Here is a 56,972-nt window from a genome sequence, read left to right as displayed (position 1 = left end):
CCATTGCCGAGCCGGAAGAAGCCCATCAACTGCTGCAGTTGTTCGGCCTGCGCGCTCATTTCTTCCGAGGTGGCGGCCAGTTCTTCGGCATTGGCGGCGGCCGACTGCGTGGTCTGGTTCAACTGGCCGACGGCGGTGTTGATCTGGCTGACGCCGGCGGTCTGTTCTTCGGAAGCCGCGGCGATTTCCTGCACCAGGTCGGAGGTGCGGCGGATCGAGGGCACCATCTCGCCGAGCACGCGGCCGGCGCTTTCGGCCAGGTCCACGCTGGAGCCGGCCACCTCGCCGATCTCCTGCGCGGCGATCTGGCTGCGCTCGGCCAGCTTGCGCACTTCCGCCGCCACCACCGCAAAGCCCTTGCCATGTTCGCCGGCACGCGCGGCCTCGATGGCGGCATTGAGCGCCAGCAGGTTGGTCTGGTAGGCGATGTCGTCGATGATGCCGATCTTCCTGGCGATGTCCTTCATCGCCACCACGGTGGCGCGCACGGTGTCGCCGCCATCGGCCGCCTCGCTGGCAGCCTTGGCAGCCATGCTGTCGGTGACGCGCGCGTTCTCGGTGTTCTGCGCGATGGAGGCGGTCATCTGTTCCAGCGAGGCGCTGGTCTCTTCCACCCCGGCCGCCTGTTCGCTGGCGGCCTGCGCCAGCGCCTGTGCGGTGGCGCTGACCTGTTCGGAGGCGCTGGCCAGGTTCTCGGCGTTGCGGTTGACCTCATCGACGATCTCGGTCAGCCGGCTCATGGTGGTGTTGACGTAGCGCTGCATGTCGGCGAAGGCGCCTTCGTAGCGGCCTTCCACGGTGTGGGTGAGGTCACCGTCGGCCATCGCGCCCATCACCTGGATCACCTCGGAAATGCTGCGCAGGTTGCCGCGCGCACGCTCCACGGTGTCGTTGATGAAGGCCTTCTTGCCCGGCAGCTGCGCCAGCGGTGCCTCGAAGTTGCCGCGGCCGAATTCGGCCACCACGCCCATTGCCAGCTTCTTGACCGCGATATGCGCGCCCACCATCTGGTTGATGCCGGTGGCCATGCTGCGGAAATCGCCGTCGAAGCTGCTGCTGTCGATGACCACGTCGATATCGCCGGCTTCGTGTTCGGCCGACATGTGGTTGATCTCGCGGATCAGGCCGGTGAGGTTGCCGCGCACCTGTTCCAGGGTCTCGTTGATGAAGCGCTTCTTGCCCGGCAGCAACGGCAGCTGTGCGGTGAAGTTGCCGCGGCCGAACTCGGCCACGCAGGCGATGGCCTGTTTCTTGACCGCGATGTGGCTGGCTACCATTGCATTGATGCCTTCGGCCATGCGGCGGAAATCGCCGGCGAAACGTTGCGTGTCGATGACCACGTCGATATCGCCGGCATCGTGCTCGGCCGCCATGTGGTTGACCTCGGCGACCATGCCGGTGAGGTTGCCGCGGATCTGCTCGACGATCTCGTTGATGAGGGCCTTCTTGCCCGGCAGGCGTTCCAGCTCGGCGGAGAAGTTGCCGCGGCCGAACTCGGCCACGCAGGCCATGAGCTGCTTCTCGACCGCGATATGGTTGGTGACCAGGCGGTTGATGCCTTCGCCGGTGGTGCGGAAATCGCCATCGAAGCGTGCCACGTCGATGCGCGCGTCGATCTCGCCGGCGTCGTGTTCCTGCCAGACGCGGTTGATCTCCTGGTTGACCTGGGCGATGGTGCTCTGCACCTTGCGCAGCGCACGCAGCACCTCGCAGGCCTGCTCGTCGCGCAGCTGCGGCAGGGCGACGGCGAAGTTGCCACGCGCGAATGCATCCAGCGTGGTGGTGGCAAGCTCCAGCGAGCCGGTCGCGATGCGGATCGCATGGAGCAGCAACGCACCGCTGACGAGTGCGGCCAGGACGCTGGCGGCGAGCAGGGCGCCGTGCGACAGCGTCAGCGCAAAGCCGGCGACCACCACCACGACAGGCAAGGCAAGGGCGAGGGCGGCGGTGAACCACAACTGCGTGGCGATCGGGAGACGGTGTGACATGGCGGCAGCTTCCTGGGGTCAGGGAACAACGAACGAGGCGGTGATGTGGGGAGTGCTTGTGTGGTGACTCAGGCCGCCAGGGCGTCCTGGTTTGGATGCAATTGCTGCAGCAGGCTGGGTACATCGAGAATCAGCGCGACATCGCCGCTGCCCAGGATGCTCGAACCGCTGATGCCCTTGACCTGTGCGAAGACCCTGGACAACGGCTTGATCACGGTCTGCCATTCGCCCAGCAAGGTGTCCACGACCAGGCCGAAACGCTGGGTACCCTGGCGGATCACCACGATGCTCTCGCGCGCAGGCGTCTTGCCGCCGAGCGCGAACAGTGCGCGCAGGCGTACATACGGCAGCACGCTGCCACGCAGGTCGATGTAGTCGCTGCCGTAGTCGGGCGTGAATTCCACGCATTCCTCCACTACGTCCAGCGGCACCACGAACACCGATTTACCGACGCCGACCTGGAAGCCGTTGATGATGGCCAGCGTCAGCGGCAACCGCACCGAAATGGTGGTGCCCAGGCCTGCGGTGCTGTCGATCTCCACGGTGCCGCGCAGCGCGGTGATGTTGCGCTTGACCACGTCCATGCCCACGCCGCGGCCGGACAGGTTGGTGACCTTTTCGGCGGTGGAAAAGCCCGGCTCGAAGATCATCGCGAATACCTCGCGGTCGCTGAGCTGGCGGCCCGGCTCGATCAGGCCGCGTTCCAGCGCCTTGGCCAGGATGCGGTCGCGATTCAGACCGCCACCGTCGTCGGTGATCTGGATGACGATGCTGCCGGAATCGTGATAGGCATTCAGGCCCACGGTGCCGCGTGCCGGCTTGCCGCGTGCCACGCGCACCTCCGCCGGTTCGATGCCGTGATCCATGGCGTTGCGCACCAGATGGGTGAGCGGGTCGCCGATCTTTTCCACCACCGACTTGTCCAGTTCGGTGTCTTCGCCGGCCACGACCAGCGCGATGTCCTTGCCGAGTTCGCGCGCCACGTCGTGCACCACGCGCTGGAAGCGGCTGAAGGTGCCGCCGATCTTGACCATGCGCAGTTGCAGGGCGCTTTCGCGCACATCTTCCACCAGGCCGGCCAGGATCGAGGCCGATTCCAGCAGCTGTGCATCGCCGGTGCGCTGCGCGTTGGCATTGGTGCCGGCCACCGCGATGATGAGTTCGCCGACCAGATCGATCATGCGATCGAGCTTGTCGGCGTCCACGCGGATCGAGCGCGCGTCGGCGTTGCGTGCGCCGGTGTCCTGCTGCGGGCGTGCCGACGCTGCGGCCGGCACGCCCGCCAGCACGCCGCTAACCGGCGCGGCCGCAGCCATGACCGGCTCGTCTGCAAGCACGGCGCTGGCGTCCATCGGTGCCGGTACCGAGATGATCTCCAGGTCGCAGTCCTCGCGTACGAACTCGAACACGTCCTCGATCGCGGCACGGTCGGCATCGCTGCGCAGCAGGATCCGGAAGCCCAGGTAATTGGCTTCCGGATCCAGCGCTTCGAAGCTCGGCAGCCCGCTGACATCGGTATTGATCGACTCGACCGAGCCCAGCCCGCGCAGGTTGCGAATCAGCTTGAGTGGCGAGTTGCCGTAGCGCAGCGCATCGGCGAACAATTTCAGCGTGATGCGCCAGTAACCACTCTGTTTCTCCGGGGTGTTGTGCTGGACGGCCGTGGCAGTGACACCGCAGGCGCTGATCTGCAGGTAGGTCTGCAGTTGCGCCAGCAGGGGCTCGGCCTCTGCAGTCAGGGCGTCGGCATCGGCGTGTGCCGGATCGGCCGCGGTTTCCACCAGGGCGTGGATGTGGTCGCAGCACACCAGCAGCAGCGCGATCAGTTCCGAGCTCAGCGTCAGCGCATCGTCGCGCACCAGGTCCAGCACGCTTTCCACGACGTGGGTGAAACCGACCAGCTGCGGCAGATCGAACAATCCACCCGAGCCCTTGATGGTGTGCGCCGCACGGAAGATCGCATTGACCGCATCCGGCGAGGATTCGCCACGCTCGGCTTCGAGCAGGTGACGTTCCATGTCTTCGAGCAGGTCCCGGCTTTCGGCCAGGAAGGTCTGCATCAGCTGGTTCATGTCCATGCGTGTCGCCGGTTCCTTAGTGAATGCGTTCGCCGAGACCCGCAACCGCATGCGGGTACAGCGCTTCGAGCAGGCCGAGCAGTTCGATCACATCAACCACCGCGCGGCTGGAATCGGTCAGCGAGAACGGCCGGCCGTCGGCCTGGATCGCCTGCTTGGTCGCCAGCAGCAACTGCAGGCCGGTGGTGTCGATCTCGCTGACCGCCCCCAGGTCCAGATGCAGCCCGCCCGGATGCAGCAAGGCCGGCTGCAGCAGCGGCTTGAGTTCGGCAGCGCGACGGATGGTCATCTCGCCTTCCAGGGCAAGCGTCAGCGGCGCGGGTAGATCGGACAGTGGCGTGTTCATTGATGCCTCAAGCGATGCGATGGCGCACGGTTGCGTGCCATGACGCGGAAGAAGGTCGCTCCGGCGTGGGCTTGTGTGGGCAGTGCTGCACACGGAGATCACGCCGGTCCATGCAGGTATCGGCGCGTGACAGGAATATTTAGGCCAAATTCAGTGCAGTGACGAAATTGAGAAGGCCATCACTGCCTGGGCATTAATTGCTCAGCTTTGTCGCAAGCAGGCTCAGGGCACCAATGTCCTGGACAGTCCCGCAGGACAGATCGCCGCATTCCCGCCGACTTCTTGAGTGCCTGCGGCGTGAGCGGGTGCACGGCGGCTGCAGCAAAGACGCCCCAGACAGGTCGCCTGCCTCCTGCACCGGCAGCGCAAGGAGCATGGGCTTTAGCGGAGGTGCCGCATTGGATCGGCGCCACTTTACGCAGTGCCTGCAACGCGGTCGGCGCGTCCTGGCGTCTTCCAGGCCGGGCGCGGCGCCCATGGCAGGCGCAGCCGACCGCAGCGCGGTCTCATCTTGGCGCCAGCATCGTCAGCAGGCCGCGCGCGGCGTTGAAGCGGTCCGCGCCTTCCGGCAGCGGCAGCTTGATGCGCAGCTTGTCCGGGCCGTCCATCGTGTAGATCTTCGGCTGCTTCTGGATCATCTGGATCACCGCCATCGGGTCGATCGCCGGTTTTGCCTCGAAGACCAGCCGGCCACCGTTCTCGCCCAGGTCCAGCTTGCGCACGCCCAGCGCATTGGCCTGCAGCTTGAGCTCGGCAATGGCGAACAGGTGCTTGACCGGGTCCGGCAGCAGGCCGAAGCGGTCGATCATCTCCACCTGCAATTCGCGCAATGCATCGGCATCGCGTGCGCTGGAGATGCGCTTGTACAGCGTCAGCCGCGTATGCACGTCCGGCAGGTAATCCTCGGGAATCAGCGAGGCCACATGCAGCTCGACTTCGGCGCCGCGGACTTCCTCGCCGGCATCCAGATCCGGCAGCTTGCCCTGGCGGATGCTGCGTACCGCGCGTTCCAGCAGCTCGGTGTACAGGCTGAAGCCGACCTCGGCTATCTGCCCGCTCTGGTCCTCGCCCAGCAGCTCGCCGGCGCCGCGGATTTCCAGATCGTGCGTGGCCAGGGTGAAGCCGGCGCCGAGCTCGTCCATGGAGGCGATCGCTTCCAGGCGTTTGGCCGCATCGGAGGTCATCGAGCGCCGGTCCGGCACCACCAGATACGCGTAGGCGCGGTGATGCGAGCGGCCGACGCGGCCGCGCAGCTGGTGCAGCTGGGCCAGGCCGAAGCGGTCGGCGCGGTTGATGATGATGGTGTTGGCGTTGGGAATGTCGATGCCCGACTCGATGATCGTGGTCGACAGCAACACGTTGAAGCGCTGCTTCTGGAAATCCAGCATCACCCGCTCCAGCTCGCGCTCGGGCATCTGCCCGTGGGCGATGCCGATGCGCGCTTCCGGCACCAGTTCGGACAGCTCGCGCTGCATGCGCACGATGCTTTCCACATCGTTGTGCAGGAAGTACAGCTGCCCGCCGCGACTGAGCTCGCGCTGGAAGGCCTCGCGCAGCAGCGCGTTGTCCCAGGCAGTGATGAAGGTCTGCACCGCCAGCCGGTTCGGTGGCGGGGTGGCGATGATCGACAGGTCGCGCAGCCCGGCCATGGCCATGTTGAGCGTGCGCGGGATGGGGGTTGCGGTGAGTGTGAGCAGATGCACGTTGGCGCGCATCGCCTTGAGTGCTTCCTTCTGCCGCACGCCGAAGCGTTGCTCTTCGTCGACCACGACCAGGCCCAGGTCCTTGAACTTGACGTCCGGCTGCAGCAGCCGGTGCGTGCCGATGATCACGTCGATCTCGCCGCTGGCCACCTTCTCCAGCTCGGCCTTGATTTCCTTGGTGCTCTTGAAGCGCGACAGCACTTCCACCTTCATCGGGTAGTCGGCGAAGCGGTCGCGGAAATTGCGGTAATGCTGCTCGGCCAGCAGCGTTGTCGGCACCAGCACGGCAACCTGCTTGCCGGCGCTGGCGGCGGCAAAGGCGGCGCGCACCGCGACCTCGGTCTTGCCGAAGCCGACATCGCCGCAGACCACGCGGTCCATCGGCTGGCTGCTACCCAGGTCGCGCAGGGTCGCATCGATGGCGGCCAGCTGGTCGCCGGTTTCCTCGAACGGAAAGCCGGCCGCGAACGGCTCGTACATCGCCCGGTCCACCTGCAAGGCCAGCCCGGCGCGGGCACGCCGGCGCGCCTGGATCTCCAGCAATTCGGCCGCCACGTCGCGGACCTTTTCGGCCGCCTTGCGCTTGGCCTTGGTCCACTGCTCGCCGCCCAGCGAATGCAGCGGCGCGGTCTCGGCCGAGGCGCCGGAATAGCGGCTGATCAGATGCAGCTGCGCCACCGGCACGTACAGGCGGTCGCCCTTGGCGTATTCGATCTCCAGGAACTCGCCGGGCATGCCACCGGCATCGAGCACGATCAGCCCGCGGTAGCGGCCCACACCGTGGTCTTCGTGCACGATCGGCGCGCCTTCGGACAGCTCGCCCAGGTCGCGGATGATCGCTTCCGGCTCGCGCCCGACCCGGCGGCTGCGCCGCGGTTGGTTGGCGCGCTCGGGAAACAGCTGGCGCTCGGTCAGGACCGCAATCTGCGGGGTGTCCAGCGCAAAGCCGTCTTCCAGCGGCGCCACGGTGATACCGAAGCGCAGCTTGGTGGCAGCCAGGAAGGCGGGCAGGTCGGCAACGACCTCCGGCTTCAGCTGCGCGGCGGCCAGCACTTCCATCAAGGCCTCACGACGGCCGGCGGTATCGGCGGCCACCAGCACGCGGCCGGGGTAATGGCCCAGGAACGAGGACAGCGCCTGGCCGGCCGGCGCGTCCTTTGCCGCCACCGGCAGCGGCGGCAACGGCTGGTCGCCCAGGGCGGCGGCCTCGTCGATGCGCGGATGATCGCTGGCCCAGACTTCGATGCGCGCCAGCTTGTTGAGCCGCTCGCGCAAGGCGTCCGGCGATTGATACAGCTCGTCCGGCGTCAGCAGCGGGCGTTCCACGTCGTGGCGGCGCTGTTCGTAGCGGTCCTGTGCCTGCGCCCAGAACGTATCGGCCGCATTGGAGACACCGGTGGCGACCAGCGGCAACACGCGCTTGTCCAGATAATCGAACAAGGTGGCGGTCTTGCTGAAGAACATCGGCAGGTAGTACTCGACGCCCGACGGCGCCAGACCCGATTTCAGGTCCTGGTACAGCGCGCTGCGCCGGGTGTCCACGTCGAAACGCTCGCGCAGGCAGGCCAGCACGCGCTCCACGCTGGCATCGTCCATCGGCACTTCGCGGCCGGGCAGCAGCTTGACGGCCTCGACCTTGTCCAGCGAGCGCTGCGATTCCGGGTCGAAGGCACGGATGGAGTCGATATCCTCGTCCAGCAACTCGATCCGCAACGGCGTGGCTTCGCCCATCGGAAACACGTCGAGCAGGCCGCCGCGCACCGCGAAATCGCCCGGGTCCATCACCTGCGGCACGTTACGGTAACCGGCGCTTTCCAGCCGGCGTTTTTCCGCATCCAGATCCAGCCGCTGGCCGACCTTCAGATCGAAACTGCCGCCGACGATATAGCTCAGCGGTGCCAGCTGCTGCATCAGCGTCTGCACCGGCACGATCACCACCCCACGGGTCAGCGCGGGCAGCCGATGCAGCGCCGCCAGGCGCTGGCTGATGATTTCCGGGTGCGGGCTGAACTGGTCGTAGGGCAGGGTCTCCCAATCGGGAAACGGCACCACCGGCAACGTGGCGTGCTCGCCGAGCAAGGCGTGCAGATCCGCCTCGATCTGATGCGCGCTCTGGTTGTCGCGTGCGATCACCAGCAGCGGGCCGGCATGCGCCTCGGCAGCCCTTGCGATCGACCAGGCCAGCGCAGTCGGCGAAGACGGAGCGCGCCAATAGGCGCGGAGCTGGCCGGACTTGGGCAGCGGCGGAGAGGGGAAGGTGGTTGGCGACGGCATCAGCCGGCAATTTTATCAGAGCACCCACCAGGCCCGGTCCATCCGGCGTGAAAGCCGGCGTCGGGCCACCTGCGCAGAAGCGCGCTGCACGGTCCTGCCTTAGCTATCGACTTGCTCGTACCGGGCACCGCCTGGGCCAGCACGCCGGTGGACCAGTTGCAGTCGCAAGCGCAGTCAAAAGCCCAATCGAAAACCCAGTCAAAAGCCCAGTCAAAAGCCCAGTCGGTCGAGGGTGCGGTGCCCTCACCGCTTGCGGGACACGCCGTGAACCCATCCTTGGGGGCTCGGTGGCGGCATCCATGCCGCCACACGGTCCCGCAACCGGCGAGGGCACCGCACCAGACAGTTGGCTGGTTGGTTGCTTAAAGGGCGTATCCGTTGATCGGTCAGCGTTATGGGACGCTTCCTTGTCGGAACAGCAGATCCCGGTGCCTGCTCTTACCAAACACACCGGTCATCTCGACTGGTCCTTGCCCGCTCACCGTCGCGGGACCTTACGCGGCATGGATGCCGCGTAAGAGCCTACATGGACGTACTTGCGGCGTGTCCCGCGTCGGTGGGCGGGCAAGGGCCCTGCAGCCAGGTAGCAGATCAGCCGCTCTACGCTTGAGCTATCGCATGGGCGACTGCTGCAAAAGACCGACCATCTCGACTGGTCCTTGCCCGCCAACCGTCGCGGGACCTTACGCGGCATGGATGCCGCGTAAGAGCCTACAAGGACGTACTTGCGGCGTGTCCTGCGATGGTGGGCGGGCAAGGGCCCTGCAACCAAGTCACAGCCCAACCGCCCTGCAACTCATCCACCCGCATGACTGGGGCCTCTGAAGCGTAATGCCTAACGCCATTGAGGCTTCGAAAAACTGGGGTCGTTCAGTCGCAATCAGATGCTTGAATCCAAAAGCCCCAGGTCGTCGGGCGCGCGGTGCCCTCACCGCTTGCGGGACACGCCGTGAACCCATCCCTGGGGGCTCGGTGGCGGCATCCATGCCGCCACACGGTCCCGCAACCGGCGAGGGCACCGCACCAGACAGTTGGCTGGTTGACTCGTTGAAAGCTTGCCCGCTGCTCGGCTTCCGTTGGGAGACGGACTGACGCGTCCTCGCCCCAACAGCAGGACACCGCTGCTGCTCTTAACCGTGCACACCGACCATCCCGACAGGTCCTTGCCCACCTACCGTCGCGGGACCTTACGCGGCATGGATGCCGCGTAAGAGCCTACAGGGACGTACTTGCGGCGTGTCCCGCGATGGTGGGCGGGCAAGGGCCCTGCAACCAAGTCGCAGACCAACCGCCCAAGCCGCTTCACGAATCCCCAATCCCCAATCCCCAATCCCGAATCCCGAATCCCGAATCCCGAATCCCGAATCCCAGCCCCTCAGGCATCCAGCTCCAGCACCATGCGCACCAACTCCGGCGAATCCGGATGCGGCTGCGGCTTGAAGCCCAGCGACTCGGCCAGTTGCAGCATCGGCACATTGCTTTGCAGCACGTCGCCGAACAGGCAATCCAGGTATTTGCGCCGCGCCCACTTGACCAGCTTGCGCATCAGCTGCCGTCCCAGGCCCTGGCCGGCGACGAAGCTGCTGACCAGGATGGTGTACTCGGCCTGGCGGGTGCCCGGCACCAGCGCCGCACGCGCGACCGCGCCCACCAGGGCTTCACCCGGCGGCAGCTGCTCGGCGGCCACCAGCACGATTTCGCTCTTGGGGTTGGGATGGGTCAGGCGCTGCACCATCTCCGGGGTGATTTCGGCGGAGGAGCGCACGAACCGCGCGCGGATTTCCTCTGGTCCCAACAGGCTGAAAGCGCCCTGCAGCGGCGGACCGTCCTCTGGACGGATCGGGCGGAGCAGAAGCGTGCGGCCATTGGGCAGACTGAAGTTTTCATGCCAGGGAGGCATGCGATTGCGAATGGCCATGACCGGTGTTCCTTAAAGATCGGAAGATTCTGGCACCCGCCCAGCGCACAACCGTGAATGAATCCGGTGCGCCGCTGGGGGCCGTCAGGGGGTGGCAGTGCTTCCCTCATCACTGTACCGAGCGATACCGTGATCCAGTCGTGAGTATGCAGCCGCGTTTGCCAGCACGAGGAGGCGTCTGGCGCCGGCGAATCAGGCGTCCTGGCGCAGCCACTCCAGCCGGGTCGAAGCACCGGCCTCGCCGAGATGCTGCTTCAGCACCGGCAGCGCGGGCGCCAGCATCTGGTCGAACTGCCACGGCGCATTGACGATCAACAGCCCGCTGCCGGTCAGGCGCAGCGGCGAGTCGTCCGGGCGCACCTGCAGCTCGGCCACCAGCACCGACTTGGCCGGCAGCGTGGCAGCCTTGCGCATGAAGGGCTGCAGGCTGCGGCGCAGCTTGATCGGGTACCACACCATGCAGATCGCCTGCGGCCAGCGCGCCAGGGTCTCGCGCACGCTGTGGATGACCTGCGGGTACTCTGCATCCTGCGATTCGTACGGCGGGTCGATCAGCACCAGCCCGCGGCCGATCCTGGTCTCGCCCGCGCGTGGCGGCACGAAGGCGCGAATCGCCTCGTAACCATCGCCGGCATGCACGCGCACGCGGCTGTCCCTGGCGAACAGGCGCTTGAGCGCCTCGGCCTCTTCCGGCTGCAATTCGCAGAACGCCATGCGGTCCTGCTCGCGCAGTGCCTGCGCCGCCAGCAGCGGCGAGCCGGGATAGTGGTTGATCTGGATGCCGGCGGTGGCGCGCGCCGGCTTCTGGCCGGGCGTGGCCGGGCGGGCGATGGTCTGGTTGTCGGCCTGCACCGCGCGCAGATAGCGTTCCACCACCTCGGGCAGGGTCGACTCGGCCATCAGCCGCATCACCCCGGCATCGGCCTCGTTGGTCTTGCGGCTCTCTTCGCCGCCGAGCTGGTAGCGCCCGCGTCCGGCGTGGGTATCGAGCACGAAGAACGGGGTGTCCTTGCGCTTGAGGGTGTCGATCAGCGCCAGCAAGGCGATGTGCTTGAGCACGTCGGCATGGTTGCCGGCATGGAAGGCGTGGCGATAGTTCATCGCGGCAGTGTACGGGCCGCGCCAGCATGCGGCTATGCTGCGCGCCATGTCCGAGTCCCCCGCCCGCGTGCTCGTCGTCGAAGACGAAGCCGCCATTGCCGATACCGTGCTGTACGCGCTGCGCAGCGAAGGCTATGCGCCCGAGCATTGCCTGCTGGGCCGCGACGCGTTGGCGCGGCTGCGCGCCGACCCGGCCGATGTGGTGGTGCTGGACGTGGGCCTGCCGGACATCAACGGCTTCGAGGTGTGCCGCACGCTGCGCGGTTTCAGCGATGTGCCGGTGATCTTCCTGACCGCGCGCAATGACGAGATCGACCGCGTGCTCGGCCTGGAACTGGGCGCCGACGACTACATGGCCAAGCCCTTCTCCCCGCGCGAGCTGGTGGCGCGGGTGCGCGCACGGCTGCGTCGTCGCAACCAGGCCGCCGTGGCGGAGCCGGGCTGGCAGCCGCATGGCGCGTTTGCGATCGATCGGGAGGGCAGCCGCATCCGCTACGGCGATGCGCTGCTGCCGCTGACCCGCTACGAGTACGCGCTGCTGTCGGCGCTGTTGCAGCGCCCCGGTGCGATCCTGAGCCGCGCGCAGCTGATGGACCGCGGCTGGGACGCCAGCGCCGACAGCGCCGACCGCACCGTCGATACCCACATCAAGACGCTGCGCGGCAAGCTGCGCCAGGCCGGCGTGCCGGCCGACCCGATCCGCACCCATCGTGGCCTCGGCTACGCGCTGGAGCTGTAGCCATGGGCGAGTGCAGGCGTGGCGTTGTTCTCCGGGCCGGGGCCTGAGATGCGGCTCGGTCTCAAGCTGTTCCTGGGCTTCTTTCTGATCGTCGGGCTGGCCGCGTTCTTCGTGATGCGGGTGTTCGTCAACGAGGTCAAGCCGGGCGTGCGCCAGGCGATGGAATCCACGCTGGTGGACGCGGCCAACGTACTGGCGGAAATGGCCAGCGGCGAGCTGGCTGCCGGCAGCATCGCCAGCGGCAGCTTTGCGCGCAACGTGGCGCAGGCGCAGCGGCGCGACCCCAAGGCCTGGGTGTGGCGGTTCCGCAAGAACGATGTGGCCTACCGCGTCACCGTGACCGACGCGCGCGGGGTGGTGGTATTCGATTCGCTGGGCCGTGACGTGGGCCGCGACAACTCGCGCTGGAACGATGTCTATCGCACCTTGCGCGGCGAGTACGGCGCGCGTTCCAGCCCCGAGGTCGATGGCGACCCGGCCGCCACGGTGATGCATGTGGCCGCACCGATCTATGCGCCGAATGACCCGGGCACGTTGATCGGCGTGCTGACGCTGGCGCAGCCCAATCGCAGCATCGACCCGTTCATCGAGGCCAGCCAGCGCAACATCCTGCAGCGCGGGGCCTGGCTGATCGGCATTTCTGCGCTGATCGGCATCGGGATGACCTGGTGGCTGATGCGCGGGATCGGCCGGCTCAATCGCTACGCGCAGGCGGTGAGCGCGGGCCTTCCGGTGGCACCGCCAAAACCGCGCGGCGATGAAATCGGCGACCTGGGCCAGGCGCTGGAACGCATGCGGCGCAAGCTCGAAGGCAAGGCCTACGTGGAGCAGTACGTGCAGTCGCTGACGCACGAGATGAAGAGCCCGCTGGCGGCGATCCGCGGTGCGTCCGAACTGTTGAGCGAGCCACTGCCGGAAGCCGATCGCCAGCACTTCGTCGCCAGCATCCGCGCCCAGGAGCTGCGCCTGACCGAAACCATCGACAAGCTGCTGGCGCTGGCCGAGGTGGAGCAGCACGGCTGGTTGCAGACGCGCGAGCGCGTCGCGGTGGCCGGCCTGCTGCAGGCGGCAATGGACGCCGTGTTGCCGCGCGCGGCAGCGGCCGGCGTGCGGCTGGACAGCGATGCCGGCTCCGACACGGCGCGCGGGCAGTATGTGCTCGGCGATGGATTCCTGCTGCGCCAGGCGCTGATCAACCTGCTGGAAAACGCCATCGCGTTTTCACCGCAGGGCAGCACCATCCAGTTGCGTGCGCAGGTGCTGAAGGGGCAGGTGCAACTGGTGGTGCAGGACCGCGGCAGCGGCGTGCCGGACTACGCACTGGAACGGGTGTTCGAGCGGTTCTATTCGCTGGCCCGCCCGCAGACCGGACAACGCAGCTCCGGCCTCGGCCTGCCGTTCGTACGCGAAGTCGCGCGCCTGCACGGCGGCGAGGCGACACTGGACAATCGGGACGGTGGCGGTGCGATCGCGACGCTGCGCCTGCCCATCGGCTAGGCGCGGCTGACAATCCGTAGCGAGCAGTCGTCAGGTGGGTGCGGACGGCGCGGAGCAACCGGAGTGGACCAGTGGTACGCGAAGATTCCGCGCGCCGTCCGCGCCCGCCTGGCGGCTGCGCAGTAGGTTTGTTGGCAGCTCTGGACCGCATTGCATGCCAGATGTGCACAGGCCGGAGCCGATGGCGCCCGCATCGCGGTGCACTGAAGCGGCATGCGCCAGGGCACATGCCGCCCCCGTGTCGGCCGCGCATCACGGTGCGCAGCCGCTGTGTGCTAGTGCACCACGTCGGCCACCATGACGTCCTTGGCGACCACCGACCAGGACAGCTTGCCAAAGCCCTTGTTGCCCCATTCGTTGCCCCAGCTGTTTTCGACGATCAGCCCGTCGCTGTCGTACCCCAGCGCGACCACCGCGTGCCCGCCCAGGATCGGCGTCTTGATGTCGTAGTCGACCTGGTTCTTCGGCGTGAGGTCTTCAAACCCCTGGCGGACATAGAAGCCGATGACCACCGGCGTGGACGAGGCCAGCGCAAGTTTGATCTGTTCGATCAGGGCCCGCCCGCCATTGCCGTCGCCCGAGTACAGCACGGTGTACTTGCGGTACGGCGTGGGGTTCTTGGCAGCGTTGGCGCGGTCGGCTGCGGTGGGCGGATTCTTCCAGTTGTAGTTGCCCCACGAGTAATGCTGCTCGGTATCGATGCCCTGCGCCAGCGCGACGTCCAGCGGCGCTTCCAGCGTGGAGCCCTCATCGACGCCGTTGTTGACCTGGCTGTAGAGATACATCGGGGCGAAGCGGGTTTGCGCCTGCTTGCTGGCGTTGGCGTACCAACCGGTCAGGGTGTGGGCGGTTGCCCATGACGCACATGATCCCACCTGGCCCTGGTCGCCTGGCGCGATGGCCCAGGCAGTCAGGTCCACCGTGGCGGGCAGGGGTCTGGCGGCGCTGGCAATGCCGAACAAGGGCGTGACCGGCTGCATCAATGACGAGGGTTTCAGACCCATCCCGTGCATTGCCGCCTGTGCGGCGGCGGAGGACAGGCTCAGGGCAGCGAGCAGGCAGAGGCTGAGTGAACGTTGCTTGTTCATGGAAGGCAAACTCCAGGCGAAAGAGGAATGCAGTGGTGCGCACTTCTGGAACCACGGCCGGCAGGCGGGCATACGCGTGCGACACCGCCGATGCGGCGCGCAAGTTGAAGGAGGACGCGGCGAAACGACGGCACTGGAACGCCGTGATCAATACAGACTCGAAAAAAGCGATGGCCCCGTGATGCGCAACTGCACGCGCATCGTTGCGCCTGGCGGCCAGGCGCGCGCCGGTGATGCGAAACCTTGGCGATGCAACGGAAGCACGTCCTGGGCCTTGGTTGCAGTTTTGCAGGGCGAACACTGCATTTTCCTAACTGGGTCACAGTGCCGGTCGCCGATCCTGCCGATCGCCCACTTCACATTCGCTTCAACTTCGCCTCAAACCCCCGACACCGGCGCATCGCACCCTGGCCACCTCCCCGAATGAGGATGGTCGATGAAATCCCTGAAACTGTTGTTGCGCTTCGCCACCATTGGCGGATTGATCCTGTTGCTGCTGATTCCGTTGCTGTTGATCCGCGGCACCGTGCAGGACCGTGCGCGTTACCGCGACGAGGCGGTGGAGCGGGTGGCGCAGAGCAAGGCCGGCGAGCAGCAGTTCATCGCGCCGGTGCGGGTGCTGCCGTTTACCGAGGATGTGCAGGTCACCGAGCCCGACGAGCAGGGCAATCCGCGCAAGGTCTGGCGCAAGCGCGACGGCCAGTTGCTGCAGACCCCGCGCACGCTCAGCCTGAGCGGCGAGTTGACCCCGTCCGAGCGCAGGATCGGCCTGTTCCGCGTGCAGGTGTATGCGTGGAAGGCCAGGCTCAAGGCCGAGTTCGAGCCGTTCGCCTATCCGGCCGTGGACGGTCGTCGCTATGGCCAGCCGCATCTGGCGGTGGGTATTTCCGATGTGCGTGGCCTGGTCGGCACGCCGAGCCTGCGCGTGGACGGGCGCACACTGCCGCTGGAGAGCGGGGCAGGCGGCCTGGCGGCGCGCTCGGCCGGTATCCACGCCGATCTGCAGCCGCTGGGCGATGCGCTGGCCGGCACGCTGGGCGAAGACAATCTGGTGGAGATGTCCTTCGTGCTGGACGGCACCCGCAGCCTGGCGATCGCGCCGATTGCCGACAACAACGACATCGCGCTGCGCTCGGCCTGGCCGCATCCGCTGTTCGGCGGGCGCTTCCTGCCCAATGCGCCGACCATCGGCGCGCGTGGTTTCAATGCGAGCTGGTCGTTGTCCTCGCTGGCCACCGGTGCGCAGACCCAGCTGCAGTCCAGCCAGTCGTCGCTGGATACGCTGCAAGTGCAGCTGGTCGACCCGGTGGACGTGTACACCCAGGCCGACCGGGCCAGCAAGTACGGCATCCTGTTCGTGGTGCTGACCTTCGTGGCGTTCGTGTTGTTCGAGCTGATCAAGCGTCTGCCGATCCATCCCCTGCAGTACCTGCTGGTGGGGCTGGCGCTGGCGATCTTCTTCCTGCTGCTGCTGAGCCTTTCCGAGCACATCGCGTTCTGGCAGGCGTACCTGGTGTCGGCCGCGGCGTGTATCGGCCTGCAGTTCTTCTACCTGTCCGGGGTGTTGCGCAGCTGGGCGCGCGCAGCCGGGTTCTCGGTGATGCTCACTGCGTTGTACGGGGTGCTCTACAGCCTGTTGATCTCCGAAGACAACGCGCTGCTGATGGGATCGCTGCTGCTGTTCGGCATCCTGGCCAGCATCATGTGGGTGACCCGCAAGCTCGATTGGTACGAGCTTGGCAACAGCCTGCGCTGAGGCCGGCATGTTCGCTCACGCATGGCTGCACCGGCGGGCGCAGCGCTTGCTGCCCGCCGGGATCGACACGGTGGCGCTGCTTCCCGCAGCGCTGCCGCAGGCCTGGGAAGCTTCGCCGTTGTCGGCCTTGCCCTTGCACCGCGACGGACGCCGCGGGGTGATCGGCCTGCGCCTGCATCCAGGCACCGCGCAGGCACTGCGCCTGGATGGCAGCCGATTCCTGCAGGCGGCACAGCGGCAGGACGTGCCGGCAGACAGCGCGCGACAGCGCGGCTACGGGCCATGGCAGCGGTTGAGCAACGGCAGCTACTGGGCGCGCAGCACCGATGCACTGCGCGGCGTGCTGCTGGCCAGCGAGGAGGCGGCGGTGTGGTTGTTGTGGCAGCAGCCGGTGGCCCCGGCCGCGGTCAACGGCCGCTGGCTGCGCTGACCCCGGCAGCGCCGCGGCGCCAGGCTGGCTTACCATGGCCGGCATGAGCGGCTCCTCCCTGATCGTCGAAACGGTGCGCGGCACGCAGGTGCTGCCGCATCTGGCTGCGGTGGCGCAACTGCGCATCGCGGTGTTCCGCGCCTGGCCGTACCTGTATGACGGCGATGCCGATTACGAACGCGGCTACCTGGCCGCGTATGCGGCCTCGCCGGACAGCGTGTTCGTGCTGGCACGCGATGGCGATGCGGTGATCGGCGCCTCCACCGGGCTGCCGCTGCTCGACGACAGCGAAGCCTTCCATGCGCCGTTCCGCGCGGCCGGCATCGATCCGGCCAGCGTGTTCTATTTCGGTGAATCGGTGCTGCTGCCGGCGTATCGCGGCCAGGGGATCGGTCACGCCTTCTTCGACCGGCGCGAGGCGCATGCGCGTGCACTGGGGCGCTTCGCGCTCACTGCGTTCTGCTCGGTGGAACGTGCGCAAGACGATCCGCGCAAACCTGCCGACTACCGACCCAACGATGTGTTCTGGCGCAAGCGCGGCTATGCACCGCAAGCGGACATGCGCGTGCAGCTGGCGTGGGCGGAGTTGCAACACGGCGAGATCGACCACAGTCTGCGGGTGTGGACGCGGGCATTGCCGCCGTGACCGATTCGCTTCTTACGTCATCGATCCATCGCAACCAGGCTGCCAGATGAAAATTGCCGTCGCCAAATACCCGATCGGCAAACCCGCCGACTTCGCCGCCTTTGCCGCACGCCAGTCCGCGCTGGTGGGCGAGGCGGCCGCCGCCGGCGCGCGCCTGCTGGTGCTGCCGGAATACCTGTCGCTGGAGTTGGGCGCGACCTTCGGCACGCAGATTTCTGCCGGCTTGCCCGAGTCGCTGGCGGCGATCCAGGCGCTGCGTGCGCCGTGGCTGAAGCTGTTTGCCGGCCTGGCGCGCCGGCATCAGCTGCATCTGGTTGCCGGCAGCTTCCTGCTGGATCTGGGCCAGGGCCGTTACCGCAACCGCAGCGACTGGTTCACGCCCGACGGCCGGCACGGCTGGCAGGACAAGCTGCAGCTGACCGGCTTCGAAAAGGCTACCGGGCTGATCGAGCCGGGCGATGCGGTGAAGGTGTTCGAGCTGGATGGCGTGCGTGCAGCGATCGCGATCTGCTACGACAGCGAGTTCCCGCTGCCGGTGCGCGCGCAGTACGAGGCCGGCGCGCGGCTGCTGATCGTGCCCAGCTGCACCGACACCGCCGCCGGCGCGATGCGGGTGCGCGTCGGTTGCCTGGCGCGCGCGCTGGAAAACCGCGTATTCGTCGCGCAATCGGTCACGGCCGGGCAAGCGCCGTGGAGCCCGGCGCTGGACGTCAATACCGGCGAAGCGGCGGTGTTCGCCCCGATGGATGTCGGCTTCCCGGCCGACGGCGTGCTGGCGCAGACCCAGGGCAGTACCGTGTGGGCGTATGCGGAGCTGGATTTTTTCGCCTTCGAGGCCAGCCGCGCGCAGGCCCAGGTCGCCAACGACCGCGATTGGGTCGGTCAATCGGGCGCTCACCTCGCGCGTGCCACGCTGGCCTCCTTCGACTGACACGCGCGGCCATCCAGCCACTGCGGCGTGCATCGCCGCGCGAGCGCCGCCGTTGCCTGTTAACGGCTCGCGTACGCTTCGAGCGTTCTGCTGTTCCCTGATTCGTCACCCGCATCGCCCACCAGGTTCCCATGGCCAAGAAAACCCTGATTCCACACAGCGTCCGTCTCGAGTTCGCGCCCGGCGCGCTGGTGCACAGCAATCTGTCCGGCGCGGCGTTTACCGACGACTGGCTGTGGGTGGCCGGCGACGAAGCCTGCGCGGTGGATCGCCTGCGCAGGCTCGAGCCGGTGCAGCGCGAGACGCTGCGCTTCGGCCAGGGGCAGAGTTTTGCGCTGGCCGAGCTGCTGGACCTGCCCGGCGAGGCGGCCGAGGAGGCGGATCTGGAAGGCATGGCGCTGTCGGACGGCTACCTGTGGGTGGTCGGCTCGCATGGGCTCAAGCGCAAGAACGCCAAGCGCAGTCGCGACGATGCCGACAACGCCAAACGCCTGACCAAGCTCAAGCTCGACGCCAACCGCCGCCTGCTGGCCTGCCTGCCGATCGAGCGCGATGCCGACGGCACTCCGCGCCTGGTGCGCCAAGCCGCCGATGGCCGTCGCGCGCTGCGGCTCAAGGGCGATGCCAAACACAACCAGCTCACCGAGCTGCTGGCCGACGATCCGCATTTTGGCCCGTTCATGAAGATTCCCGGCAAGGACAACGGCTTCGACATCGAAGGCATCGTGGTGGACGGCGAGCGCTTGCTGCTGGGCCTGCGCGGGCCGGTGCTGCGCGGCTGGTCGGCGCTGCTGGAGATCCGCGTCCAGGCGCATGGCGACCACCTGCGGCTGGCGCCGCTGGACGAGGACGGCACGCTGCTGCGCAAGCACTTCCTGCAATTGGGCGGGCTGGGCATCCGCGACCTGCACTATTCCGGCGACGACCTGTACCTGCTGGCCGGCCCGACCATGGTGTTGAATGGCGAAATCCGCCTGTTCAAATGGCCGGACGCACGTACCGTGCTGGCTGCCAACCAGGCACCGGTGCGCTTTCAGCACGAGTTGCTGGAATCGGCGGTGTTGCCGCACGGCACCGACAGCGACCGCGCCGAGGCGATCTGCAACCTTCCCGGGCACCTGGCCGGCGACACGCCCAGCTGGCTGGTGCTGTACGACGCGCCCGGCCCGGCGCGCAGCGGCGGCGATGACGTGGTCTACGGCGACCTGTTGCGCAACCGCTGAGCCGCATGCGGGCAGGTCCGTGCTGGTCAAGGTAAAATCGGCCGATCCCCGTTTCGCCGAGCGCTCCATGACCTGCCGCACCCGCTTTGCCCCCAGCCCCACCGGTTACCTGCACATCGGCGGCGCCCGCACCGCGCTGTATTGCTGGCTGGAGGCGCGCCGTCGCGGCGGGCAGTTCGTGCTGCGCATCGAAGACACCGACCGTGAGCGCAGCACCCAGGCCGCGATCGACGCCATCCTGGAGGCGATGGACTGGCTGGGCCTGGACTATGACGAAGGCCCGATCTACCAGACCCAGCGCGTGGCCCGCTACCAGGAGGTGGCCGAGCAACTGCTGGCGCAGGGCAAGGCCTATTACGCCTACGAAACCCGCGAAGAACTCGACGCCATGCGCGAGGCCGCCATGGCCCGGCAGGAAAAGCCGCGCTACAACGGCGCCGCCCGCGAGCAGAACCTGCCGTACCGCGACGACCCCAACCGGGTCATCCGCTTCAAGAACCCGGTCGGCGGCACGGTGGTGTTCGACGACCTGATCAAGGGCGTCATCGAGATTGCCAACAGCGAGCTCGACGACATGGTGATCTTCCGCCCGGACGGCTTCCCCACCTACAACTTCGCGGTGGTGGTGGACGATTGGGACATGGGCATCACCGAGGTGATCCGCGGCGATGACCACATCAACAACACCCCGCGCCAGATCAACATCTATGAGGCGCTGGGGGCGACTGTTCCCAAGTTCGCGCACATGCCGATGATCCTGGACGAGCAGGGCGCCAAGCTGTCCAAGCGCACCGGCGCGGCCGACGTGATGCAGTACAAGGACGCCGGCTACCTGCCGCATGCGCTGATCAACTACCTGGCACGTCTGGGTTGGTCGCACGGCGACCAGGAGTTGTTCAGTCGCCAGGAATTGCTCGACCTGTTCGACGTCAAGGACGTCAATTCCAAGGCCGCGCGCCTGGACATGGCCAAGTTGGGCTGGGTCAACCAGCATTACCTCAAGACCGACGACCCAGCCAGCATCGCCCCGCAACTGGAATACCAGCTCGCCCGGCTCGGCATCGATGTGGCCGCAGGCCCGGCCGCCGCCGACGTGGTGGTGGCACTGCGCGAGCGCGTGCAGACCTTGAAGGACATGGCCGAAAAAGCCGTGGTCTGGTACCAGCCGCTGGAAACCTACGACGAGGCGGCGGTGATGAAGCACCTCAAGCTGGGCGCGGAAGTGCCGCTGGGCAAGGCGCGCGAACTGCTGGCGGCACAGAGCGAATGGAGCGTGGAGACCGTCTCGGCCGCGCTGCACGACGCGGCCGCCGCGCTGGAGCTGGGCATGGGCAAGGTGGCCCAGCCGCTGCGGGTGGCCATCACCGGCACCCAGGTCAGCCCGGACATTTCGCAGACCGTGTACCTGGCCGGACGCGAAGGCGCCTTGAAACGCATCGATGCCGCACTCATCAAGATAGGGGCGGGCTGACCGCCGGAGCCTGTATGACCAAGCATACGCACACCCAGACGCACGATCAGGAACACGCCTGCACAGCCCCGCATCACCATGTCGACGATGCCAACGGCTTCGTACGCGCGGTGGAGCGTGCCTGCAGCGAGCGCGGCCTGCGGCTGACGCCGATCCGCGCCAATGTGCTGCGGCTGATTGCCGACGCCGGCAAGCCGGTCAAGGCCTATGAGCTGCTGGACTGGGTGCGCGAAGGCAAGGGCGTCGGTGCCGACGCCCCGCCCACGGTGTACCGCGCGCTGGATTTCCTGATGGCCAACGGCTTCGTGCACAAGCTCGAATCGGTCAATGCCTTCGTCGCCTGCCACCACCCCAACAGCGCCCAGCACTCGGTGCCGTTCCTGATCTGCGACCGCTGCCACAGCGCGGTGGAGCTGGAAGACCGTGAGGTGGTGGCGCAACTGGAAGCGCGCGCCAAGGCGCTGGGTTTCCAGCCGCAGGCGCAGACCCTGGAAGTGCACGGCCTGTGCGCCAAGTGCGCGGTGGCCGAGTAAGGATCGCCAGCCAAAACGCAGGGCGGTTTACTTAGAGCGGCTGACAAAACCCGACGTGCGAGTGCCATGCACGCGCATCAGTGACGTCGCTAGCGACGCATCGCTTAACCCAAGGTATCAGACACCACCGCGCATCACGCCGCGGCGTCGGTCTTGCTGCCGTAGCCCGCCAGAAACAGGGCGACCGCGCGCTGCGTCGCCTCGCGCAGATACGCGGGCGAGGGGTTCTTGAGTGCGCCGAACAGGCAGGGCATCAGGGTTTCCGCCTCCAGCAGCCCGCCGAACTGCCTGGCCGCGATCAGGACGTCGGCGCAGCGGATCACGCCGCGATCCATCTGCGTCTGCAGATAGTCGGCCATGCGCTGCACGCCTTCTTCCGGGCCGGAATTGAAGAACAACGCGCCCACGTCCGACCGCCCCGACACGCCGATGATGGTCTGCCAGATGGTGATCGAGCTGGGCGCGCACAGGAAGCTGAGGATGTCCTCGCCGAAGCGCTGCAGGGTCTCGGCGACCGGGCCGTTGCTCTGCGAAAGCGCGTCCAGCAGCGGGTCGATGTAGCGGTCGGACATGTCCTTGGCAAACGCCACAAACAGCTCATCCTTGGACGGGAAATAGCCGTAGAGCGTGCGCTTGGAGCCGCCGACGCGGGCGGCGATCTGCGACATCGAGGCGCCTTCGAAGCCCAGTTCGAGGAACACCTCGCTGGCCGCCTGCACGATGGCGTCGCGTTTTCCTTCGGTTCTGACCCGCATCAACTGACTCCCTTGGGCAGTTAAGTATACCGACTGGGCAGGAATGCTTGACGGCCACGGACGCGCTCATTAGGATACCGAACCGTACCGTTTAGATTTAACCATCCTGCGTTCCGTCGGAGACCTCCCGTGCGTCCTCATGCTTCGTTTCGCCTGCCCTTGCTTGCTGCTGCTGTTGCAGCCACCCTCCTGCTCAGTGCCTGCGGCAGCCCGCCGGGCGGACCGCCGCCGGCGGAGGGCATGCCCGAAATGGGCGTGCTGACCGTCAGGCCGCAGCCGGTGACCCTGACCACCGAGCTCCCCGGGCGCACGGTTCCCTACCTGATCGCCGAAGTTCGCCCACAGGTGGGCGGCATCGTGCAGTCGCGCCAGTTCACCGAGGGCGGCGACGTCAAGGCCGGGCAGACGCTGTACCAGATCGATCCGGCGACCTACCGCGCCAGCTATGCCAGCGCCCAGGCCACCCTGGCCAAGGCGCAGGCCAACCTGCGCACCGCCAGGCTCAAGGCCGAGCGCTACACCGAACTGGTGCAGATCAAGGCGATCAGCCAGCAGGACGGCGACGACACCGCCGCTGCACTGGGCCAGGCCGAGGCCGACGTGGCCGCCGGCAAGGCCAGCGTGGAAACCGCGCGCATCAACCTGGCCTTCGCGCGCCTGGACGCGCCGATCTCCGGCCGCATCGGCCGCTCCAGCGTCACCCCGGGCGCCTTGGTGACCGCCAACCAGGCCACCGCGCTGACCACCATCCAGCAGCTGGACCCGATCTACATCGACGTCACCCAGCCCAGCGCGGCCTTGCTACGCCTGAAGCAGGCGATGGCGCGCGGCGAGCTGGAGAAGGCCGGCGACGATGCGGCCAAGGTGTCGCTGTTGCTGGAAGACGGCAGCACCTATCCGCTGCAGGGCCACCTGGCGTTTTCCGATGTCACCGTCGACCAGAACACCGGCTCGATCACCCTGCGCGCGGTGTTCCCGAACCCGAATGCGGAGTTGTTGCCGGGCATGTATGTGCGCGCGGTGCTGCAGGAGGGCATCAAGGAGCAGGGCGTGCTGGTGCCGCAGCAGGCGGTCTCGCGCAATGGCGCCGGCAAGCCGACCGCGTTCGTGGTCGGTGCCGATCACAAGCTGCAACTGCGCGTACTGGACACCGACCGCGAAGTCGGCGACCAGTGGCTGGTGCGCAGCGGCCTGAAGGCCGGCGAGCAACTGGTGGTCGAAGGCGTCTCGCGCGCCCGCGACGGCATCGAGGTCAAGACCGTGCCGTGGCAGCCCAAGGGCAAGCCTGCCGCCGGTGCTGGCAATGCTGCCGGCACGCCTTCCGCCCCGACCGCACCGCGTGCGGCCAACTGAGGCGGGATCACACGTCATGGCACGCTTCTTCATCGATCGTCCGATCTTCGCCTGGGTGTTGGCCATCATCGTGATGCTGGCCGGCATCCTGTCCATCGCCACCTTGCCGATTGCGCAATACCCCAGCATCGCGCCGCCCGCCGTCGCCATCACCGCCAACTATCCGGGCGCCTCGGCGCAGACCCTGGAAGACACCGTCACCCAGGTCATCGAGCAGAAGATGAAGGGGCTGGACCACCTCAGCTACATGGCCTCCACCAGCGAATCCAGCGGTGCGGTGACCATCACGCTGACCTTCGACAACGGCACCGACCCGGACACCGCGCAGGTGCAGGTGCAGAACAAGTTGTCGCTGGCCACGCCGTTGTTGCCGCAGGAAGTGCAGCAGCAGGGCGTGACGGTGACCAAGTCGGCCACCAACTTCCTCAACGTGCTGGCCTTCACTTCCGAAGACGGCAGCATGAGCGATTCGGACCTGTCCGATTACGTGGCTGCCAACGTGCAGGAAACCATCAGCCGCGTCGAAGGCGTGGGCGACACCACCTTGTTCGGCTCGCAGTACGCGATGCGGGTATGGATGGACCCGAACAAGTTGAACAACTTCAGCCTGACCCCGGTGGATGTGCGCACTGCGATCCAGGCGCAGAACGCGCAGGTGTCGGCCGGCCAGCTGGGCGCGTTGCCGGCGGTGCCCAACCAGCAGCTCAATGCCACCATCACCGCGCAGACCCGGCTGAAGACCGCCGAGGAGTTCGAGAACATCCTGCTGCGCACGCAGTCCGATGGCTCGCAGGTGCGCCTGCGCGATGTGGCGCGCATCGAGCTGGGCAGCGAGAGCTACAACACGGTGGGCCGCTACAACGGCAAGCCGGCCGCCGGTCTGGCGATCAAGCTGGCCACCGGCGCCAATGCGCTGGATACGGTGCGCGCGATCGACAAGAGCCTGGAGGAGCAGGAGAAATTCTTCCCGCCCGGCATGAAGGTGCAAAAGCCGTACGACACCACGCCGTTCGTGCGCATCTCCATCGAGCAGGTGGTGCATACGCTGATCGAGGCGGTGGTGCTGGTGTTTCTGGTGATGTACCTGTTCCTGCAGAATTTTCGCGCGACCCTGATACCGACCATCGCGGTGCCGGTGGTGTTGCTCGGCACCTTCGGCGTGCTGGCGGCGTTCGGCTTCACCATCAACACGCTGACCATGTTCGCGATGGTGCTGGCGATCGGCCTGCTGGTGGACGATGCCATCGTGGTGGTGGAAAACGTCGAACGCGTGATGGGCGAGGAGCAGTTGTCGCCCAGGGACGCCACGCGCAAGTCGATGGACCAGATCTCCGGCGCGCTGGTCGGCGTGGCCCTGGTGCTGGCCGCGGTGTTCGTGCCGATGGCGTTCTTCGGCGGTTCCACCGGTGTGATCTACCGGCAGTTCTCGATCACGATTGTTTCTGCCATGACCTTGTCGGTGCTGGTGGCGATGATCCTGACCCCGGCCCTGTGCGCCACCTTGCTCAAGCCGGTGGAGAAGGGCCATGGTCTGGCGACCACCGGCTTCTTCGGCTGGTTCAACCGCCTGTTCGATCGCGGCAACACCGGTTACCAGGGCGTGGTGCGGCACATGCTGGGCAAGGGCTGGCGCTACATGCTGGCCTATGCGGTGTTGCTGGCGCTGGTGGTGTTCGGCTTCATGAAGCTGCCGGTGGGCTTCCTGCCGGACGAGGACCAGGGCACGCTGTTCGTGCTGGTGCAATTGCCGCCCGGTGCCACCGATGCGCGCACCGGCGAGGTGCTCAAGCAGGTGGAGCATCACTTCCTGGTCGATCAGAAGGACTCGGTCGCCGGCATCTTTGCGGTCTCCGGTTTCAGCTTTGCCGGTACCGGCCAGAACGTGGGCTTTGCCTTCGTCAAGTTGCGGCCGTGGGACGAGCGCACCGGCAAGGGCCAGAGCGTCACCGACGTGGCGGGCAAGGCAGGTGCGTTCTTCAGCACCATTCGCGATGCCAAGGTGTTTGCGTTCGCACCGCCGGCGGTGTCGGAGCTGGGCAATGCGACCGGCTTCGACCTGATGCTGCAGGACCGCGCCAACCTCGGCCACGCCGCCTTGATGCAGGCACGCGATCAACTGCTGGCCGAGCTGTCGCAGGACAAGCGGCTGGTGGCGGTGCGCCCGAACGGGCAGGAAGACACGCCCGAGTTCAAGCTGGAAATCGATTCGCACAAGGCGCAGGCCATGGGCGTGTCGATCGCCGATATCAACAACACCTTCTCCAGCGCCTGGGGCAGTACCTACGTCAACGACTTCATCGACAAGGGCCGCGTCAAGAAGGTGATGCTGCAGGCCGATGCGGCGTACCGCATGAATCCGCAGGACATCGACCGCTGGTTCGTGCGCAACAGCGCCGGCACGATGGTGCCGTTCAACGCCTTCGCCACTGCCAGCTGGCAATCGGGCTCGCCGCGGTTGGAGCGTTACAACAGCGTGCCGTCGGTGGAGATCCTGGGCATGGCGATGCCCGGTGCGGCCTCCAGCGGCGAGGCGATGCAGATCGTGGAAGCGGCGGCGGCCAAGTTGCCGCCGGGCATCGGCTACGAGTGGACCGGGTTGTCGCGGCAGGAAAAATCCTCGACCGGCCAGACCGGGCTGTTGTACGGGCTGTCGATCCTGATCGTGTTCCTGTGTCTGGCCGCGTTGTACGAAAGCTGGGCGATTCCGTTCTCGGTGATCCTGGTGGTGCCGCTGGGCGTATTCGGCACGCTGCTGGGCGCACTGCTGACCTGGAAAATGAACGATGTGTACTTCCAGGTAGGCCTGCTCACCACGATTGGCCTGGCATCGAAAAACGCGATCCTGATCGTGGAATTTGCCAAGGAACTGCACGAAAGCGGCAAGAGCCTGGTCGCAGCGGCACTGGAAGCGGCGCGCATGCGCCTGCGGCCGATCCTGATGACATCGCTGGCCTTCATCCTGGGCGTGGTGCCGCTGGTGCTCGGCAGTGGTGCCGGTGCAGGCGCACAGCACGCCTTGGGCACCGCGGTGATCGGCGGCATGTTGTCCGGCACGATCCTGGCGATCTTCTTCGTGCCGTTGTTCTTCGTGCTGATCAGCGGCTTGTTCAAGCGCCGCGCACAGCCCACTTCGCCCGCACCGCAACCGGCAGGACACTGAGATGACACCGATCCGCATGACATTGACCGCGATGGCGGTGGCCGGCGTGCTGTCCGGATGCACCCTGATGCCGCGCTATGCACGGCCCGACGCACCGGTGCCCGAGCGTTTTGCCGGCACCGAGCTCGCGACGGCATCCAATACCACCGCTGCCGCCAGCCCCGAGCCGGCGGTCGATATCGCCAGCATCGGCTGGCGGCAGGTGTTCACCGACCCGGCGCTACAGCAGGTGATCGCGCTGGCATTGGAGAACAATCGCGACCTGCGCGTGGCCGCACTCAACATCGAGGTGGCACGTGCGCAGTACCGGGTGGAGCGCGCTGCGCTGCTGCCCGCCGTGCAGGGCACCGGCACCGCCAATAACGCGCGCACGCCGTCGGAGCTGGCCATTCCAGGCCAGCCGCAGGTGTTCCGGACCTACAGCGCCAACATCGGCGTCAGTGCGTACGAGCTGGATCTGTTCGGGCGTGTGCGCAGCCTCAAGGAACAGGCGCTGCAACAGTTCCTGTCCACCGCCGAGGCACGCCGCAGCGCCCATATCAGCCTGGTGGCCGAAGTGGCCACCGCCTATCTGACGCTGGCGGCCGATCAGCAGTTGCTGCAGCTGGCGCAGTCCACCTTGAGCAGCCAGGGCGACAGTTATCGCCTGCAGCAACGCAGTTTCGAGCTGGGTGTGGCTTCGCAGCTCACCTTGCGCCAGGCGCAGACCACGGTGGAAACCGCGCGCGTTGACGTGGAGCGCTATACCGCGCAGGTGGCGCAGGACCGCAACGCCCTGGTGCTGCTGGTCGGCACGCAGCTGCCGGCGGAGCTGTTGCCGCGGGCCTTGCCCGATGGCGCCAGCGTGGACGGCAACGTGCTGGCCAGCGTGCCGGCCGGCTTGCCGTCGCAGTTGCTGCAGCGTCGCCCGGATATCCTCGAGGCCGAGCGCAACCTGCGTGCGGCCAATGCCAACATCGGTGCGGCGCGCGCGGCGTTCTTCCCCAGCATCAGCCTGACCGCATCGACCGGCTCGTCCAGCAGTAGCCTGTCCAACCTGTTCGATTCCGGCACCCGCGCCTGGAGCTTCGTGCCCACCCTGACGCTGCCGATCTTCAACGCCGGGCGTAACCGGGCCAACCTGGACATGGCCAAGGCCAACCGCGACATCGAGGTGGCGCAATACGAAAAGGCGATCCAGAGCGCATTCCGCGAGGTTTCCGATGCGCTCGCGCAACGCGAGACCCTGGGCCGGCAATTGCAGGCGCAACAGGCCCTGGTCGATGCCACCGCCGACAGCTACCGGCTGTCGCAGGCGCGCTTCGAACGCGGCGTGGACAGCTACCTGCAGGCGCTGGATGCGCAGCGCTCGCTGTACAGCGCGCAGCAGAGCTTGATCACCACGCAGCTGTCGCGCTTCACCAATCTGGCGACGTTCTACAAGGCGATGGGCGGTGGTTGGCTGCAGTCGGCCGAGCCGGCGGTGGCAACGACGGCAACGGGGCAGCCACGTGGATGACGCCGTTGCCGAACCGCCAGCACCCAGGCATGCACCGCACGACAAACGTGGTGCGATTCTGCGCGCGGCAGGCGAGCTGTTTCCACGCCAGGGCTTCGACAGGACCAGCATGGACAGCATCGCCGAGCGCGCGATGGTGTCCAAGGCCACGGTGTATGCGCATTTCGCCTCCAAGGAGGTGCTGTTCCGCACCACATTGGAGGCGCTGGCGCACCAATCGCCCAATCCCTGGGAGGCGCTGTTGAACATGCGCGGGCCGTTGCCCGTGCGTCTGCTCGCCATCGCCGATGCGGTCGTGCGCATGGCGGCCAGCAATGCACTGGGCGACGCGGCGTATGGACTGGTGCGGCCGCCGGCACTGCCCAGCCAGATGCGCGAGGAGATGTGGACGCTGGGCTTCGAACGCTACGACACCACGATGCGTGCGGTGCTGGCGCGCGAAGTGGAGCAGGGCAGCCTGGTCATCGACAATCTGCCGGATGCCTCGGTGCATTTCTTCGGATTGATGACCGGGATGCCGGCCAATGCGGCGCTGCGTGGCGACCCATTGCAGGCACCGGCCGCCACGCCGCACGCGTATGTTGCCAGTGCGGTGGCGCTGTTCCTGCGCGCGTATCGGCCGCAATCGCCAGCGGTGACCACGGCAGGCAAGCGCGAGGTGCCGAGCGGGTTCTAGCGGCGGCAGGCAGCGTGATGGATGGGAGGGCGGTGGTGTCCGCGCTGGGCCTGGGCTGCATGGGCCTGAGCTATGGTTAGGGCCGGCGACCGCGCCCAAGGTGTTCGCTCTGCACTTTCCCGGCACCACCAAGCGGCATCGCCTGGAAGAAAATCTGGGCGGCGCCGCATTGACCTTGAACAGCGAGGATCTTGCGCGCATCCAGCAGGCGCTGGATGCGGTGGCGATTGTCGGCGAGCGTTACGGCCCGGAGCGGCAGAAGCTGGTCGGTAAATAACCCCGGCGATCCTGACCGCCAACCGACGCGGTTGTAGGAGCGTGCCCGCGCGCGATGGGGCTTTACCGATAAGCCCCATCGCGCGCAGGCACGCTCCTACACGAGCATTCCAACGCACCAGAGCGTGCCGCAACGCGTCGGTCACCAGTCTCAAACCTGCCGCCAACCGACGCTGTTGTAGGAGCGTGCCCGCGCGCGACGGGGCTTTACCGATAAAGCCTCGTCGCGCGCAGGCACGCTCCTACACGAGCATTCCAACGAACAAGAGCGTGCCGCAACGCGTCGGTCACCAGTCTCAAACCTGCCGCCAACCGGCGCTGCTGTAGGAGCGTGCCCGCGCGCGATGGAGCTTTACCGATAAGGCCTCGTCGCGCGCAGGCACGCTCCTACACGAGCATTCCAACGCACCAGAGCGTGCCGCAGTACGTCGGTCACCAGCCTCAAACCTGCCGCCAACCGACGCTGTTGTAGGAGCGTGCCCGCGCGCGACGGGGCTTTACCGATAAAGCCCTGTCGCGCGCAGGCACGCTCCTACACGGACGCGTCAGCGCGCCGGATCGTGCCGCAATGCGTCGATCACGACCTTGAGTGCGCTCGAGGTTTGGCGGCGGCTGGGGTAATAGGCGTAATAGCCGTCGAATGGGGCGCACCAGTCCTCCAGCACGCGGCGTAGCCGGCCGGCGGCGAGGTGCTCCAATACCATGGTTTCCGGCAAGAACGCGAGTCCGCCGCCGGCCAGTGCGGCACGCAGCACCGCGCTGCTGCCGTTGAAGGTCCATTGCCCGTCCACGCGGACCTTGACCTCGTGCCCGTCCTTTTCGAAGTCCCAGACCAGCAAGCCGCCGTGGGTGGGCAGGCGCAGGCCGATGCAGTTGTGCCTGGCCAGGTCGGCCGGGGCAGCAGGGATGGTGTGGTGCACGAAGTAGCCCGGCACCGCCACCACCGCCATGCGCTGCATCGGGCTGATCGGCACCGCGACCATGTCCTTGGCGACCTGACCACCCAGCCGGATGCCGATGTCGTAGCGCTGGGCAACGATATCGGCCAGCCCGTAATCGACGGTGATCTCGATCCTGAGGTCAGGATAGTCGGGCAGCACCTGCGACAACGCTGGCCAGATGTAGGCGTCGGCGGCGTGGCCGGTAGTGGTGATACGGATGGTACCGGCCGGCGTGTCGCGGAATTCGGTGAGCGCGGACAGTTCGTGGTCGATCTCCTGCAGCCGCGGAGCCAGGGTGTCGAACAGGCGTGCGCCGGCTTCGGTCATCGACACGCTGCGCGTGGTGCGGGTCAACAGGCGGATGCCCAGACGTGCTTCCAGTGCGCGCACGGTATGGCTCAGCGCCGATTGCGAGACGCCAAGCTGCGCGGCGGCGCGGGTGAAGCTGCCTTCGCGCGCCACGGCGACGAAGGCCTGCAGATCGTTGAGGTTTTCCCGCGCCATTGGTTGCGAATGCCGACTCCACCGCATGCCATTCATGCGGCTGCATCATGCGCGATGGTGCGTGATGGCTCCACACCCGGCGGGTCATGGCCGCATTGATGCGCTGTGTTTCTAGGTGCATGCGCTGCTGCCTGGGTAATGCCGGTGCGCCTGCACGCTACAGTGCAGTCACTTGAATCGAGGAGCACGGCCATGAATCTGTTTGCAACCGCGATGTCGCTGTCGATGATGGCTGCCGTCACGCCCGCAGGTGAAGAGCGACACGCGATCAGGGTGAGCAAGGCCGGCGGCGCCGCATCTGCAGCCGGCCCGGCCGACTATTTCACCGGCACCGTGCGCATCGATGCGCCTTTCCAGGCCGATGCGCCGGCGCGGGTGGGCGGTGCCACCGTCACCTTCGAGCCGGGCGCGCGCACCGCCTGGCACACCCATCCGTTGGGGCAGACGCTGATCGTCACCGCCGGCGCCGGGCGTGTGCAGGAATGGGGCAAGCCGGCGCAGCAGATCCGCCCGGGCGACATCGTGTGGATTCCGCCGGGCGTCAAGCACTGGCACGGCGCCAACGCGACCGTGGCAATGTCGCACATTGCCATCGCCGAAGCGCAGGATGGCTCGCCGGTGACCTGGCTGGAGCAGGTCAGCGAGGCGCAGTACGCGGCCGAGTGAACGGTGCTCAACGATGACCTGGTGCGGTCTGCCGCGTCATCGTCGGTGATACATGTCGCTTGGTGCGGGCGCGTGACTGCGCTCCACTGCGCGCGGACAGGCTTACGCCGCTTGTGTCGCAGCCTGTGCCCCGGCACGCAACCGTTGTGCGTCACGTGCGGGCGGCGCGCCGAGAATGCGCGCGTAGTCGCGACTGAATTGCGAGGCGCTCTCGTAGCCGACGCGGAAGCCGGCATCAGCGGCATTCAGCGCTTCGGCCAGCATCAGCCGGCGCGCTTCGTGCACGCGCAGATGCGAGCGATATTCCAGCGGCGTCATCGAGGTGACCGCCTTGAAATGCGCATGAAAGGTGGAGCGGCTCATTGCCGACAGATCGGCAATCTGCTCGATACGGAAGCGCTGTGCGTAATGCTCGCGCAGCCAGACAATGGCTTTGGAAATCTGGTTGAGTCGGCTGTCGGCAATGGCCATCTGGCGCACCACCGCATTGGCCGGATCGGCCATCAGGCGATAGAGCACTTCGCGCAGCACCAGCGGTGCCAGCGCGGCAATCTCCTGGGGTTGATCGAGCAGACGCGCCAGCCGCACTGCAGCGTCCTGCAATGGCGGCGTGCTGTGGTTGAGCAACAACCCGGCCTGCGCCGCATCGCGTTGCGGCTCGACCAGCTCCGGGTGACTGACGGCCAGGTCGCTCAGCACGGCGGTGTCCAGATCCAGGCAGAAACACAGATACGGCTGCGCGGCGCTGGCCTCGATCACCGAACCGACGATCGGCAGATCCACTGAGGCCACCAGATACATCTGCGGGTGATAGAGATACGCCGCCGCGCCCAGCATCGCCTGCTTGCGGCCTTGCGCCACCAGGCACAGCATCGGCGTATAGACCGTGGGCACCGACACGGTCGGCGAGGCGCTGCACATGATCTGCAGCCCGGCAATCCGGGTGGCGTGCATGCCATCGCCAGGGGCGTGGCGCAGCAGGATGTCGGTCATCTCGGTCAAGGCGGACATGCAGGACTCGGCAGTGGCACCAGGCGGCCTGGCCGCGATGCCGTCGATCGTACAAGACCGGATGTCATGGAGCCGGCAGTCCGCAGCAGCGGCAGGCCACGACAGCGTCGGTTGGCGCCGACACGCGCGTTCAGGCGCTTGCACGCCCAGCGCCTCAACACGACAGGCCGGCCATGATCTGATAGGGCGCTCACGCGCGCGCCGTATCATGGGCGTCTGTTTCCGTGATCGCCTCGCCCATGCCCGCAAAACGTTCGACCATCCCCACGCCGACGCGCCCCGCCGACTGGAAGGCGCTCGAGGCCGCCGCCACGGCCGAACTTGCGCGTCGCACAGCGCAAGCGCATCAGCAGATCCTGGGATTGTTGAACACGCATGGGCATCTGCTCAGCGAGGCGCAGCGGCGCGGCTTGCACAAGCGCTTGGTGCGTGCAGGGGGCTAAGAGCGGCGACAAAACTCTATATCGGCAGCGGCAACGTGTTGGTCACGCGTGCCTTGTTGATCGGTGAGTCGAGTGCGCGGTGCCCTCGCCACTTGCGGGACACGCCGTGAATCCGTCCCTGGAGGCTCCTGGGCGGCATCCATGCCGCCCAGGGTCCCGCAAGCGGCGAGGCACCGCACTAGAAAGTTGGTCGGTTATCGCATCAAAGGCCGCTTGTCGTCGGATGTGCATCAAATGTTGCGACGTTGAGCCGGCGCATCAGTATCGGACAACCTGATTTTCGAACAACGCGCGTCGTGCACTGCTTGCACCTGCACACCGACCATCCCGACAGGTCCTTGCCCGCCACCGTCGCGGGACCGTGAGCGGCATGGATGCCGCGCCAGAACCTACACGGGCGTACTTGCGGCGTGTCCTGCGATGGTGGGTGGGCGAGGGGCATGCAGTAAAGCCACAGATCACCCGCTCTACAGCTGATCCATCCGCAAAGCCGTAGATTGGCTGCTCTCCAAGACGTCACGTCGCAGCCACGCATCGCCCCGCGTCCAGCCAGCACTGGCCGACGCAAGCACCAAACTTGCGTTCAACCGACACGCTCCCACGGCGGCACCTCGCCCAGGCGTTCCAGCAGAAACTCCACGAATGCGCGCACGCGCGGTGGCTGCAGCTGGCGGGCCGGCATCACCGCGTTGATCTGCGTGGTCGGTGGCGGGTAGTCGGGGAGGACCTCGACCAACCGGCCGTCGCGCAGTTCCTCGGCAATGTGCCAGTACGAATGCAACGCGATGCCCTGGCCGGCGACGGCCGCGTCGCGGATCAACTCACCGAAATTGCTTTCGAAGCGGCTTTGCATGCGCACGCGTACCAGGCCGCCCTCCGGCGTTTGCAACCGCCACACGTCCTGACGGCCGTCGCGGCCCATCAGCAGCACGCCGGCATGCCCGGCCAGGTCGTCCGGCGTGCGCGGGGTGCCGTGGCGCCGCAGATACTCGGGCGAGGCGGCGAGGGTGCGGCGGTTGTCGGCGATGCGCCGCGCCACCAGCCCGGAGTCGTTCAGCGGGCCGATGCGGATCGCCAGATCGAAGCCTTGCTTGACCAGGTCCACCAGGTCGTCGCTCAGATGCGCGCTGATGTGCACGCGCGGATGCCGGGCCTGGAATTCCGGCAGCAGCGGCGACACGTATTGCCGCCCGAACGAGGCCGACAGGGTCATGCGCAGGATGCCGCCGACCGCGTGTGCGCTCTCGCGCAGGTCGTCGGCCAGCGCGTCCAGATCCTGCACCAGCACGCGGCCGCGCTCGGCCAGGCGCTGGCCCTCGGGTGTGGGGTGCAGCCGGCGCGTGGTCCGGTGCAGCAGGCGCACGCCCAGCTCGCGTTCCAGCCGCTTCAGGCGCTGGCTGGCGACCGCCAGCGACAGGTCCAGGCTGCGCGCACCGGCGGTGATCGAGCCGGAATCGAGCACGCGCAGGAACAGCGCGATGTCGCCGAGGCGGTCCATGCGATTCTCAATGATTGGTTGATAGTGAATCAGGATAGCAGGGGTTTTTGCTTAGGACGCCGGAGCGCAGGCTGTGGGTCGTCTTCCCTGGTCCCTGCCCATGTCCGCTTCCGTGCGTTCTTCCCGCTTTCCGCCAGCGCTGCTGGCGCTGACCATCGGTGCCTTCGGCATCGGCACCACCGAGTTCGTGATCATGGGCCTGCTGCAGCAGGTGGCCACCGACCTGGGCGTGTCGCTCAGCGCCGCCGGCCTGCTGATCAGCGGCTATGCGCTGGGCGTGTTCGTCGGGGCGCCGGTGCTGACGCTGGCCAGTGCGCGCTTGCCGCGCAAGGCGGTGCTGGTCGGGTTGATGGCGATCTTCACCCTGGGCAACGTGGCCTGCGCGCTGGCGCCGGACTACACCAGCCTGATGGTCGCGCGCGTGCTGACCTCGCTGGCGCACGGCACCTTCTTCGGCGTGGGCGCGGTGGTGGCGACCTCGCTGGTCCCGGCCGAGCGCCGCGCCTCGGCAATCTCGCTGATGTTTGCCGGGTTGACCGTGGCCACCCTGCTGGGGGTGCCGGCCGGCGCCTGGCTGGGGCTGCAGCTGGGCTGGCGGGCGACGTTCTGGGCGGTTGCGAGCGTCGGCGTGCTGGCCACGGCCGCGGTGGCGCTGTGGGTACCGGCGAACGCAGGCGCGGCCGCAGCGGTGTCATGGCGGCAGGAAGTGACAGTGCTGGGGCGCGGGCAGGTGGTGCTGGCGCTGGCGATGACGGTGGTGGGCTATGCCGGCGTGTTCGCGGTGTTTACCTATATCCAGCCGTTGCTGGTGGAGGTGACCGGTTTTGCGCAGACCGCGGTGTCGCCGGTGTTGCTGGTCTTCGGTGTCGGCATGATCGTCGGCAATCTGCTGGGAGGGCGCCTGGCCGACCGGCGCCCCACCGCCGCCTTGCTGGGCAGCCTGGGGGCATTGGTGGTGGTGCTCGCTGCGATGGGCCTGGTCCTGCACAACAAGACCGCGATGGTGGTGTTCGTCGGGCTGCTGGGCGTGGCCGCCTTCGCCACCGTGGCGCCGCTGCAACTGCGCGTGCTCGAGCATGCGCGTGGTGCCGGCCAGAACCTGGCCTCCAGTCTCAATATCGCCGCGTTCAATCTGGGCAATGCCGTGGGCGCCTGGCTGGGCGGTGTGGTGATCGCCACCCATGCCGGCCTGGTTGCCACGCCGTGGGTTGCCGCGTTGTTGAGCGCGATGGGCCTGGGGATCGCGTTGTGGAGCGTGCAGCTGCAACGCCGGCGTGCCGCTGCGCCGCGCGTCTGCGTGCAGGCGGGTTGATTCGGTCCTGCGGGCGCAGCGCGCAGTACTTGCGCAACCGGCAGACCTGCGCGATCGGCGCCATCGGCGCAGGTCGCCGGCGAGCGGACCGTCGCGGCTGGCGTCGCGCAGTGGCCGATCCTCCGGCACTGCGCGTGGATTTTCTTTCGATTTCAGGGAGTAGTGCGATGGACACACGTTTTCTCGGCCGGTCTGGTTTCAAGGTGCCGGTGCTCGGTCTGGGTGCCGGCACCTTCGGCGGCAAGGGGCCGCTGTTTTCTGCCTGGGGCGATACCGATGTGGCGCAGGCGCAGCGCATGATCGATCTGTGCCTGGAGGCGGGCCTGAACCTGTTCGACACCGCCGATGTGTATTCGGACGGTGCCTCCGAAGAGATTCTCGGCCAGGCGCTGCAGGGGCGCCGCGATCAGGTGATCCTGTCGACCAAGACCGGCCTGCGCCTGGGCGATGGGCCCAACGATGCCGGAGCATCGCGCTTTCGCCTGTTGCGTGCGGTGGATGCCTCGTTGCGGCGCCTGCGCACCGACCATATCGATCTGCTGCAGCTGCATGCCTTCGATGCGATGACGCCGATGGAGGAAACCCTGTCCACGCTGGACGACCTGGTGCGTGCAGGAAAGGTGCGCTATCTGGGCGCGTCGAACTACGCCGGCTGGCAGTTGATGAAGTCGTTATCTGTGGCGGACGCGCATGGCTGGAGCCGCTTCGTGGCCAACCAGACCTACTACTCGCTGGCCGGGCGCGACTACGAATGGGAGCTGATGCCGCTGGGCATCGACCAGGGCGTGGGCGCAGTGGTGTGGAGTCCGCTGGGGTGGGGCCGCCTGACCGGCAAGCTGCGCCGCGGCCAACCGCTGCCGGACACCAGCCGCCTGCACGCGACGGCCGCCGCGGGCCCGGCGATCAGCGATGAGCGCCTGTTCGACATTGTCGATGTGCTGGACGCCATTGCCGAGGAGACCGGGCACAGCGTGCCGCAGATCGCCATCAACTGGCTGCTGCAGCGGCCCACCGTCAGCACGGTGCTGATCGGCGCGCGCGACGAAACCCAGCTGCGCCAGAACCTGGGTGCGGTGGGCTGGTCGCTGACGGACGCGCAACGCGCGCGCCTGGAGGCGGTGAGCGCGGTGGAGCCGCCGTATCCGTACTACCCGTATTGGCGCGGGCATTTTGCAGAGCGCAGCCCGCTGCCGGTATAGGCATGGTGGCCTCCCGCGTGCCACCGGCAGACGCCAGCACCACGCGCGGGCTGGTGGGCGCGCCGCAGCGTGGGCAGCGACAGGTGCATGCCTTCTGCGCGGATCACCAGCGATACGCCACCGACATCTGGTACTGCCGCCCGGCGATCGGCCGGCCCATGAACACGCCGCCGGTGGCCGCACCGGGCACGCGCACATTGCCTTCGGTCAGCCCCAGCGTATCGGTGACGTTGCTGCCGCTGGCGGTCACTTCCCAATGCTCGCCCACATGCAGGTTGGCGCCGATATCCACCATGTCATAGGACGGCAGGCGCTGGCTGTTGGCCAGGTCGGCGAAGCGATCGCCGATGTAGGAGTAGGTGGCGAACAGCTTGAGGTCGCCGAACGGCATCATCCAGTAGTAGCTGGGCGTCACGCGGAACTGCCGCTTGGGCTGGCGCATCACCTGGTTGCCGGTGAACTCGCGGTAGTTGCGGTATTTCGCATCCAGCCACACCCCGGTGCCGGCCAGCTCGAAGCCGCCGAACGGGCGGATGGCGCCTTCCACCTCCAGGCCGCGCGCGCGCGAATCCCCAACGGTGGTGAAGTTCTCGCCATTGGCCAGAAACGCCTGGAATGGCGAGTTCTTGAAGGTGTTGTAGAACGCAGTGAGATACAGGTCGTAGCTGCTGGCGCCGGACTTGAGCCCGAGTTCGTACTGATCCACGTCCTGCACGCGATTCTGGCCATCGCGCAGATTGTCGAAGCCGGGAAACTTCACCCCCGAGTTGACGCGGGCGAACAGGCTGTTGCTGTCGTTGAGCTTGAAGTTCAGGCCCGCCGTCCACGAGAACGCCTCGTCGTCCTGGTCGATGCGGCGCGTGCTGGCCAGCGCCAGCGAGGTGGCGTTGTCGTACAGCGTGGCCGGGTTGCCGTCCAGGTCCACCGTGGCGGTGTCGTGCACGTCACCGGTGACGCTCTGGCGCTCGTAGCGTGCGCCCAGGTCCAGACGCAGCTGGTCGTTGATTTCCCATTCGTCGGCGACGAAGGCGGCGATGTTCTCGCCGTCGTAGTTCGCGCGCAGGTTGAAGAACGCGGTGCTGGTGAAGCCCTGCCGCGTGGCCTGGCGCCCGTCAGCCAGATCCACGTCGATGCGGCGCGCGTTGTTCTGCGCGGTGAGCAGCATGGTGTTGCCCAGGTACCAGGTATCTGCGGAGGAATACCTGGCGTAGTACGTGCCTACGGTGAGCGTATTGCCGGCAAACAGTTCGCGGCTCAGGCGCAGGTCGTTGGTGACCGAGTTCAGGCGCTTGTCCACCGACCACCAGCCGGCTTCCAGCACCTGCTGGTTCGGATCCACCGCGCCGCCGCCGTTGGTGAAGCGGCCGCTGCCAGCGCTGCCATAGCCGGCGATGAAGTCGCCCAGCCGCTGCGGCGCATCCCCGGTGAACAGGGCATAGGTCGGCGCACTGCCGCTCATCACGTTGAAGCGGTCGGCGATGGTCCAGTCGCCGCGCTCCCAGTTCAATTCGCCGCCGAACACATCGATGTTGACGCCGCGCCCATCGGCCAGATCGCGCTGGATGGTCTGCCCGTTCGGCCCGACCGGCAGATCGACATTGCGGAAATCGCGGCCGAGCAGGGTGCCGGTCTGCGCATTCAAGCCGGGGAAACTGGACAGGTCGTTGCCGTTGTTGCGCGACAGCAGCGGAATGGCGGTGTAGAAGGCGTTGTTGTCGTCGGTATGCCGCGCGTAGAACGACACCTCGCCGCTGTCCCAGCGCTTGCTCAGCGTGGCGCTGAACTGGCCGCCCTTGTCGGCGGCGAACTGCGGGTCGCGCACGCCATCGGTTTCGCGGAAGAACCCTCCCACGCTGTAGTACCAGCCATTGCCCATCGGCCCGCTGTTGAACACATCGATGCGGCGCAGGGCGTTGTTGCCGCCGGTCAGGCGCACGCTGCCTTCCGGTTCGTCCTGGCCTTTTTTCTGGATGAAATTGACTGTGAGCCCCGGCTGCCCGTTGGAGAAGATCGGGCTGGAACCGCCACGCAGCACCTCCATGCGCTCGACCGTGTCGTCGACACGGAACAGCGTGGAATTTTCCAGAAACGACAGGCTTGGCGGCGGAAACAGCGGCGAGCCATCCAGTTGCATGGTCACGAATGGCGCATCGCCTTCGGACGGCATGCCGCGCACGAAGATGTTGGCACCGGTGCCGCCACCGCTGGGCTCGGCCCATACGCCCGGCACGATCTTCAACAGGTCCGCGGTGCTCTGCGGGACGGCCTGCTGAATCTGCTCCGGGCTGGCGGTGGTGATCGAAAAGCTGGCATCGCGCTTGGCCAGGCCCTTGAAGCGCGCGGTGCCGCTGACGATCACCGCATCCAGCGTGGTGGCGTCCTGTTGCGGCGGTGCCGCAGGGGCGGTTTGCGCGTAGGCGACAGGGCTGAGCAGGGCGATGATGGTCAATGACAGGGCGTGGCGGGACAGGGACGAGGTCATGCGTGCTCTCCTTCAATCGCAGCGATCGACGCAAGCCCCGCAAAACACGGGCGGGCGCCGGAAAGGTGATGTGCCGCACAGGAGCGCGCCGGAACGGCAACGCGCGCATGCAGTGCGTGTTGCCGTTCTAATGGAAGCCGTGGCAAAAGCTGTTGTGCGCCGCATCAGCGGCAGACCGCGATGGCGGGCTGGTCGGCAGCCAGGCAACGCAGGTGCCGGCCCTGCGCAGCGGTGCACGGACCGGGAACGAAGGCGTCCTGCCCGATCGCAACCGGTGCCAAGCGCATCACGTACCGTCTGCACATGCAGCTGTTTTCTGCCGTGCGACCACCAGCCGGCTGCGCAAGGCGACACATGACGAGGCCGCCCGAAGGCGGCCTCGCTTATGACGGCGGGAGAGAGGTACCGTCAGAAGAACATGCGCACGCCGAACGAGGCGCTGCGGCCGGGAAGCATCACATCGTCCTTGAGGAAGGAGGTGTGCACGCGTGCGTCCTGGTTGGTCAGGTTGTTGCCGTCCAGGAACACTTCCCACGCATTGCTGCCGCGGTCCACGTGGTAGGCCAGATGCGCATCGACGAACGTGTAGCCGTCGGTCGGGGTTTCGTTCACTGCCACCTTGTCCTGCTTCATGGTGCGGGTGGCACCGAGCGAGGCGCGCCATGCATCGGCATTCCAGCGCATCTGCGCGCCGACACGGCCCGGGGCGATGCGCGGCAGGTTGCCGCCATCCTTCAGGCGCGCACGCACGGTGTCGCCGAACACGCGCAGGTCCCACGCGCCGGTGTCGTTGTCGGCCAGATGGAAGGTGGCCTCGCCCTCGAAACCGTGGAAGACCGCATCGTTCTGCGTCCACTGGCGGATCGGCAGGAAGTCGTTGTCCTCTTCGTTGAACCACTGGCCGCCGGTATCGACGATGTAGACGAAGTCGTTGTAGCGGTTGTAGTACGCGGCGATCTTGGCATCGACCCAGGTGTTCTGGAAGTTCAGCCCCAGCTCGGCCTGGTTGGCCTTCTCGGTCTTCAGGTCCGCATCGCCGATCTCGTAGGCGAGGGTGGCGATATGCGGGCCGTTGGCGAACAGCTCCTCCTCGGCCGGCGCGCGCTCGGCATGGTCGAGGTTGGCGGTCAGGCGCCACTGTTCGTTGAAGCGGAAACCGCCGCTGGCCGAGAAGCTGGTCGGGGTGAAGTCGCGGTCCACGCCGATGTCGGTCCGGTACTTGACCTTGTCCACGCGCGCGCCGATTTCGGCGGTGACGCGGTCCCAGCTGTTGCGCGCAACGCCGAACACGCCCAGCGAGCGGGTGTCGGTCTTGGGGACGAAGGATTCTTCGCCCACTGCCTGGAAGGTGGTGTCGCTGCCCTGCAGGCCGAATGCGGTCTGCCAGCCGCCGCCGAAGGTGAAGGAGGCCTCCACGCGGCCTTCGTTGGCGCGCTTGGTGAACACGGTGCCCACTTCGGCGCCTTCGAACTCGGTGTGCGCGTAATCGGTGTGGCCGAAGCTGTAGCGCAATGCACTGCCTTCGCCCCAGGGATCGGTCAGCCCGCCCTTGAGGTCGTAGCGGTCCTGCTGCAGCTTCAACGACACCCCGCGCTCGCCGATCGACAGATCGCCCGGCTCGCCGGGGTTGCCGTAGTTGTCGCGGAAGCGCGAGGCCGACAGGCCGACGAAGCCCCAGTCGCCGGACAGCGAGGCGCCGACCGAGCCGACCTTGGAGTCGATCCAGGAATTGGCCTGGCGTCCTTGCGGGGTGTCGTAATCGTTCTGGTTGCGGTACACGCCGTCGGCATGGATCGACAGGCCGCTGCCGTTGCCGGCATCGACGCGGAACATGTCGGTGTTGCCGTCCTTGTCGCCGCCGTCGAAGCGCACTTCGGCGCGGCCGCTGAAGCCGTCCACCGGGGTTTCGGCAATGCGTCCGTCGACCACGTTGACCACGCCGCCGATCGCGCCGGAGCCGTACAGCAGCGTGGACGGACCCTTGAGCACTTCGATCTGGTTGGCCAGGAACGGCTCGATCGCCGGCGAGTGATCCTGGCTGACCGTGGACACGTCCTGGGTGGACAGGCCGTCGCGCAGCACCGCCACGCGCGGGCCGTCCAGGCCACGGATGATCGGCCGGCCGACGCCGGGGCCGAAGTTGGAACTCTGCACGCCGGGCAGGCTGGCCACGGTTTCGCCCAGGCTGGAACTGCGCACTTCGTCCAGGCGTTCGCCGGCCAGCACTTCGACCGGGCGGCTCAGCTCGCCGGCCGCATCGCGCAGCGGGCTGGCGGTGACGACGACCTTGTCCAGGTCCTTGATGTGGCGGCCACTGGAAGCGGTGGCGTCGTGGCGCGTGTCCGAGCTGGGCGGGGTCTGCGGGTCGGCAACCGCCGGCGCGTCCGCGGCCATGGCCAGGGCGGGCGTCAGCAGGCTGGTCAAGGCCAGCGAGAGGGTGGAGCGACGAAACGAGAAAACGGGGCGAGGGTGCATGGCGGGCCGGACTCTGTGGTTGTTACTTTATATCAACGATAAGGCGCAGCTTGGCCACTGCGCCGACGGCGGGACCCGCTCAGCTGCGCGATGCAGTGGTGCGGGCCTGGAACAAGGAAGATGTTATATTATTCCACATTGCCGCGAGCCCCTGCTGGAAGTCATGCCTCTACCGTCTCTTCGCCATGTGCTCGACCGCTTCGGTGCGACCGGTTCGCTGCTGTGCGCCGTGCATTGCGCGGTGCTGCCGCTGGTGCTGGCCCTGGCCCCGTCCCTGGGCCTGTCGTTCTGGCTGGGCGACGGGGTCGAACGAGCCATCGTGGTGTTCGTGACGCTGCTGGGCCTGTTCAGCCTGGTGCTGGGCTATCGCCGGCACAAGGCGCTGCATGCGCTGGCGCTGCTGCTGCCGGGCCTGTTGTTGCTGTGGGCCGGCCTGCTGTACGACCCGCTGCATCACGCGGTGCTGCCGCATGCCGTGGTGATGACGCTCGGCGGCGCGCTGGTCGGCATCGCCCACCTGGTCAATCTGCGTCTGAATCACGGGCACGCCCACGTCCACGACGCCAGCTGCGTCCACTAGCCCGGGCTGCGCGGGCAGGGGCCTACGTGGTAGGCTTGCCGGCCTTGCGCGAGGGCGCCGCCGGCGTAAACCTCGCCAGACCCGTGTTCAGCGCGGGGATTTTGTATTCAGTATTCACATTCAGGAGTCGACGAACATGGGTAAGGGTGACCGCAAGACCGCCAAGGGCAAGCGCTACAATTCCAGTTACGGCAATTCGCGTTCGCACGCGGTGAGCAAGGTCGTCGTGGGTGCAGCTGCCCCGGTTGCCAAGAAGGGCGTGGTCAAGGCGCCGGCCAAGAAGGCTGTCGCCAAGAAGACCGTTGCCAAGGCCGGCTGATCCCTAGCCCGCTTCGCGACACCAGAACGCGGCGCTTGCGCCGCGTTTTTTTATGTCCCGCATCGACGCCGCTGGTTTAGTGCGGCGCTGCCGCAGCCTGCGGTGGGCGTGTCGGCGTCGGTGCCAGCAGCTGTTCGGCCAGGCCGCGATAGATCGGCGTCCTGCACACCAGCCCGGACATGGCACGCGCAATCAGCACGGTGGCCAGGATCGGCAGCAGCATCTGGCTGGTGTCGGTCAGTTCCAGCGAGATCACCGCCGAGGTCAGTGGCGCCTGGGTCACGCCGGTCAGATACGCGCACATGCCCAGCAGCACGAAGGTGCGCGGGTCCACGCCCGGCATCAGCACCGACAGGTTGTGGCCGATGCCGGCACCCACCGCCAGCGCCGGCGAGAACAGCCCGCCCGGAATGCCGGCCAGGTACGAGACCAGGTTGGCCAGCAGCTTCATCAGCCCGAATTCGTGGCCGACCACCGCGTGGCCCTGCACCAGGCTGCGCGCCTGCTCGTAGCCGGTGCCGAACGCGCCCTGCCCGAACACCAGCGCCAGGCCAACCAGGGCCACGCCGCACAGCGCGGCCAGCAGCACCGGATGGCGCTGGCGCAGCGTTGCCAGCCAGCGTGGCTTGCCGCCAACGCTGGCCAGCACCAGGCGCGCGAAGATGCCGCCGAGCAGGCCGGCCACGCAGCCGCAGAGCGCGATCGCCAGCCAGGCCTGGCCCAGCGGCAAGGCCACCGCCACCTTGCCGAAGTAGGTGTAGTTGCCCAACAGGCCCAGCGACACCACGCCGCCGACGATCACCGCGGTCAGCAGGGTGCCGGAGAAGCGGTGTTCGAAGCGCCCGCTCAATTCCTCGATCGCAAACACCACCCCGGCCAGCGGCGTGTTGAACGCCGCGGCGATACCGGCAGCGCCGCCGGCCAGCAGGAAATGCGAGAGCTCGCGCGGATCATGGAACCCGAACCAGCGCCCGAACACATGCATCAGGCTGGCGCCGACATGCACGGTGGGGCCTTCGCGGCCGACCGAGGCGCCACCGAGCAGCGACAAGGTGGTCAGGGCAAGCTTGCCGATCGACACCCGCAGCGACAGATTGCTCTGGCGGAACGCCGCGTCGTCATGTTCCAGCGCCGCGATGACCTGCGGAATGCCGCTGCCACGCGTGGGCCGCATTGCACCGGAGGTGAGCCAGGCCAGCAGGGCGAAGATGCCCGGCGTCAGCAGCAGTGCCCACCAGATCGAATGCGCGGTGATGCGCTGGAACACCTGGAAGGCGGCGTCGCTGGCCTTGGCGAACACGATCGCCACCAGTGCCACTGCAATGGCGCCACCCCACAGTGCGGCGCGGCGACGCCAGCCTTCGCTGGACAACAACGGCCGCAGCCGAAGCCGGCGCGGCGAGGGATCAGGAGCAGACATGGCGCCATTGTCGCATCCGCGCAGCGCGGCCGCGACGCTCACTCAGCGCGTATCGGCCGGCGGCACGCGCAAGGCCGGCAGCAGCGTGGCGGGATCGCCATCGTTGGGCGCGGCAGGAATGCCCAGCAACCGTGTCATCAGCGCATACACATCGACGTTGTCGAACCCCGGCAAGCTCTTGCCCTGCGCCAGATCCGGGCCCTGCGCCAGGAACACCGCGCGCATCGACGGCAGTGCCGGATCGAAGCCGTGCGAGCCGCGCATCTGATCGCGCGGGCGCCTGGCCAGTTTGTCCGGGAACAGTGCATCCCAGCCTTCGTGCATCTGGCACACGATCGGCGGAATGCGCGGATGCGTGCCGTAGTGCCAGCGTGCGGGCAGCGCCGCCTTGCGCCAGCAGTCGTACTGCGCATGCGCGCCGAGCAGGCTAGCTTCTGCGCGGGCCTGCTGTCCCGGCAATGGCGCAAAGCCGATGACCTGCCCGTCGGTCACGGCGGTGGCGATATCTGGCCGCACCATGTCCTGCACGCTGATCGCCTGCCCGGGCGGCACCTCGGCCATGCCGTGGTCGGACACCACGACGATGTTGGTGCGCTCGCGCGTGCCGTCGCGCTGCATGCCGGCCAGCAGCCGGCCGATCGCGCCATCCACCGCACGCACGCTGTCGGCGTATTGGCGTGATTCCGGGCCGTGGTCGTGGCCGGCTTCGTCCACGTGTTCGAAATACAGCGTGACCAGGCGATTGCTGTCCGCGCCGGACGCGGCCAGCCACCCCAGCACCTCGTCCACGCGCGCGTCCAGGCTGGTGCCTTCTTCGTAGTGGCGCCACCGCGTGGGGCGCACACCGCCGATCGCCGCCTCGCTGCCGGGCCACGACCAGGTCGCGGCATGCAGGCCATGCGTTTCCGCGCCAACCCACAGCGGCTCGCCGCCCCACCAGCGCGCATCGCCGACCGCGTCCTGCTTGCTCAGCCAGAAGCTGCCCAGCGTCGCATCGCGCATGCTGTTGTGCACGATGCCGTGGTGATCCGGGCGCAGGCCGGTGACCAGCGTGTAGTGATTGGGAAAGGTCAGCGACGGGTACGACGGCGTCATCCAGCGCGCACGCACGCCGTCGTGCGCCAGCTGCGACAGATGCGGTGTGATGCCGCGATCGAGCATGTCCGCGCGCAGGCCGTCGATGGAGATCAGCAGCACGCTGTGCGGTAAATCGCTGTGCGGTGCGTTTGCCGACGCGGGCGCCGCCGGGGCGGGCTCTGGCGTACTGCGCGAAGGGGCGTGGGAACTACAGGCCGCGAGCAGTGCGAGCGCGGCAAACACAAGACGTCGATCGATCATCGCGCCAGTTTACGGCCTGGCAATGACGTCGCGAAGTCAGCGCGTGCCGGCGGCGGATGCGGCGAACAGGTCGTCGGCCGCCGCGCTCCGGCGCGGTGACCAGCCCTCCAGCTGCAACAGTGCCTGCTTGGTCGGCAGGCCGCCGCCGAAGCCGGTCAGCGCACCATTGGCGCCGATCACGCGATGGCAGGGCAGCACGATCGGGAGTGGATTGCGTCCATTGGCGGCACCGACTGCGCGGCTGGCAGCGGGGCGTCCCACCGCGTGCGCGAGTTGCGCATAGCTCCAGGTCTGCCCGAACGGAATCTGCGCCAGCGTGTGCCAGACCTGCAGCTGGAACGGCGTGCCGGTCGGTGCCAACGGCAGGTCGAAGCTGCGCCGCCCGCCATGCAGGTAATCGAGCAATTGCTCGCGCGCCTCGCGCACCAGCGGCGCATCCGGGGCATGCTGCCAGCGCGCGCGGCCGATCGCGTCGTAGCGGTTCTGCGCGAACAGGATGTGGTGCACGCCGGCAGCATCGGCGGCCACGCTGAGTGCGCCGATCGGCGAGGGAAAGGTGTCGTACTGCAGTGTGCTCATGAACGGGGGTCCTTGCGATCGACAGCGAGATGCCAAAGGTGCAACACGGCGTAGGCGCGCCAGGGTCGCCAGGCCTGCGAGCGCGCTTCGGTGGCACGCTCGCTCAGGCGCTCGGGGGTGCCGAGCACCTGCTGCAGGATCAGGTCGCCGGCCGGAAACGCATCCGGATGCGAGAGCGCACGCATGGCGATGTAGTGCGCAGTCCACGACCCGATGCCGGGCAAGGCCGTGCAGGCGGCGACGAACTCGGGCAGGCGCTGGCCGGCGCCGAAATGCAGCCGCCCTTGCGCACACGCCGAGGCCAGCGCACGCAACGTGGCGGCGCGTGCACGCGGCAGGCCGAGCTGTTCCAGCGGCGCTTCGGCCAGCTGTGCCGGAGTCGGAAAGATGCGGTCCAGGCCGGGCGGCATCTCCACATGATGGCCGCCATGCCGATCGACCAGCCGCGCCGCCAGCGTCGCCGCGCCGGCCACGCTGATCTGCTGGCCCAGCACGGCGCGCACGGCCACTTCGAAGCCGTCCCAGCCACCCGGTACGCGCAGGCCGGGGCGGCGCGCGATCGCCTCGGCCAGCAGCGGCTCGGCCGCCAGCGTGGCGTGCACCGCCTGCAGGTCTGCATCCAGATCGAACAGCCGGCGCACCCGCCGCACGATCTGCGGGATCTGGCGCGGGTCGGTCGCGCCGATCCGCAGCAGCAACTCCGCACGCTGCGGCGCCGCGCTGACCTCGATCAGCGTCGCGTTGCCCGGTGTGCCGATCACGCGCCGGTAGCCGCTGGCGTCGACCTGCTCGATACCGGGAATCGCGCGGCGCTGCAGAAACGCCAGCATTGCCGGCAGGTCCAGCGGCGGGCGATAGCCCAGGCGCAGGGTCAACGCACCACCCGGAACCTCGGCACGCTGCTTGCGCAGCGCCGATGGCGGCATCCCGCAGCCTTCCAGGAAGGCTGCATTGAAGCGACGCAGGCTGTTGAACCCGGCCGCCAGTGCGACCTCGGTCACCGGCAATGCGGTCTCGGTCAGCAGCTGCTTGGCCAGCAGCAGCCGGCGCGTGCCGTGCACCTGGATCGGGGTGGCACCGAGCTGCTGCACGAACTGCCGCTGCAGCTGGCGCGCGCTCAGGCCCACCGCATCGGCCAGGGTCTGCACCGGCTGCTCCTGCAGGGCGCCGTCGGCAATCATCGCCAATGCGCGTTGCACACTCTCTTCGCCCAGGTACTGCTGCGCCTGCGGCGACAGCTCGGGGCGGCAGCGCAGGCACGGCCGGTAGCCGGCGGCACTGGCTGCCGCCGCGCTGGGGTAATAGCTGATGTTGCCCGGCTTGGGCGGCGGTGCCGGGCACACCGGGCGGCAGTAGATGCCGGTGCTGCGCACCGCGGTGAAGAACAGCCCGTCAAAGCGCGCATCGCGCGCCAGGCGGGCGCGGTCGCATTGGAGTCGGTCGGGTGTGGCGGTCTGCATGGCGCCAGTCTATGCGCTCACTCCAGCTGCGGCTGGCCGTTTTCGGACAGGGTTGCACCGCGCCTGTGTGTTCATGGCAGGGTCAAACGGTGGGCCCGTTCAGCCATAGACTGAGGGTGATCTCCGTCGCGGTCTGTTGCCTGACATCATGCTGAAACTGCTCTGCCTGTCCCTTTCCTGCCTGCTGGCGCTGGTGGCCTGTGACCGCACCGGTACCTCGGCCGATGCCGCCGCCACGCAACAGGGCGGCGCGGGGCAGGGCGATGGCGACCACATGGTGTCGGTGGACACGCCCGAGCCGGCAGCGCCGCCGCCGCGGCCACGCGCGCAGGCGGGCGAGGCCGGCTGGCCGCAGGCGGAGCTGGACGCGGGCAAGGCCTGGATCAGTTGCGCCACCGATTACAGCAGCGACGCCGGCGACGGCACGCTGCTGCCGGCGCTGGACCGCGCCAGCGTGGAGGCGGCGCTGGCGCCATGCCGCGATACCGGCCTGCTGCGGGTGCGCTATGCCGGCAAGATCAACGCCGGCTTCGCAGCCTTGGTGTGGCGGCTGGCCACGGTGGCCGGGCAATTGCAGTTGCCGCATCGCATCCTGGACCTGGATTCCAGCGGCGGGCAGGTGGAAGCGGCGATCCGCGCCGGCGACGTGATCGGCGAATCCAACTGGACCATCTGGGTGCGCGAAGGCTCGATCTGCCACAGCGCCTGCGTGTTCGTGCTGGCCGCCGGCGACAACCGGCTGGTGGCCGGCAAGGTCGGCATCCACCGCATGATGCGGATCAGTTCCAAGGCCACCTCGCGCGCGGAACTCAACCGCGAATTGCGCGAGGTCTACGGCAACGTCAAGGATTATCTGGAGCGCAACGGCGTGGCGGTGGCGGTGGCCGACCTGATGATGACCGTGCCCAATCGCAGCCTGCGCCTGCTGACGATGGACGAGCTGCGCGAGTACGGGCTGGATGGCACCAACGCGGTGCAGGACGATCTGGAGCGCATCCGCCAGATGCGCAAGTGCGGCGACGCCTTCGTGCGCCGCAAGGACGCGTTCCTGGTCGCCTTCGATCACAAGTGCAAGGGCGAGGGCGCCGATCTGGAGGCGGTCAACGCCTGCGGCCTGGCCTTGAAGCAGCGCTTCGGGTTTCCCGATGCGGCCTGCCCGGAAGAAAGCCCGCTGGCCGAAACCGATGCCGCCGCGCTGCCGGCAACCGCCGCACCGGACGCCGCGCCAACCGCCGCGCCAACCGAGGCACCGGACGCGGCGGCCGCCGCCGAGCCTGCGCCGGGGCCCGCCCAGGGCGACGGCTGAGCTTCACGCGCACCGCACTGCCGGCTGCCTATGGTCGCGGCATATCACGGAGCCGGGGGCGCCATGCTCGGAAAGACAAAAGGTGTTGCGCTGGCGTATCTGCCATCGGCGTTGCTGGTGCTGGCCGGATTCGGCGTGGCCGAGCTCCTGCAGGTGATTGCTGCGGCCAGCCGGGTGCAGTGGCCGGCCACGCTGGCAGTGTGGCTGAGCCTGGTGGCGCTGATCGCGGCCATCGCCCGCGCGCTGTGGATCAGCTGGCGGCTATGGCGGCCGCGCGGCGTCGCGGCGGTTCCGCCCGGCGGTGAAGTCTGATGTGGTCAGGGCCGGCGCGGATTGCCCGCACCCGGCTCCTGCGATCGTCGCGCACTCACCGCTGCAGGCAGCGCAGGTCTTAAACTGCCGCACCCGCCACGCGCCCGCGTCGGCTCTCATTCGTTCGCTCCGTACAAGGTCAATCTGCCCCATGTTCCGTCCTCGTCTGCTTGCCGCACTGCTGTTGGCTCCCTCGCTGGTCCTGGCCCAACAGCCGCAGACCGCTGCACGTCCGGCTGCCGCTGCGTCGACGGCGGCGCCCGCGGTCAACCCGGCGCAGCAGGCGCAGCTGGTCAAACAGAACACCGAGATGACCCAGGCGGCATTGCGGGTGGCGCAGATGGTCGATGCCAACCAGGTGGCCTCGCTATGGGATGGCGCCTCCAGCGTCGCCAAGACCGCGGTCAAGCGCGATGCCTTCGTGAGCCAGATCGGTGCCGAACGTGCGCGCCTGGGGGCGGTGGTCGGACGCGGGCAGGGCTCGGTGACGCGGGTCAAATACGCCGCCGGCGCGCAGGTGCCCGAAGGCCTGTACGTCAACGTCAGCTTCCCGACCCGCTTTGCCAAGGCCCAGCAGCCGGTGCGCGAGCTGGTGTCGTTCCGCCTGGACGAGGACAAGACCTGGCGGCTCGCCGGGTACAGCCTGCGCGCGTCGATCAAGTGATCTTGCAGCGCATCGGGAGACCCGCGTGGAACTGACCATCGAACTACAGATGCTGGGCTGGGCCATGGTGCTCGGTCTGGTGCAACTGCTGGCCGCCTCGGCCAGCATGACCGCCCAGCGCGGGACCAAGTGGAATGCCAGCGCCCGCGATGGCGATGCCAAGCCGTTGACCGGCATTGCGGCGCGGCTGGATCGCGCCTTCCGCAACTATCTGGAGACCTTCCCGATCTTCGCGGCCGCTGTCCTGGCAGTGAGCGTTGCCGGCCGTACCAGTGCAGACACCGCACTGGGCGTGCAGTTGTACCTGTGGGCGCGCGTGGCTTACGTGCCGGCGTATGCGGCGGGGATTCCCTACCTGCGCAGCGCAATCTGGGTGGTGTCGTTCTGGGGCATCGTCAAACTGGTGCGGGCGTTGCTGGGCTGGTGACGCAGGCCGGGCTGCGTGCGCGCAGCCGGTGGCACAGTGACCGAGAAAACGCAGCGATAAGTCGCGCGCCCGCGACTGTTCGGTTGCTGCTTGATCCTGATCAAGTCCGGCCAGCACCACTGCCGTAAACTGAGAGCCGCTACCAAGACGGCTGCGCCCACCGCCAGGCGTGCGTGCTCGATGCTGCATGTGCCACGCGTACATGCCGATTGCGCTGAACCGACCGCATCCACCTGACCACGGCACGCAAGGTCTTGTTAGCTCCTCTGGGTCTCGGTGGTAAAGGAGCGCGGCATGCAATCGGTGGATATCGCAGTCATTGGTGCCGGGCCGGTTGGCCTGAGTTTTGCGCGGTCGTTGGCCGGCAGTGGCCTGTCGGTGATGCTGGTCGACCAGCAGCCGCGCGCGCAGCTGGCCGAGCCGGCCTTCGACGGGCGCGAGATCGCGCTGACCCACGCCTCGCGTGCACTGCTGGAGCAACTGGGCATCTGGCAGCAATTTCCCGCCGATGCGATCTCGCCGCTGCGCGACGCACGCGTCATGGACGGGCATTCGCACTTCGCGCTGACTTTCGCTGCCTCGGCGCGTGGTGCCGGCGATCTGGGCTGGCTGGTGCCCAATCATCTGATCCGTCGCGCGGCTTGGCAGGCGGTGCAGGCGCAAGCCGGGTTGGAGATGCGCTGCTCTTGCACGCTGCAGGCCGTGCAGCAGGAGCGCGGCCGCGTGGTGCTGCAGTTGTCCGATGGGGAAACGGTGTCGGCGCGCCTGCTGGTGGCGGCCGACAGCCGGTTTTCCACTACACGGCGCCTGCTCGGCATCGGCGCGCAGCTGCGTGATTTCGGCAAGACCATGCTGGTGTGCCGGATGCGCCATGCGCTGCCGCACCGGCATGCCGCCTGGGAGTGGTTTGGCTACGGCAAGACGCTGGCGTTGCTGCCGCTGCAGGGCAACCGCGCTGGCGCGGTGCTGACCCTGCCGCCGCGACAGGTGGAGGCCTTGCTGGCGATGGAGGCGGCGGACTTCAGTGCGGCAGTGACCGAGGCGTTCGAGCATCGGCTCGGGCCGATGCAGCAGGACGGCAGCCGGCATGCCTATCCGCTGGTGGCCGCCTATGCACAACGCTTTATCGCCGAGCGTGCCGCGTTGATCGGCGATGCGGCGGTGGGCATGCACCCGGTCACCGCGCACGGCTTCAATTTTGGATTGCAGAGCCAGGCGCGCCTGGCCGAGCGTGTGCGTGCCGCTGCTGCAGCCGGGCGCGACATCGGGGCTGCGGCCTTGCTGCAGGGGTACGAGCGGGCGCACCGGCTGGCGACGCGGCCGCTGTATGAAGCGACCAATGCGCTGGCCGCGCTGTACACCGACGACCGTGCGCCGGCCCGCCTGCTGCGACGTGGTGCCTTGCGTGCGGCGCATGCGGTGGCGCCGTTCAAGCAGGCGATTGCGGCGCATCTGACCCAGCGCAGCGTCTGAGGTATCGACGTGGGAGCGGGGAGGCGCAGTGCGTGCAGCGCTGCACTGTGGTCCTCATGCGCAGTGGCCTGCAACGGTGTTCGACGCGCGGGCGGGCAATGCGGTCATCCGCTCGCTTGCAGGTGTTCTTGTGGCAATCGGGCGGGCTCGGTCAGCTCGGCTGTCATCAGTGCTGTCATCAGGCGCGCCGCAGTCAGGACGCGGCCATCAGGACGCAGCCATCAGGCCGGCGCATCGACCCGCGCAAGAATCGCATCGATCGCGGTGCGCGCATCGCCGCTGCGCAAGGCGTCTTCCAGCAGTGGAATCACCCAGGCGCAGCCGGCCTTGGTCACGTCTGCGCGCCAGCCGCCGGGCCAGCCTTCCAGTTCGTGCAAGGCCAGCATGCTGCAACCGCCGCGCTCGGCGTGACCGCCACGGATCGACTGCTCGAACCAGAACGGCGTGTCCGACTCGACGTCGATCGAAAAGATGTAGACATCGTGGTCCGGATCGTCCGCCGAGGGCGCGTTGTTGCGCCAGCCGACCTGCACCACGCTCATTCTGCCGGCTCCGCATCGGGGTCCAGCGCCAGCACGCGGATCTCCACATCGTCCAGTTGCACGCACTGGCCGGGGCGGATCTTGGCGGTCTTGCGCAGTTCCTGCACGCCATCGACGCTGACCGCGCCGCTGGCGACGATCGCCTTGCCCTGGCCACCGCTGTCGGCAATACCGGCCAGCTTGAGCAGCTGGTTGAGTTCGATGTACTCGCCGTCCAGGTCGAATTCCAGAAATTGCATGGTGCGCTCGGTGACAGGAAGACGGCGATTATCCGCTTGTCGCAGCCGGCAACACCACCGTGCCGAACGCAGCCCCGGCAGGTGGAGTCGGTGCAGCAGCGCTACGCCGGCGTAGCGGTGCGGCGTCGGCAAGCTTATTCGCATCGAAAGCGTGCAATCTCGTCCAGCATGCTTTCGGCGCGCACGATGTCGGGCCCGGCATGCGCGTTGTCGATGCGCTCCAGCCACGGATGGCGGCTGCGCTGCAGCCGTCGATAGCCAAGCCAGGTGCCGATGCCGCCGAGCACGCCCACCAGCAGATTGAGCAGCAGCCAGTCGTGCGGCAGGGTCAGGCCGGTCAGTGCGCGCCAGCCGGCGTCCGCCACGGCCACCCACAGCACCCAGAACGCCACGCCCAGCCACGGGGCCACCCGCGTGCGCCAGCGCCGCAACTGCGCGAGCGCGCGCTGCGTCGGCAGCAGCGGTCCGGCAAAGTCCAGTTGCGCCAGCAGCTGCAGCTGCCGTAGTGCGGAGATCGCCAGCGCAATGCTCCACAGCTGCAGCAGCACGCCGCCGATGATCGCCGCAACCTGATCGGTATGGGCAAGCCAGCTGCGCGCGATCACGATGGGCAGCGCCACGGCGCACAGCAATTGCGCGGACTGGCTCAGCCACAGCGGGCGCAGGCTGGTGCGCGCCGCATGGCCACGCACCTGGCCGAGGATGTGACCGATCTGCGTGCCGTGCTGATCCAGGCGGTGTTCCAGCGCGTGCCAGGCGCGTTGCATGTCGTCGAGTTCCATCGAATGTTCCTTGGGCGAAGTGGATGGTCAGAGTTCGGCGCGGATGCGCGCCTTGAGGCGGCTGAGTTTCGTGGCGACATTGGTCTCGCTGATGCCGAGCACCTCGCCGATCTCGCGGTAGCTGTGCGCGTCCAGGTACAGCAGCATCAAGGCGCGCTCCAGCGGCGGCAGGTGGGCGATGAAGCCGTGGAGCGCGGTGACCTGCTGCGCGTGTGCCGGGTCGCGCGCCAGCGGATCGGCGACGCTGTCGGCCACCGCCTCCAGCGGGAGCGGTTCCTGCGGCGCGCGGCTGCGACCGCGCAGATCGCTGATCGCCACGTTCAAGGCAATGCGATACATCCAGGTGGAAAAGCGCCGGCCGGCGTCATAGCCGGGGAACGCGCGCCATAACTGCACGGTGATGTCTTGCGCCAGCTCGGCGCGGTCGTCCGGGTTCCAGCAATAGCTGGCCGCGACCTTCAGGACGATGCCGCGGTGCTGCTGCAGCAGAGCGTTGAAGCGGGTGTGCAGGTCTGTTTCCAGGGACATGGCTCCGGCCGGGTGGGGGAATGACAAGGGTCGAGGAGATGATTCGCCGCAGCGGGCGAATCCTCACAAGCTGAACGGACTGTCACGGAAATTTCGACAGCGGGGGGCTGAGGGCGCACACTATGCTGCTTTGCGCCTGCCGGCTCCGTGCGGCGCCTCCGGAGTTACCCAATGACCCAAGAATCTCCCGCGCCGCTGCTGTTTGCAGACCTCGGCCTCTCAGACGCTGTGATGAAGGCGGTTGCCGCCGTCGGCTACGAGTCGCCGTCGCCGATCCAGGCCGCCACCATTCCTGCGCTGCTGGCCGGCCGCGACGTGCTCGGCCAGGCGCAGACCGGCACCGGCAAGACCGCCGCGTTCGCGCTGCCGGTGCTGTCCAACGCCGACCTCAACCAGCTCAAGCCGCAGGCGCTGGTGCTGGCCCCGACCCGCGAGCTGGCCATCCAGGTCGCCGAGGCGTTCCAGAAATATGCCGAAGCCATTCCCGGCTTCCGCGTGCTGCCGGTCTACGGCGGCCAGCCCTACGCGCAGCAGCTGAGCGCGCTCAAGCGCGGCGTGCATGTGGTGGTCGGCACTCCAGGCCGGGTGATCGATCACCTGGATCGCGGCACGCTGGACCTGTCCCAGCTCAAGACGCTGGTGCTGGACGAAGCCGACGAAATGCTGCGCATGGGCTTCATCGACGACGTCGAAGCGGTGCTGAAGAAGTTGCCGGAGAAACGCCAGGTGGCGCTGTTCTCGGCAACCATGCCGCCGGCGATCCGCCGCATCGCGCAGACCTATCTGAAAGACCCCGCCGAAGTCACCATCGCGGCCAAGACCACCACCTCGGCCAATATCCGCCAGCGCTACTGGTGGGTGAGCGGCCTGCACAAGCTGGACGCGCTGACCCGCATCCTGGAGGTCGAGCCGTTCGACGGCATGATCATCTTCGCCCGCACCAAGGCCGCCACCGAAGAGCTGGCGCAGAAGCTGCAGGCACGTGGCATGGCCGCGGCGGCCATCAATGGCGACATGCAGCAGGCCGCCCGCGAGAAGACCATCGCCCAGCTCAAGGACGGCAAGCTCGACATCCTGGTCGCCACCGACGTGGCCGCGCGCGGCCTGGACGTGGAGCGCGTCAGCCATGTGCTGAACTACGACATCCCGTACGACACCGAAAGCTACGTGCACCGCATCGGCCGTACCGGCCGTGCCGGCCGCAACGGCGACGCGATCCTGTTCGTCACCCCGCGCGAGAAGGGCATGCTGCGTTCGATCGAGCGCGCCACCCGCCAGCCGATCGAAGAGATGCAGCTGCCGAGCGTGGATGCGGTCAACGACACCCGCGTCGCACGGTTCATGACCCGCATCACCGAGACCCTGGCCGGCGGCCAGATCGAGATGTATCGCGATCTGCTGCAGCGCTACGAGAGCGAGAACAACGTGCCGGCGATCGATATCGCCGCGGCGATGGCCAAGCTGCTGCAGGGCGATGCGCCGTTCCTGCTGACCCCGCCGGTGCGTGGCGCACGCGAGGAATTTGCCCCGCGCGAGCGCAATGATCGCGGCGACCGTGGCGAGCGTCCGCGCTTCGAGCCGAAGTTCGAGCGTGGCCCGCGTGCCGATGGCGAGCGCGCGGCACGCCCGCCGCGTGCGGAACGTCCGGCCTTCGCCGATGATGGCGCCGGTGCCGAGCGTCCGCGTCGCGACCCGGTTGCCCCGCGTGGCGAGCCGGAGTTCGGCATGGAGAGCTACCGCATCGAAGTGGGCCACACCCACGGCGTGAAGCCGGCCAATATCGTCGGCGCGATCGCCAACGAAGCCGGCCTGGAAAGCCGCTACATCGGCCGTATCGACATCCAGGACGACTATTCGATCCTGGACCTGCCGGCCGACATGCCGCGCGAGCTGCTGACGCACCTGAAGAAGGTCTGGGTGTCCGGCCAGCAGCTCAACATGCGCAAGCTGGAAGACGGCGAGGCGGCTGCAGCGCCGTCCAGGCCGCGCTTCCCGCGCGGCGGCAAGCCGTCCGGCCGCCCGAATGGCCCGAACCGTCCGATGGACCGTGCCGGCGCGCCGCATCGCAAGGGCCCGCCCAAGCCCCGCGGCGAGTAAGCGCCGCTGAGGACCCGGCAGCGTTCGGCGGTCCTGCCGTCGCTGCGGGGCGCCGTGGTCGTTATGTTGGTTGATGCATATCGGACTGCAGGCGTCACGCGCTGACGTCTCGGGGATTGCCGGCAGCGTCCTGCCGGCCAGGCGAAGTGCCTGCGTCGACCGTGGTCAAGCAGGCGCTGCCATACAGACTGCGCCATTGCGGCCGCTACTGCCTTCAGGCGCCCACTGGGCGCCTGAATCGCATGGGGCGGCGGCAGGGTTCGAGGGTGACAATGGCGCAGATGGCGGGCGGTACCGGCGGTAGGCAGACCATGCATCTGATGCGCGGCTGGCTGACGCTTCCCTTGGCCTTGTTGATCGGCATGGCCATCAGCATGGCGGTGCTCTCTGCGCTGATGATCGAGATCCAGTCCGGAGCGACGGCCTGGATCGTCGGCCAGAGCCACTGGTCCAATGCCCAGCAGGAGTCGGTGTACTGGCTGGAGCGCTACCTGGGGAGCGGCGATCCGGCCGACCTGCAGGCCGCCTGCCGCGCGCTGGAAGTGCCGCTCGGCGACCGCGCGGCCCGCGAGGCGGTCGAGCAACCGGTGATCGACTGGAGCGCGGTCCATGCCGGGCTGGCGGCCGGCCGCAATGCCCCTGAGGACATGCCGCAAATGGTGCGGCTGTATCGCTACGGCCATGTCTTTCCGTATCTGGGCGACGCCATCGCGATGTGGAAACACACCGATGCCGACCTGTTGCAGCTGAGCGCGCTGGCCGACCGGGCCGCCTCGGTGCAGGCCGCCAGCCGCCCGGATCCGCGCGCGCTGCAGGCCCTGCGCGATGAGCTGCATCTGCTCGATGGCCGCATGCGCAGCGATACGGCGCAGTTCCAGGCGCTGCTGGTCCGCTGCGCGCGGCTGCTGCACGACATGATGGTGATCTGCAGCCTG

46 protein-coding genes, 2 other RNA genes and 3 pseudogenes (2 of these 51 running past the window's edge) are annotated in these 56,972 nt (G+C 67.6%); 29 read left to right on the top strand and 22 right to left on the bottom strand.

Translation table 11 applies throughout. The features are described 5' to 3' along the window. From EO141_RS09925 to rlmJ, 6 genes are all read right to left on the bottom strand, one after another. On the bottom strand, positions 1–1,988 hold the 5' portion of the coding sequence (locus tag EO141_RS09925; RefSeq protein WP_164739143.1) for a methyl-accepting chemotaxis protein. Its footprint begins 169 nt before the window's first position; 1,988 of the gene's 2,157 nt are visible here — the first part of the coding sequence; it begins with the start codon at positions 1,986–1,988; the stop codon falls past the left edge of the window. Between the two features lie 68 nt (positions 1,989–2,056). Beyond that, positions 2,057–4,066 carry a chemotaxis protein CheA gene (locus EO141_RS09915; protein ID WP_127169091.1) on the bottom strand — a complete coding sequence of 670 codons (2,010 nt, stop codon included), beginning with the start codon at positions 4,064–4,066 and terminating at the stop codon, positions 2,057–2,059. 16 nt (positions 4,067–4,082) lie between these two features. After that, on the bottom strand, positions 4,083–4,412 hold the full coding sequence (locus EO141_RS09910) for an STAS domain-containing protein (RefSeq protein WP_104583126.1): 330 nt from the start codon (positions 4,410–4,412) through the stop codon (positions 4,083–4,085). A gap of 506 nt (positions 4,413–4,918) precedes the next feature. After that, on the bottom strand, positions 4,919–8,389 hold the full coding sequence (gene mfd / locus EO141_RS09905; RefSeq protein WP_127169090.1) for a transcription-repair coupling factor: 3,471 nt from the start codon (positions 8,387–8,389) through the stop codon (positions 4,919–4,921). A gap of 1,375 nt (positions 8,390–9,764) precedes the next feature. Next, on the bottom strand, positions 9,765–10,307 hold the full coding sequence (locus EO141_RS09890; protein ID WP_024939889.1) for a GNAT family N-acetyltransferase: 543 nt from the start codon (positions 10,305–10,307) through the stop codon (positions 9,765–9,767). Positions 10,308–10,499: 192 nt separating this feature from the next. After that, positions 10,500–11,408 (bottom strand): 23S rRNA (adenine(2030)-N(6))-methyltransferase RlmJ, encoded by a 909-nt coding sequence (gene rlmJ / locus EO141_RS09885; protein WP_119128033.1) that lies wholly within the window; start codon positions 11,406–11,408, stop codon positions 10,500–10,502. Positions 11,409–11,442: 34 nt separating this feature from the next. On the opposite strand from rlmJ, the gene creB reads away from it, so the two are divergent. Beyond that, on the top strand, positions 11,443–12,147 hold the full coding sequence (gene creB, locus EO141_RS09880; protein WP_180496692.1) for a two-component system response regulator CreB: 705 nt from the start codon (positions 11,443–11,445) through the stop codon (positions 12,145–12,147). Between the two features lie 48 nt (positions 12,148–12,195). Continuing rightward, entirely contained in the window at positions 12,196–13,644 is a 1,449-nt protein-coding gene (gene creC / locus EO141_RS09875; RefSeq protein ID WP_127169089.1) for a two-component system sensor histidine kinase CreC, read from the top strand. A gap of 4 nt (positions 13,645–13,648) precedes the next feature. On the opposite strand, the gene EO141_RS09870 is transcribed toward creC, so the two are convergent. Continuing rightward, positions 13,649–13,724, bottom strand: a non-coding RNA gene (locus tag EO141_RS09870) — sX9 sRNA. A gap of 195 nt (positions 13,725–13,919) precedes the next feature. After that, positions 13,920–14,732 carry a C1 family peptidase gene (locus EO141_RS09865; RefSeq protein ID WP_127169088.1) on the bottom strand — a complete coding sequence of 271 codons (813 nt, stop codon included), beginning with the start codon at positions 14,730–14,732 and terminating at the stop codon, positions 13,920–13,922. On the opposite strand from EO141_RS09865, the gene EO141_RS09860 reads away from it, so the two are divergent. From EO141_RS09860 to EO141_RS09825, 8 genes are all read left to right on the top strand, one after another. Next, positions 14,731–15,159 (top strand): hypothetical protein, encoded by a 429-nt coding sequence (locus EO141_RS09860; protein WP_127169087.1) that lies wholly within the window; start codon positions 14,731–14,733, stop codon positions 15,157–15,159. The two genes, EO141_RS09865 and EO141_RS09860, sit on opposite strands and share 2 nt — an antisense overlap. A 9-nt stretch (positions 15,160–15,168) precedes the next feature. Beyond that, positions 15,169–16,488 (top strand): cell envelope integrity protein CreD, encoded by a 1,320-nt coding sequence (gene creD / locus EO141_RS09855; protein ID WP_127169086.1) that lies wholly within the window; start codon positions 15,169–15,171, stop codon positions 16,486–16,488. Between the two features lie 7 nt (positions 16,489–16,495). Further along, a complete protein-coding gene (locus EO141_RS09850) occupies positions 16,496–16,918 on the top strand; it encodes a hypothetical protein (RefSeq protein WP_127169085.1) in 423 nt (140 codons plus the stop codon). A 34-nt stretch (positions 16,919–16,952) separates the two neighbouring features. Then, positions 16,953–17,564: a GNAT family N-acetyltransferase gene (locus tag EO141_RS09845; protein ID WP_127169084.1), complete on the top strand. Its 612-nt coding sequence runs from the start codon at positions 16,953–16,955 to the stop codon at positions 17,562–17,564. A gap of 46 nt (positions 17,565–17,610) precedes the next feature. Next, entirely contained in the window at positions 17,611–18,495 is an 885-nt protein-coding gene (locus EO141_RS09840; protein WP_127169083.1) for a carbon-nitrogen hydrolase family protein, read from the top strand. A 131-nt stretch (positions 18,496–18,626) separates the two neighbouring features. Continuing rightward, complete coding sequence (locus tag EO141_RS09835; protein ID WP_126945219.1) at positions 18,627–19,718, top strand: DUF3616 domain-containing protein; 1,092 nt, start codon at positions 18,627–18,629, stop codon at positions 19,716–19,718. 67 nt (positions 19,719–19,785) lie between these two features. Continuing rightward, entirely contained in the window at positions 19,786–21,189 is a 1,404-nt protein-coding gene (gene gltX / locus EO141_RS09830; protein ID WP_115677746.1) for a glutamate--tRNA ligase, read from the top strand. A gap of 14 nt (positions 21,190–21,203) precedes the next feature. After that, complete coding sequence (locus EO141_RS09825; protein ID WP_016902320.1) at positions 21,204–21,722, top strand: transcriptional repressor; 519 nt, start codon at positions 21,204–21,206, stop codon at positions 21,720–21,722. A gap of 134 nt (positions 21,723–21,856) precedes the next feature. Here EO141_RS09825 and EO141_RS09820 read toward each other — a convergent pair whose 3' ends face one another. Beyond that, positions 21,857–22,477, bottom strand: coding sequence for a TetR/AcrR family transcriptional regulator (locus EO141_RS09820; RefSeq protein ID WP_104581861.1), 621 nt, complete (start codon positions 22,475–22,477; stop codon positions 21,857–21,859). A gap of 129 nt (positions 22,478–22,606) precedes the next feature. On the opposite strand from EO141_RS09820, the gene EO141_RS09815 reads away from it, so the two are divergent. The 5 genes and pseudogenes from EO141_RS09815 to EO141_RS09795 all read left to right on the top strand — a co-directional run. Continuing rightward, entirely contained in the window at positions 22,607–23,830 is a 1,224-nt protein-coding gene (locus tag EO141_RS09815) for an efflux RND transporter periplasmic adaptor subunit (protein WP_104648088.1), read from the top strand. Between the two features lie 16 nt (positions 23,831–23,846). Further along, a complete protein-coding gene (locus EO141_RS09810) occupies positions 23,847–26,990 on the top strand; it encodes an efflux RND transporter permease subunit (protein ID WP_104581863.1) in 3,144 nt (1,047 codons plus the stop codon). Position 26,991: 1 nt separating this feature from the next. Beyond that, positions 26,992–28,488, top strand: coding sequence for an efflux transporter outer membrane subunit (locus EO141_RS09805; protein WP_127169082.1), 1,497 nt, complete (start codon positions 26,992–26,994; stop codon positions 28,486–28,488). After that, positions 28,481–29,164 (top strand): TetR/AcrR family transcriptional regulator, encoded by a 684-nt coding sequence (locus tag EO141_RS09800; RefSeq protein WP_127169081.1) that lies wholly within the window; start codon positions 28,481–28,483, stop codon positions 29,162–29,164. The genes EO141_RS09805 and EO141_RS09800 overlap by 8 nt, the downstream gene beginning before the upstream one ends. Positions 29,165–29,282: 118 nt before the next feature. Continuing rightward, a pseudogene (locus EO141_RS09795) lies at positions 29,283–29,441 on the top strand (aldo/keto reductase); the annotation flags it as partial. Between the two features lie 544 nt (positions 29,442–29,985). Here the strand turns inward: EO141_RS09795 and EO141_RS09790 are convergent. After that, positions 29,986–30,885: a LysR family transcriptional regulator gene (locus tag EO141_RS09790; protein WP_127169080.1), complete on the bottom strand. Its 900-nt coding sequence runs from the start codon at positions 30,883–30,885 to the stop codon at positions 29,986–29,988. A 192-nt stretch (positions 30,886–31,077) separates the two neighbouring features. Between EO141_RS09790 and EO141_RS09785 the strand changes: the two genes are divergently transcribed. Continuing rightward, positions 31,078–31,551, top strand: coding sequence for a cupin domain-containing protein (locus tag EO141_RS09785; protein WP_164739142.1), 474 nt, complete (start codon positions 31,078–31,080; stop codon positions 31,549–31,551). A 102-nt stretch (positions 31,552–31,653) separates the two neighbouring features. Here the strand turns inward: EO141_RS09785 and EO141_RS09780 are convergent, their stop codons facing one another. Continuing rightward, positions 31,654–32,562: an AraC family transcriptional regulator gene (locus EO141_RS09780; protein ID WP_127169079.1), complete on the bottom strand. Its 909-nt coding sequence runs from the start codon at positions 32,560–32,562 to the stop codon at positions 31,654–31,656. Between the two features lie 239 nt (positions 32,563–32,801). Between EO141_RS09780 and EO141_RS09775 the strand changes: the two genes are divergently transcribed. Then, positions 32,802–33,005: a hypothetical protein gene (locus tag EO141_RS09775; RefSeq protein ID WP_104581868.1), complete on the top strand. Its 204-nt coding sequence runs from the start codon at positions 32,802–32,804 to the stop codon at positions 33,003–33,005. Between the two features lie 583 nt (positions 33,006–33,588). Here EO141_RS09775 and EO141_RS09765 read toward each other — a convergent pair. Then, on the bottom strand, positions 33,589–34,503 hold the full coding sequence (locus EO141_RS09765; RefSeq protein WP_126969487.1) for a LysR family transcriptional regulator: 915 nt from the start codon (positions 34,501–34,503) through the stop codon (positions 33,589–33,591). Positions 34,504–34,603: 100 nt separating this feature from the next. On the opposite strand from EO141_RS09765, the gene EO141_RS09760 reads away from it, so the two are divergent. Together EO141_RS09760 and EO141_RS09755 are read left to right on the top strand one after the other, a co-directional pair. Continuing rightward, complete coding sequence (locus EO141_RS09760) at positions 34,604–35,815, top strand: MFS transporter (RefSeq protein WP_127169078.1); 1,212 nt, start codon at positions 34,604–34,606, stop codon at positions 35,813–35,815. Between the two features lie 167 nt (positions 35,816–35,982). After that, on the top strand, positions 35,983–37,014 hold the full coding sequence (locus EO141_RS09755) for an aldo/keto reductase (RefSeq protein WP_127169077.1): 1,032 nt from the start codon (positions 35,983–35,985) through the stop codon (positions 37,012–37,014). A 103-nt stretch (positions 37,015–37,117) separates the two neighbouring features. On the opposite strand, the gene EO141_RS09750 is transcribed toward EO141_RS09755, so the two are convergent. Then, positions 37,118–39,496 (bottom strand): TonB-dependent receptor, encoded by a 2,379-nt coding sequence (locus EO141_RS09750; RefSeq protein WP_127169076.1) that lies wholly within the window; start codon positions 39,494–39,496, stop codon positions 37,118–37,120. Between the two features lie 408 nt (positions 39,497–39,904). Continuing rightward, positions 39,905–41,971, bottom strand: coding sequence for a TonB-dependent receptor (locus EO141_RS09745; RefSeq protein ID WP_127169075.1), 2,067 nt, complete (start codon positions 41,969–41,971; stop codon positions 39,905–39,907). 163 nt (positions 41,972–42,134) lie between these two features. Between EO141_RS09745 and EO141_RS09740 the strand changes: the two genes are divergently transcribed. Further along, entirely contained in the window at positions 42,135–42,551 is a 417-nt protein-coding gene (locus EO141_RS09740) for a MerC domain-containing protein (protein WP_104581874.1), read from the top strand. A gap of 136 nt (positions 42,552–42,687) precedes the next feature. Then, a complete protein-coding gene (locus tag EO141_RS09735; protein WP_016904806.1) occupies positions 42,688–42,870 on the top strand; it encodes a 30S ribosomal protein THX in 183 nt (60 codons plus the stop codon). A 124-nt stretch (positions 42,871–42,994) separates the two neighbouring features. On the opposite strand, the pseudogene EO141_RS09730 reads toward EO141_RS09735, so the two are convergent. From EO141_RS09730 to EO141_RS09715, 4 genes and pseudogenes are all read right to left on the bottom strand, one after another. Further along, positions 42,995–44,290, bottom strand: a pseudogene (locus EO141_RS09730) (chloride channel protein); the annotation flags it as partial. 42 nt (positions 44,291–44,332) lie between these two features. After that, the gene (locus tag EO141_RS09725; RefSeq protein WP_127169074.1) at positions 44,333–45,628 is read right to left on the bottom strand and encodes an ectonucleotide pyrophosphatase/phosphodiesterase; all 1,296 of its coding nucleotides are present in this window, start codon (positions 45,626–45,628) and stop codon (positions 44,333–44,335) included. A 36-nt stretch (positions 45,629–45,664) separates the two neighbouring features. Beyond that, entirely contained in the window at positions 45,665–46,207 is a 543-nt protein-coding gene (locus tag EO141_RS09720) for a methylated-DNA--[protein]-cysteine S-methyltransferase (protein ID WP_127169073.1), read from the bottom strand. Further along, the gene (locus EO141_RS09715; protein ID WP_127169072.1) at positions 46,204–47,667 is read right to left on the bottom strand and encodes an AlkA N-terminal domain-containing protein; all 1,464 of its coding nucleotides are present in this window, start codon (positions 47,665–47,667) and stop codon (positions 46,204–46,206) included. Before EO141_RS09715 ends, EO141_RS09720 begins: the two co-directional genes overlap by 4 nt. Positions 47,668–47,815: 148 nt before the next feature. On the opposite strand from EO141_RS09715, the gene EO141_RS09710 reads away from it, so the two are divergent. The 6 genes from EO141_RS09710 to ubiM all read left to right on the top strand — a co-directional run bounded on the left by EO141_RS09710 (position 47,816) and on the right by ubiM (position 51,849). After that, positions 47,816–48,973, top strand: a complete 1,158-nt coding sequence (locus EO141_RS09710; RefSeq protein WP_241236645.1) for a hypothetical protein — start codon at positions 47,816–47,818, stop codon at positions 48,971–48,973. 63 nt (positions 48,974–49,036) lie between these two features. After that, on the top strand, positions 49,037–49,285 hold the full coding sequence (locus EO141_RS09705; RefSeq protein WP_104581880.1) for a hypothetical protein: 249 nt from the start codon (positions 49,037–49,039) through the stop codon (positions 49,283–49,285). Between the two features lie 151 nt (positions 49,286–49,436). Next, positions 49,437–49,949 carry a DUF4019 domain-containing protein gene (locus EO141_RS09700; protein WP_119127920.1) on the top strand — a complete coding sequence of 171 codons (513 nt, stop codon included), beginning with the start codon at positions 49,437–49,439 and terminating at the stop codon, positions 49,947–49,949. 25 nt (positions 49,950–49,974) lie between these two features. Continuing rightward, positions 49,975–50,376, top strand: coding sequence for an MAPEG family protein (locus tag EO141_RS09695; RefSeq protein WP_104581882.1), 402 nt, complete (start codon positions 49,975–49,977; stop codon positions 50,374–50,376). 187 nt (positions 50,377–50,563) lie between these two features. Then, positions 50,564–50,639: non-coding RNA, sX9 sRNA (locus EO141_RS09690), on the top strand. 31 nt (positions 50,640–50,670) lie between these two features. Then, positions 50,671–51,849, top strand: a complete 1,179-nt coding sequence (gene ubiM / locus EO141_RS09685) for a 5-demethoxyubiquinol-8 5-hydroxylase UbiM (RefSeq protein ID WP_127169071.1) — start codon at positions 50,671–50,673, stop codon at positions 51,847–51,849. Between the two features lie 221 nt (positions 51,850–52,070). Here the strand turns inward: ubiM and EO141_RS21350 are convergent, their stop codons facing one another. The 4 genes from EO141_RS21350 to EO141_RS09665 all read right to left on the bottom strand — a co-directional run bounded on the left by EO141_RS21350 (position 52,071) and on the right by EO141_RS09665 (position 53,940). Continuing rightward, positions 52,071–52,391: a hypothetical protein gene (locus EO141_RS21350; protein WP_164739141.1), complete on the bottom strand. Its 321-nt coding sequence runs from the start codon at positions 52,389–52,391 to the stop codon at positions 52,071–52,073. After that, positions 52,388–52,630: an RNA-binding S4 domain-containing protein gene (locus EO141_RS09675; RefSeq protein WP_024939760.1), complete on the bottom strand. Its 243-nt coding sequence runs from the start codon at positions 52,628–52,630 to the stop codon at positions 52,388–52,390. Before EO141_RS09675 ends, EO141_RS21350 begins: the two co-directional genes overlap by 4 nt. A gap of 134 nt (positions 52,631–52,764) precedes the next feature. After that, complete coding sequence (locus EO141_RS09670; RefSeq protein ID WP_127169070.1) at positions 52,765–53,412, bottom strand: hypothetical protein; 648 nt, start codon at positions 53,410–53,412, stop codon at positions 52,765–52,767. A 27-nt stretch (positions 53,413–53,439) separates the two neighbouring features. Next, positions 53,440–53,940 (bottom strand): RNA polymerase sigma factor, encoded by a 501-nt coding sequence (locus EO141_RS09665; RefSeq protein ID WP_127169069.1) that lies wholly within the window; start codon positions 53,938–53,940, stop codon positions 53,440–53,442. A 171-nt stretch (positions 53,941–54,111) separates the two neighbouring features. Between EO141_RS09665 and EO141_RS09660 the strand changes: the two genes are divergently transcribed. After that, positions 54,112–56,037: a DEAD/DEAH box helicase gene (locus EO141_RS09660; protein WP_115677590.1), complete on the top strand. Its 1,926-nt coding sequence runs from the start codon at positions 54,112–54,114 to the stop codon at positions 56,035–56,037. Positions 56,038–56,309: 272 nt separating this feature from the next. Further along, positions 56,310–56,972: pseudogene (locus EO141_RS09655) on the top strand (EAL domain-containing protein); it runs 1,631 nt beyond the window's last position.

Source organism: Xanthomonas sp. BRIP62415 (genome assembly GCF_003993515.1).
Classification (GTDB): Bacteria; Pseudomonadota; Gammaproteobacteria; order Xanthomonadales; family Xanthomonadaceae; genus Xanthomonas; species Xanthomonas euroxanthea.
This window is presented reverse-complemented; position numbering and strand designations above follow the sequence as displayed.

Coding starts and splice junctions, on each gene's coding strand:
- EO141_RS09915 (WP_127169091.1), bottom strand. CDS start 4,066: ATGGACATGAACCAGCTGATGCAGACCTTCCTGGCCGAAAGCCGGGAC.
- EO141_RS09910 (WP_104583126.1), bottom strand. CDS start 4,412: ATGAACACGCCACTGTCCGATCTACCCGCGCCGCTGACGCTTGCCCTG.
- mfd (WP_127169090.1), bottom strand. CDS start 8,389: ATGCCGTCGCCAACCACCTTCCCCTCTCCGCCGCTGCCCAAGTCCGGC.
- EO141_RS09890 (WP_024939889.1), bottom strand. CDS start 10,307: ATGGCCATTCGCAATCGCATGCCTCCCTGGCATGAAAACTTCAGTCTG.
- rlmJ (WP_119128033.1), bottom strand. CDS start 11,408: ATGAACTATCGCCACGCCTTCCATGCCGGCAACCATGCCGACGTGCTC.
- creB (WP_180496692.1), top strand. CDS start 11,443: ATGCTGCGCGCCATGTCCGAGTCCCCCGCCCGCGTGCTCGTCGTCGAA.
- creC (WP_127169089.1), top strand. CDS start 12,196: ATGCGGCTCGGTCTCAAGCTGTTCCTGGGCTTCTTTCTGATCGTCGGG.
- EO141_RS09860 (WP_127169087.1), top strand. CDS start 14,731: ATGGAAGGCAAACTCCAGGCGAAAGAGGAATGCAGTGGTGCGCACTTC.
- EO141_RS09865 (WP_127169088.1), bottom strand. CDS start 14,732: ATGAACAAGCAACGTTCACTCAGCCTCTGCCTGCTCGCTGCCCTGAGC.
- creD (WP_127169086.1), top strand. CDS start 15,169: ATGAAATCCCTGAAACTGTTGTTGCGCTTCGCCACCATTGGCGGATTG.
- EO141_RS09850 (WP_127169085.1), top strand. CDS start 16,496: ATGTTCGCTCACGCATGGCTGCACCGGCGGGCGCAGCGCTTGCTGCCC.
- EO141_RS09845 (WP_127169084.1), top strand. CDS start 16,953: ATGGCCGGCATGAGCGGCTCCTCCCTGATCGTCGAAACGGTGCGCGGC.
- EO141_RS09840 (WP_127169083.1), top strand. CDS start 17,611: ATGAAAATTGCCGTCGCCAAATACCCGATCGGCAAACCCGCCGACTTC.
- EO141_RS09835 (WP_126945219.1), top strand. CDS start 18,627: ATGGCCAAGAAAACCCTGATTCCACACAGCGTCCGTCTCGAGTTCGCG.
- gltX (WP_115677746.1), top strand. CDS start 19,786: ATGACCTGCCGCACCCGCTTTGCCCCCAGCCCCACCGGTTACCTGCAC.
- EO141_RS09825 (WP_016902320.1), top strand. CDS start 21,204: ATGACCAAGCATACGCACACCCAGACGCACGATCAGGAACACGCCTGC.
- EO141_RS09820 (WP_104581861.1), bottom strand. CDS start 22,477: ATGCGGGTCAGAACCGAAGGAAAACGCGACGCCATCGTGCAGGCGGCC.
- EO141_RS09810 (WP_104581863.1), top strand. CDS start 23,847: ATGGCACGCTTCTTCATCGATCGTCCGATCTTCGCCTGGGTGTTGGCC.
- EO141_RS09805 (WP_127169082.1), top strand. CDS start 26,992: ATGACACCGATCCGCATGACATTGACCGCGATGGCGGTGGCCGGCGTG.
- EO141_RS09790 (WP_127169080.1), bottom strand. CDS start 30,885: ATGGCGCGGGAAAACCTCAACGATCTGCAGGCCTTCGTCGCCGTGGCG.
- EO141_RS09785 (WP_164739142.1), top strand. CDS start 31,078: ATGAATCTGTTTGCAACCGCGATGTCGCTGTCGATGATGGCTGCCGTC.
- EO141_RS09780 (WP_127169079.1), bottom strand. CDS start 32,562: ATGTCCGCCTTGACCGAGATGACCGACATCCTGCTGCGCCACGCCCCT.
- EO141_RS09775 (WP_104581868.1), top strand. CDS start 32,802: ATGCCCGCAAAACGTTCGACCATCCCCACGCCGACGCGCCCCGCCGAC.
- EO141_RS09765 (WP_126969487.1), bottom strand. CDS start 34,503: ATGGACCGCCTCGGCGACATCGCGCTGTTCCTGCGCGTGCTCGATTCC.
- EO141_RS09760 (WP_127169078.1), top strand. CDS start 34,604: ATGTCCGCTTCCGTGCGTTCTTCCCGCTTTCCGCCAGCGCTGCTGGCG.
- EO141_RS09755 (WP_127169077.1), top strand. CDS start 35,983: ATGGACACACGTTTTCTCGGCCGGTCTGGTTTCAAGGTGCCGGTGCTC.
- EO141_RS09750 (WP_127169076.1), bottom strand. CDS start 39,496: ATGACCTCGTCCCTGTCCCGCCACGCCCTGTCATTGACCATCATCGCC.
- EO141_RS09745 (WP_127169075.1), bottom strand. CDS start 41,971: ATGCACCCTCGCCCCGTTTTCTCGTTTCGTCGCTCCACCCTCTCGCTG.
- EO141_RS09740 (WP_104581874.1), top strand. CDS start 42,135: ATGCCTCTACCGTCTCTTCGCCATGTGCTCGACCGCTTCGGTGCGACC.
- EO141_RS09735 (WP_016904806.1), top strand. CDS start 42,688: ATGGGTAAGGGTGACCGCAAGACCGCCAAGGGCAAGCGCTACAATTCC.
- EO141_RS09725 (WP_127169074.1), bottom strand. CDS start 45,628: ATGATCGATCGACGTCTTGTGTTTGCCGCGCTCGCACTGCTCGCGGCC.
- EO141_RS09720 (WP_127169073.1), bottom strand. CDS start 46,207: ATGAGCACACTGCAGTACGACACCTTTCCCTCGCCGATCGGCGCACTC.
- EO141_RS09715 (WP_127169072.1), bottom strand. CDS start 47,667: ATGCAGACCGCCACACCCGACCGACTCCAATGCGACCGCGCCCGCCTG.
- EO141_RS09710 (WP_241236645.1), top strand. CDS start 47,816: ATGCTGAAACTGCTCTGCCTGTCCCTTTCCTGCCTGCTGGCGCTGGTG.
- EO141_RS09705 (WP_104581880.1), top strand. CDS start 49,037: ATGCTCGGAAAGACAAAAGGTGTTGCGCTGGCGTATCTGCCATCGGCG.
- EO141_RS09700 (WP_119127920.1), top strand. CDS start 49,437: ATGTTCCGTCCTCGTCTGCTTGCCGCACTGCTGTTGGCTCCCTCGCTG.
- ubiM (WP_127169071.1), top strand. CDS start 50,671: ATGCAATCGGTGGATATCGCAGTCATTGGTGCCGGGCCGGTTGGCCTG.
- EO141_RS21350 (WP_164739141.1), bottom strand. CDS start 52,391: ATGAGCGTGGTGCAGGTCGGCTGGCGCAACAACGCGCCCTCGGCGGAC.
- EO141_RS09675 (WP_024939760.1), bottom strand. CDS start 52,630: ATGCAATTTCTGGAATTCGACCTGGACGGCGAGTACATCGAACTCAAC.
- EO141_RS09670 (WP_127169070.1), bottom strand. CDS start 53,412: ATGGAACTCGACGACATGCAACGCGCCTGGCACGCGCTGGAACACCGC.
- EO141_RS09665 (WP_127169069.1), bottom strand. CDS start 53,940: ATGTCCCTGGAAACAGACCTGCACACCCGCTTCAACGCTCTGCTGCAG.
- EO141_RS09660 (WP_115677590.1), top strand. CDS start 54,112: ATGACCCAAGAATCTCCCGCGCCGCTGCTGTTTGCAGACCTCGGCCTC.